We start from the raw sequence: 57,281 nt of genomic DNA, 5'->3' as shown, positions 1-57,281 counted from the left end.
CTGCTCGGCTTCGGACACTGATCCGAAGTAGACGCTACGGTTGACGAAGACGAGAACGTTCGGGGAGGGACGTGATCGAGGTGCAGGGGGAGGCGGCCACGCGGAGACGCGTGGCTGCCTTCCTGCGCAACGATTACGCCCGCGTAGTCGCCGCAGTCGCGACGCACACGGGCGACAAGGACCGCGCCGAGGACGCAGTGCAGGACGCGATCGTGAAGGCGCTGAGTGCGGATCAGGAGCCGGAGAATCTCGCGGGTTGGATCACCGTCGTCGCCATCAACTTCATCCGCCAGTCGTGGCGGCGCAACGAAGCCCAAGGCCGCGCCTACGTCAGGTGCGCCACGTGGGACGACCCGTCCGACGACGAGTCCGAGAGGACCGTCGACTCGATCGCGGTCCATGAGGCGATCGCCGACCTGCCTGAGCGGCAGCGTCTGACGGTCGTCCTGCACTACCTCGACGGACTTTCGGTGGCAGAGATCGCCGAGACGCTCGGGGTGTCGGCGGGAACGGTGAAGACCCAGCTGAGCCGCGGGCGCGAGGCGCTCGCCGGGAGATTGAAGAAGGAGGTGGCGTGATGGCTCGCGACGGCATGTCAGACGAGGACCTGCGCGATCTTCTGCGCTCGGCGGCCGAGGAGCCGCGCGTCGAGGGCGAGGACGAGCTGCTCGACGTGCTGATGGCCCGCATCGTCACGGATGGCGGCGCGGATGTCGCAGACGCGCCAGAACCGCCTTCGTTCCTCAGCGCCATCCCCGGTACCGGCGCAGGGACAGTCGCGACGGCCGACGCTCGCAGCGCCTCGAAGGTCACTGCACTCGGTGCGCGCGGCCGGCGCGGCCGCGTCGCGGGAGCCGCAGGCATCGGGATCGCGGGATGGGTCGCGATCGGCATCGGCTCCGCGGCTGCCGCAGCGACGGCGGGCGCACTCATCACCGGCGTGCCGTTCTTCGGGGGCGGCGAGGACCCCACACCCGCGCCGACGCCGTCGATCGAGCGCGCCGACGCGGCGGGCCAGGATCAGGACGCCAGCGACGTCACCGGAGCGATCACGGCGCCCCACGCCTCGCCCGACACGGACGCCAGCCAGCAGAACGGCGCCCCCGACGCATCGGGCGGCTCCGGCGTCTCGCAGGACTCGGGCGACACCCCCGGTGGCGGCACAGAAGGCAACTCGGGCGGCGACCTGGGCGGAGGTCTCGTCGGCGGCGTTGTGGAGGGTGCCGACGAGTTGGTGGACGAGGTGGTCGACGACGTCGACGATCTGCTGCCTGATGGCCCCGTCAAGGACCTCGTCTCGCCCGTCATTCACTCAGTGGATCTGTCCGGACTCACGGGCACGCTGCTGTGCGGCGACACGGCGCAGGTCAACGTGGTCGCGTCCGATGCGGTGGGAGTCGAGGACGTGAGCCTCAACCTGTCGATCCTGTCGGTGATCTCTACGGACATCTCGCTCGACCATGCGGGCGGTGACACGTGGACCGGCACTCTTGCGCCGCTGTCGCTGCTCGACCTGGGCGGCCTCCTCGCGCCCCTGGTGAACGTCACGGTCGTCGCGGAGGATGCGGCGGGCAACAGCACCACCGCTCAGGAGTCCCTGGCCCTCAGCTTGTTCGACTGCGGCTGACGCGCGCCCCACAGCCTGACTTCGCGGCGGAGCGCGACGCGCCGGTCACGCCGTGGGCGGAGGGTCGTCCTCTCCCCCGCTGGGCATGTCGGAACTCTCGGGTCGGCGCGCGAGGAACACCACGGCCCCCGCGAGGCCGCCCCAGATCAGCAGCATCGACGCGATCATCAGGACCAGCGCGTCGGCGCTCATGGCTCGAGCTCCAACTGTTCGTGGGTGGGCCAGATGTCGGGATGCTCCACGTCGCGACGCCACCGCAGCATCGGCATGACGACCGCGACGAGGGCGAGGAACGCGACGGTGCCCCACCCGAACACGAGCACGTACCAGGTCGGCAGATCCGCGTAGCCCTCGGTGGCGAGGCTGACCGCCTTGGACACGAACATGTACACGAGCAGCAGCGCGACGACGTTGACGAGCACGAGCCAGCTACGGCCCAGCCGGAAGGTGGACACGGCCGAGAGGTGCCGCCGCAGCTCCGTTCCTCGGCGTCCGATCCAGAGGGCGGCCCCGATCATCGCGATTGCCCCCGCGACGATGCCCAACTGATTGGACCACTGGTCGACCGTGTCGAGCAGATACAGCCCTGTTGTCGTCGAGAACCCGATCACGGAGAGGATCGCCGAGACGATGCCGACCGTGACTGCCGTGCGGCGTGGGTCCCAGCCGAACTTGTCCTGGAAGGCCGCGGAGATGGTCTGCATGATCGAGATCAGCGACGTCAGGCCCGCGAGCACGAGCGACGCGAAGAACAGGGCGCCAAAGAACCACCCCGCGGGCATCTGCGCGATCACGGCCGGGAAGGTCACGAACGAGAGACTCACTCCCCCGATGCCCTCGAGGTCCGCGACCGAGACGCCCTCCTGGGTCGCGAGGAAGCCGAGGGCCCCGAACACCGCGAGTCCCGCGAGCAGCGAGAAGGAACTGTTGCCGAACGCGACGACCAGCGCGGGGCCCGTCACGTTGGAGCGACGGCGACGGTACGAGGCGTACGTGATCATCACGCCGTACGCGAGCGACAGCGAGAAGAACACCTGGCCGTAGGCGGCGACCCACACGTCGGGGTCGGTCAGCGCCGAGAAGTCGGGCGTGAAGAGCGCTTCGATGCCGTCGGCCGCGCCCGGCAACGTGACGGCGCGCACCGCGAGCATGCCGAACGTCACCACCAGCAGCGGGATCCCGATGACGTTGAGCCGCTCGACGCCGTTGTGCAGCCCGAGCGCCAGCACCAGGATGGTGAGGCCCCAGATCAGCACGAGCGGCAGGGCGACGCCCGGCACGACGTCGAAGGTGAGGCTGCCCGCCTCGCCTAGCTGCAGGTAGTCGCCGAGGAAGAAGCCGCCCGGGTCGTCGGCGTAGTCGAGGCCGAAGCTGAAGTAGAAGTAGCTCAGCGCCCACGCGATGATCACCGTGTAGTACAGGCCGATCACGAAGCAGATCGCGACGTGGAACCAGCCGACCCACTCGCCGCGTCGCGTGACCCGATGCATCGCCAGCGGCGCCGAGCCCCGGAAGCGATGGCCGATCCCCATCTCCAGGAAAAGGATCGGGATTCCCGCCGTCACGAGCGCCACCAGGTACGGGATCATGAACGCCCCGCCGCCGTTCTCGAACGCCTGCCCCGGGAAGCGCCAGATGTTGCCCAGGCCCACCGCCGAGCCGATCGCGGCCAGGATGAACGCCGTCTGGCCGCTCCAGTGCTCGCGCTTCCCCGCGTCCGCGTCGGTGCCCGGGGCGACGCCAGGCGGCGGTGATGATGACATCTCGGCCCTCCAGACTGCTCAGGCGATCCCGCGATCCCGTCGCACCACCTGGGCGCATGACGCGATACGGGTCACGCTAGCGTCAGGAAGGATCCGATGCGCGGTGAGGAGCCCTGCCGAGACGGACGCCGACGCCGATGCTGCGCCGGCGCAACGCCGCTCCCAGGTCAACCCTCGTGGAGCACCCGCGCCTGCGGCGCCCGTTCTCGCAGCACGCCCCCGGGGGGGGGCTCAAGTCCAGGCAGGACTCGCACTCAAGCGTCAAGGCTCGGGGTCGATCCCCGCCTCGGTGAAGACGTCGACGGCGACCGCGCACGTGCTCTCGGCGTACGCCTCGATGACGGCAGCATCGAGATACCAGGCGCTCAGCGTCGACTCGGGGATCGAGACCATGTACGAGGTCGAATCGGACTCCAGTTGCTCCTTGGAGCTCGCCCCGAGCCAGATCTGCGAGATCGGCGACACCACGACGTCGTAGTACTCGCGGACGCCTTCAAGCGCGGCGACCACCGTGTCGTTCGCGATCTCGGGCTGTACCGCATCGATCGACGCGACGACGTCGGCTCCCAGAGTGTTCATCTCCGTCGCGGCTTCCTTCGCCGGGCCCAGGTCGTCCTGCGACAATGCGAATGCCGCAGCATAGATCCGCTCTGGGTCAGCAAGGTTCCCCAGATCGGTCATGTCCTCAAGCAGCACCGCGATCTCCTCGCACGCTCCGAGGTCGAGCCCGTCTTCCTCGAGCGGTGATGGCGTGATCGTGATCGCGTCGAGCGTGATGAGGTTCTCCTCATCGACCGTCTCACCCGCGGGCCCAGTGGCATCCGCCGTCGTCGATGCCTGCGAGCAGCCGCTCAGCCCTAGTGCTCCGATTGCCAGGCAGACCCCCGCGCCCAGGACAGAGTTCCTCAGGTTCATCGTCGCCTCCCCCTACGTCGATGGGTCCTACTCTCACACAGCAATGTCTGATGTGCACGGTCTTCGGGCACCTCGAGACTCGTCGACGCGGCGCATCCCCACCGGGACTGCACGCTGTCGCCGACCCGTCGCGCTCTCAACGATGCGCTGGTTCGAACTGCGCATCCCACTCGCGGAACTCCGCTTCCCAGCGCGCGATCATCGCGTCGTCGTCTCGCGCTTCGGCCGCCGGGTCTGGTGGTACGAGCACGTCGAGTGCGGCCGATCCTCCCAGGACGCATCTGCCCTCCGGATCGACTTCGGGCGGTGGAGTGAACATGACCTTGCCGCCAACGATGTCGATGTCCCATCCATAGCGGTGGATGTCGTGGTGACATCTGGTGCAGAGCATCACCCCGTTCGAGAGGTCCGATCTCCCGCCCGATTCCCACCACCGGATGTGGTGGGCTTCGCAATGCTCCGGCGGCGCATGACACTTGGCGCAGCCGCCATCGCGTTCCAGGAGCGCGATGCGCTGCGCACGCGTGAATGCGCGAACCTGCCGTCCCAGGTCGAGCACCTCGCCGTCGCCGGCGAGCACTTCGGGGATGAACCCCGCGTCGCCCGCGAGCCGCCGCAGCTCCTGCACGGACACGGGCTGCTCCACGCCGTCGATGGTGCCGAGGCCCGCGCCGCGTTCGAGATCAGCGAGGCCCACGCGCACCACCATGGAGGTGCGAACGCCGGTGCTGCGCGTCCCGCTGCACCCGAGCGCGTGACGCGCGAGTTCGTGCAGCGCATCGGCGCGCATCTGGCCGATCGAGCGAGTGTCGCTCTCCCACGCGTCCGCGCCGCCTGCACTCGCCACCGGACCGCCCTCACCCGCCACATTGCCACCGGGCCCCACACCACCCGTGCCACCGTCAGCCACCCCATCGCCCTGCCCAGGACGCGACTGATTACGCACTGATCTGGTGGTCATCTGCTCGATGACGTTGATGATCGGCGCGGCGGTCACGACGTCGAGCTTGCCGTGGATGGTCACGACGCCGTCGTGCCCGGTCTTCCACCAGAGGTACCGCTCGTCGTAGTTCTTGCGCTCGCGCGCGAGGTGCTCTTCCTTGTCGACGCGCGCGACCGCCCGGGCCACCATGCGCTGCACGTCGTGCGCCGACCGACCAGCGGCGCCCTTGACGAGCCGCTCCTCGATGGCGTCCAGGTGGGTCGCCTCGACGCGCGCCGCGAGGCTCTCGAGACCCTCGACGATCAGCCCGGCGGCCTCGACCGAGAGGTCACCCGCGAGCGATGCGGCCGCGACGTGCGGATGCTTGGGCTTCGGCGGCGCCGATGGCGTTCCCACTCGCTCGCTGACCGGCACCTTGGGCTGGTGTGCGCGACCTGCGCTGATCGATCGCTTCGCCGCGCCCTGCGACGTACCCCGCATGGTTGAGAGCATCTTCTGCGCGTTCCCGTAACCGGACTGCCGCGCCAGGCCGCCTCCGGGCGCTTCCGGCGCCGACAGCCGGTCGATCTCGCCCGCCAGGCGCGCTCCCCACGCACCGACGACGCGCTCAAGGCGCGCGACCGCCTGCGAGAGCTCGATCAGCTCGTCACGCCCGAGCGCGGCGGTGTCCTCAGCGGCGCGCGAGCGCACCCACGCGCTCGCTCGCTCCAGATCGGACACCTCGACTGCCATGAGAACAGTCCATCACCGGGGTCTGACATTCCGCCCAAACCCGCCCACAGCACCCCGCGCAACGGCACCCCGCACTCGCCGCCTGTCAGACCTCACCCATAGAGTCACGAGTGGATCAAGAAGTCCGGCGCCAAGCCCTCCAGCTCGCCGGCTGGCAACCGCGTTCCGACACGGTGCCCCTGGAGGGAGATCCGCCCTGGGTGAACCGCACGCGGGGAAGAACGGGTCCTCAAGGAGAGGTCATGAAACACATTCGCCTGCACACGTGCTTCTTCGAGTGCGTGGGGCACAAGGTCAATACGAGGCAGTTCGAACTCGCCATCAACGCGGGCGAACCACGCCTGGTGCAGCTCGTCGGCGAGCACAGCACCGGCTTCCTGGTGGCTCCGCTCTACGGCACGGACCATGTCGAGGCCTGGTGCATGCATGAGGAGAGCCGCGCGATCGTGCGACGCAACATCGAGCACGGGGACCTCGTCATCCGGGGCTACACGTACGGGGTCGCGTCCCTGGCGAAGGGTCTCATCTCCTACACCTCGCCCGAGTTCTGGCGGGAGTGTCCCTCGCATGAGGAGATGACGCCGCTGATGGCGGGCTTCATCCATGAGCCCGATTTCGCGGCGGTGTTCGGCTCCTCCGCGCCCGATCAAAGGCGACGGGATCCTGGCAGCGCGCCCGACGCTCAGGAACCCTGAGCGAACCTCACCCTGAGGTGGGCGACGAGCGCGTCGGCGTCGAGCCCCCGCGCCCGCGCGGCAGAGACGTACGCGTCGGCCAGAGCCGCCAGCTCGCCGTCGCCTGCGGCCTGCCCGATGACGCGGGTCCCGGCGCGCCCGGCGGTCGCCACGAGCCCGGCCTCCTCGAGCTCGGAGTACGCGCGGGCAACGGTGCCCGCGGCACACCCAAGCGAGGTGGCGAGCGCGCGGATGGCGGGCAGGCGCGCCTGGTCGGCGAACTCGCCGGAGACGATCAACGCCGCGAGACGGTCGCGCACCTGTTCGTAGGGCGGGGTGGAGCTGGCGGGGTCGAGGGCGAGCGCCTGGGTCAGGTCCATACGCCGAACCTAGCGCGCCCGTCCGACGCTGCCCGCGCCTTCTCCCCAGCCCGCCCGACGCTGGCGCCGCCCTCACGCCGCGCCCGCCCGACGCGCTACTCACCCCGGCGCGGTTCCTCCCTGGGTAGGAGGCACCGGCGCGTCGGGCCTGCCTACAATCGCCGCATGCCAGATGGCCATAGTCCCTCGCCCTTGCCCGCCCGCGCGCACCGCGTCGCGAACGCGTCGACGATGGGGGCAGCCCGATGACCCAGGCCTGGCTCCTCCTCGTCCTCGCGGTCGCCCTGATCGGCGCGAATGCGCTGTTCGTCGCGGCCGAGTTCGCGTTCGTCACGGCTGACCGGCCCACGGTGGAGCGTGCCGCGGCGAAGGGCGACAAGCGCGCGGCGTCGATGCAGGCGGCGCTGAAGAAGCTCTCGACGGAGCTGAGCGGCGCGCAGCTGGGCATCACCGTCACCTCGCTGCTGGTGGGCTTCATCGCGGAGCCCTCGCTCGCGACGCTGCTGCGTGGGCCGATCGAGGCGCTCGGGCTTCCGGAGGGCTCGTCGCTCGCGGTGTCGCTGACGATCTCCTTCATCATCGCGACGGGTTCGCAGATGGTGTTCGGTGAGCTGGTGCCCAAGAACTGGGCCCTCGCGGAGCCTCTGCGCGTGGGGCGCGCGGTCGCGGGCGCGAACCGCGGCTTCACATGGTTCGCGGGCCCGCTGATCCGCGTGTTGAACGGCACCGCGAACCGGATCGTGCGGGCGATGGGCATGGAGCCGCGCGAGGAGCTGGCGTCGGCGCGTTCGGCGCAGGAGCTCGAGTCCGTGGCGGAGCGTTCCGCGCAGCGCGGCGTGCTGGAGCCGCGGGTGGCGCGTCGTCTGCAACGTGCGGCGGAGATGAAGGCGACCACCGCGTCGGACGCCATGACGCCGCGCACGCGCGTGCACTTCGTGAGCGCCGACGATTCGGTCGCGGACCTGCTGAGCCTCGCCTCCCGCACGGGCCACGCGCGCTTCCCCGTGATGGGTGAGAACGTGGACGACATCGTGGGCGTCGCGCACTTCAAGCGCGCGCTGGCGGTGCCGAAGAGCAAGCGCCGCACCACGCCGATGCGCGAGATCTGCCTGCCCATCGCGTCGGTCCCGTCCACGATGCCGTTGAGCGCCGTCCTCGCGGCGCTGCGGGAGGGCTCGCAGATCGCTGTGGTCGTGGATGAGTATGGCGGCACCGACGGCGTGGTCACGCTGGAGGATCTGGTCGAGGAGATCGTGGGCGAGATCGAGGACGAGCAGGACCGTCCCGTCTCGCGCTTCCGACGCGTGGGCGAGCGCACCTGGTCGCTTTCCGGTCTGCTGAGGCCCGACGAGGCGGGCGACATCATGCACGTCGACATGCCGGAGGCGCGCGAGTCGGACACGCTGGGCGGCTTCCTCACCGAGCACCTGGAGCGCTTCCCGCGCCTGGGCGATCAGATCACTGTCGAGGCGCGCGACGAGGACGAGCGCGACGAGGACGACCTCGCCACACCGGTGCGCGTACGCCTCACGGTGACGCGCCTGGACGGGCATCGCGTGGACCGCGTGCTGCTGGACGTGATGCCTGCCGAGGACGAGGCCACCGAGAGGAAGGAGGCCGCCGATGTCTGACGGCCTCGCGATCGCCCTCACCGTGGTGCTGCTGCTGGGCAACGCCTTCTTCGTGGGCGCGGAGTTCGCGCTGATCTCCGCGCGCCGCACGCAGATCGAGCCCTACGCGGAGAAGGGCTCGTACACGGCCCGCATCACCGTGCGCGCCATGGACCGCGTGTCCCTCATGATGGCCGGCGCGCAGCTGGGCATCACCGCGTGCTCGCTGGGGCTCGGCGCGCTCGGTGAGCCCGCCGTCGCACATAAGCTGGAGAAGCCGCTCGCGGCGATCGGCATCGAGGGAGCGTGGCTGCACGGGATCGCGTTCGCCATCGCGCTGCTGATCGTCGTGTCGCTGCACATGGTGCTGGGCGAGATGGTGCCCAAGAACATCGCGATCGCCGGGCCGGAGCGCTCCGCTCTGCTCCTGGGCCCGCCCCTGTACTTCCTGGTCGTGATCCTCAAGCCCGTGATCTGGCTGCTGAACTGGTCGGCGAACATCGTGCTGCGCATGCTGCGCGTGAAGCCGACCGAGGAGGTCGCGAGTGCGTTCGACGCCGACGGCGTGGCAGCCCTAGTCGCCGAGTCGCACCAGGAGGGGCTCCTGGACGAGCACGAGCGTCGCGTGCTGGACGGCTCACTGCAGCTGTCGTTCGAGTCGGTGCGCGATGTGCTGACGCCCGCGGAGGACCTGGTCACGCTGCCGGTGGATGTCACGCCGCAACGCGCGCAGCGCGAGTGCGTGCGCACGGGCTTCTCGCGCTTCCCGCTCGTGGACGCGGGCGGCGAGTACGTGGGCTACGTGCACCTCAAGGACTTCGTCGAGGTGCCTCGAGGCGGGGCGACCAAGCCGATCCCGTCCGACGCGGTGCGCCCCCTCACCGCCATCGACGCCGACGCGTCGCTCGAGGAGACGCTGACCGCCATGCAGGCGCGCGGCACGCATCTGGCGCTCGTGCAGGACTCTGCGGGCACGGTGCTGGGAGCGGCGATGCTCGAGGACGTGATCGAACGCCTGGTGGGCGAGGTCGCCGATGCGTCGCAGGCGGTGACGGCTACCGAGTAGTCGAGCACCTACTCAGTCGGCGAGAGCGTCGCGCACGAACGCCTCGATCTGGTCCAGGTGGTGGGCCTCGAGCCCCAGGTCCGACGCTGGGGAGACCATGAGCAGGCGTCCGCCTGGCCATTCCTCGGGTCCGTCGCCGCCGGACAGAGCCATCTCGGCCTGCCAGGCGTCGAGCATGTCGTCGATCCACACGACGGCGTCGTACATCCCGACGGCGTCACGTGCGCAGCGGGACTTCCACCAGCCGGCCTCGGCGAAGGCTCCGCCCTCGACGTCGCACACGTCCCAGTCGGCGCCGAGCCCGATCATGGGCGCGAGCACGCGGGGCGCGTGGCTGCGCCAGGTGGTGCACCACCACGCCGTGACGCCGGGCAGGCCTGTGACGGCTCGCAGGCGGTCAATTGCGCCGCTGGACCACTCGATGCCGAGCGTTCTTCCGACGGCGTCGTGTCTCCAGTCCTCGGCCGGCCAGTGATCGCGGCACGCGTCAACCCCGGGGAATGGGCACAGCACGCCGTCCACGTCGACGAGGATCGCCACTGAGGCCACCGTCGGCACCTCCCGCGTGTCTAGGGCCTACGCCCACCTCAACACGCGGACGCACCGCGGGGCGTCCCCCACGCCGGACGCGGCTCAGTCGTCGGCAGGCTCGGGCTCGCCGCGCAGCACTTCCAGCAGGATCACGAGCGCTCCTGAGATCGCCACGGAGATCGCGGGGAGGAACACGATCGAGAGCGCTCCGCCGCCGAGCAGCATTGCGATGCCGACCCGCGTCGCTCCTGAGGACGGGCCACGTGCGCGGTCGGCCCAGCCCTCGGACCAGGCAGCCGTGATGCCTGCCGCGACCGCGGCTGCGGCCAACGTGACGGTGGCGCTCACCGTGAGCGCGGTGGTCCATTGCATGCCACGCAGTTCCTCTTCGGCCGCGTAGGCCTCGAGCAGCGCGAAGACACCTGTCACGATCGCGGCCACGATGGCCGCTCCCCAGCTGAGCCAGATGGTCAGCCTTCTCATCTCTCCCCCTTGCAGCGCCCTCGCACCGCCCCATGGGCGTGGACGCTCCGGACACACTAACCCTTCAACCATCCAGGAATGCGGAAGGACCCGGGCATCGGTGGATACCCGGGTCCTTCCGTACGCCTGTGGACGATCAGCGCGTGCCGTCTACGACACGCCGCCCGTCACGAGTGCGAGTGTCGCCGTCAGCGGCTGCGGCGGCCGCCAGCGGAGAACGCCGCGGCGGACGAGTGCCCGCCGGAGTGGCGGCTGCGCGTGGTCTGCGAGGCGCGACCCTGGCCGCTCCCCTGGCGACGCTGGCCGCCCTGCGAGGAGGCGCCGTCCTGACGACCACCCTGGCGGCCGCCGTGTCCGGTCTCACCGGTGTGACCGCGTCGGGCGTCTGCACCGGCGGACTGGCCGCGGCCACGGCCGCGACCGGAACCCTGCTGACCGTCACGACGCGCGCCGCCGCCTGCACCCTGCGAGCGACCGCGTCCGCGGCCTCCGCCCTGGCGCTGAGGCTGCTCGGTGATGGGGGCCGGCTTCACGTAGGGAGCGACCTCGCCGATGAGCGTGACGACCTGCGGCGACGTCGCGTTGACGGCCTGCGGCTCCGCCTTGATGTTGGCCTTGCGCAGCAGCTGCTGCGTGTCGCGACGCTGCTCGGGCAGCACGAGGGTGACCACGTCGCCCGAGGTGCCGGCGCGAGCCGTACGACCGGAGCGGTGCAGGTACGCCTTGTGCTCCATGGGCGGGTCCACGTGGATGACCAGCTCGATGCCGTCCACGTGCACGCCGCGCGCGGCGACGTCGGTGGCGACGAGAACCTTGGCGCGACCCTCAGCGAAGGCTGCGAGGTTGCGGTCACGGGCGCCCTGCGCGAGGTTGCCGTGCAGGTCCACGGCGGGGATGCCGTCCGCGGTGAGCTGCTTGGCGAGCTTCTTCGCCTGGTGCTTGGTGCGCATGAACAGGATGCGGCGGCCGGTGCCCGACGCGAGGGCACGGACCACGTCACGCTTGCCGTCGGCGCCGTTGACGTGGAACACGTGGTGCGTCATGGCGTCCACGTGGCTGTCTGCGCTGTCCACCGAGTGCGTGATGGGATTGTCGAGGAAGCGCTTCACGAGCTTGTCCACGCCGTTGTCCAGCGTGGCCGAGAACAGAAGGCGCTGACCGCGCTGCGGGGTGGCGGCCATGATGCGGGTCACGCCGGGCAGGAAGCCCAAGTCCGCCATGTGGTCGGCCTCGTCCAGCACCGTGATCTCGACCGCGTCGAGCGACACGATGCGCTGCTTCATGAGGTCCTCGAGGCGGCCGGGGCACGCCACGACGATGTCGGCGCCGCGAGCCATCGCGTTCTCCTGACGGCGCTGGTTCACGCCGCCGAAGATCGTGGTGGTGCTCATGCCGTATGCGGCCGCGAGGGGCGCGATGACGGCGTCGATCTGGGTGGCGAGCTCACGCGTCGGCGCGAGGATGAGGGCACGCGGGCGGCCAGGACGGGCCTTGCCGCCCTTGGCGCCCAGGCGCGCGGCGACGGGCAGCGAGAACGCGAGCGTCTTGCCGGAGCCGGTCTTGCCGCGGCCGAGCACGTCACGGCCTGCGAGCGTGTCAGGAAGCGTGTCTTCCTGGATGGGGAACGGGGTGAGCTTTCCCTCGCGCTCAAGCACGGTGGTGAGCTGCGTGGGCACGCCGAGATCGGCGAAGTGGATGGGCATGAATGCCTTTCAAGTCTGCTGCCGGGCGCGCGTCAGCGTGCTTGTCCCCTAGTTCAGGGCACCGGCAGTGGTGGCGAAGCGCGAAGGTGTTCGCGTTCGTTCGCCGAAGAGAGGATTTCTACGAGCCGCGCTGTGTCTGGGGACGTGCGCTGGCGAGAAGGAGAAGCAATCTGCGACGCATGCAGGCCGTTCTTGCTGGCTGCACTCGGTAAGGATACCAGCCGCTGATGCCTGCAGGACCTAATCTACTTGCGCTGCCGCGTCTAGCTAGTCAATCGGCGAGGCGTCGCAAAGTGCGAGTTCTCCTGAGCACCAGGCGCGCAACAGTCCCTGCTCGTTCGCACCGATTGACTCGGCACCGACAGCGGCCCACAGTTCATCCTGCTGCAACCTGCCCTGACGAGTGGAGACCGCAAGACGCAGAATGTTCCCCTGCGCGCCACGAGGCAAGTAGGCGCTTCCCTCGGGCAACAACTCCCCGAGCTCCGCCAAACACAGCAACAGGAGAATTGCGCCCCAGCGCTGACCAGGATCAAGCGTCAGGGGTAGCGCGGAACTCGCTTGGCCCATGTACCAGAGGTGGCGGTCCAAGGTCCGCGAGGTTCTGGCTAGCGGCAGATCGGCAAGCTCACCGCAGGAAGCCGCAAGTTCCTCAAGATCCGTACCCACCGCGTCCTTGACGCGTGCACCCATTTCCTCGGGAGTTGAGGGGACGTTGCGAGTGACGTGTGCAAGCATGTTTTGTGCGGCCGAGCCGAACCCAATACCCCCAATCGCGAGATCAACTCGTCGGAACAAGTACTGAAACGGCGGCGCGCCATCCGAGCGTGCGGCCGCGATAACCTCCGCAATGCTCGCTACACCGGCGATCAGGGCTAGGGCCCAGACCTCGTCAGCGTTGTTCCCGCCCAGGAGGATCTCTCGGTGACTGTCCAAGAACTCGCGCTTGCGATCAATGAGGCGTGCACGGAGGCGTTGACGCTCAGAGTAGATCGGGCCCCAAGTATCACCGAATACAAGCGCGAGGTGGGCAGCTACGCGTCTCGTCTCATCATCTCGGTCTTCGAGTGATGCGCTGCAGCGATCGAACACGGCCTCGGCTACCACGGTCGCGAGGTCGGTCCGGACATCTGGCGCGAGCAGGATCGATGGTACCAAGTTGGTCAAGATACCCGTGCGACCGAACTCCTGCGCAACCAACATCGAGGTCGCGTAGGAGTGATCGACCAACGCGACCAGGAGCTCGCGGCTCACGGAGACTGTGGACAGCACCCTCCACGCAAAGGCAGAAACCAAATCCGCCTTGTCCGAACTCCTCCGACGGCGATCTGAGATCAGGCGTCTGATGACTGCTTCGGCACCGTTCAGCCGATTCCCGTCATGGATCTGGATCGCCAGTTGGGCGACTTCATCCCACTCGCCACGTGAGACTCTCGGCAGGATCAAGCGGGCCAGTTGTTCCGACTCACCGAAACGACGGGTGATCTCAAAGGCCGCGAAGTACTCCAGGAAGGTTCGGTGTGTGAAGCGGTACAGCGCGCGGCCGTCTTGGTCCGTCCCTGCCTCCGAGAGCACCCACGCGCGCCCCCGGCAGAAATCCACAAACTGCTGCGCGGCGACGTGCGCGGCCTCAACACTAGAGAAGAACGGCGTGAGGTACTCAGAGGTTTGGAGCACCAAGTCCCTCTCGAGGACCGCCTCTTCACCAACAGATGTATACATCCAATAGGCGATGTGCTTGATCGCATTGTCGATGTGGGGAGCGGCATCGAGTTCAACATGGATCTTGCGCGAGTGATCCCACTTCTTGAAGAGGAGGTTTGCGCACGCCGCATAGACCTCTGGCCTCGCACGAGGCAGGTAGCCCTCGCCTCGATACAGAATACAGAGGAGCGACAGCATGAGTGGCGTCGCGGCCAAGTCCGCAACAGCCTCCGCGTCACGGACGAACGCAGCGGCTTGAACGTCTGGATCTTCGAGGCTTCGATCCGCGCCGGCGACCACTCTGAACCACTTGACCGCGTACTCACTCACATCCTCAGGATGAAACCCCGCAATTGCCAACGAGTCGAATAGCCTCGGGTCAAGCCGTGCCTGCGCGTAACCGACTCGCCTCGACGTGACGAGGATTCGTGCCTGCGGAAATGCGTTCGCAAAGGCCTCAACGATCTCTGCAACTTCACGACGTGAACTAGTCTCAATTAGTTCATCGAGCCCATCAAAGATCACTAGCGCTCGCCCAGACCTGAGCAAGTACTCGACGGCCCCGTCCGGAGGCGTCGCTTGGTACCGGCTCCCGGCCGCACGATTGATGTATTCTGCGACCGAATGCGGAACCGGCATAGTGGCTGCGAACTCGCGCACGACGACGAGGAACGGGACTCGGTCGCCCAACTCGGCTTCGCGGTGCGCAATGTACGACGCGACGGTCGACTTGCCGGCTCCAGGGTCTCCGAGCACGACGGTCCGCTGCAGCGACCGGGCAAAGTCGTCAACCGCGATCGGCGCCTTGTCAATACTTGTCGCTGCCGGGCCGTCTACGTGCAGTCGGGGTGCAACATACAGTTCGTCGAACGGGACCTTCCGCCTGACTTCGGGATCCGGCGGAGTTAGGTATCCGTGTTGGCTTGCAACCTGGACTTTGTAGTCTCGCTCCCACTGAGCAAGCCTGATCCGTGCAGCTAGATCCACGAACTGGGCTGCGACGCTCGCCCTATGCGTAATCGATGCGGCACTTCGCCGCAATGTTGACTGGACAGCAGCACTCCGAAGGCTCTGGATAGCCGCTTGTGAGTCGAGCTCGAGCGCCTCGATCCGGCTTCGCACAGCTCCCAAGGTGAGATCGAACGCGAGCCGGGAGCTCTCATCGCCCACAGCCCCCTCAAAATGCATTGCTGTTAGGGCAAGAAACGTCGCGCGCGCTGCACCAAATTCATCTTCCGTCGCATCGACGAGAACCAGCGCGACCACGTCTTCGAGCAGTGAACCGCAGTCCGGTGTACTCAAGAACTCTTCGAACGCGCGCACTGATACGTCATCCGGAAGGACCTCAACCAGGGGCAGATTCACCTGCGCGAAAGCAGTCCCAATCTGCGCGCGAACGTCCAACAACTCTCGATTCGATTGGCGCTTAGCAACACCCGAGTTTTGGAGAACGCGCAATGCACCGTCGAGAACACGCTCAAAAGCAATGGACAGCGCCGCTCCTGCGCTCGCTTCAACCAGCACAATTTCCCCCATCAGAACCCGCGTGCTCACTACACGACTCCCGACCATGAGTTTTCCGCAACCACTTACGCGACGCAAGCCGATGCGCTTGCCGCGTGGACTACGTTCGACCCAACTTGTGCAACCCCGCCCCGGGCCTCTACCCCGCCGTCGCTGTGATCGCTTCACGCACCGCGAGTACCTCGTCGGAGCTCTGAGGCTTGCCTGCGGCGCGCCCCACCACGTCGATCGTCGGCGAGTCCCTACGCTCGACGATTTGCGCGCCCGCGTAGACATCGAACAATCGCGCATGCTCGCTACCACTTCACTGGGGGCCTTCACTGTCATCATGAGGTCCCCCGCGGCGACCGCAGACGAGACGATGAACGCGATGTCCTCCTTGACTCGCTCCTGCTGCGGCACCACCGTCGCGGGCGCGATGCCGCCCTCGAACGATTCGATCATCCGCGCCACAATCACCTCAAAGCCCACCCCGCCTGGCCCTTTGACCAGGTTCTGCATCACCTTCGGATTCGGCTCGCCAGCGCAACCAGTTGGGTCACCGTCACGCGGTCCGAGTTATAGCGTCGACAACTACTTCGCCGCTGCTCTCCAGATCGTCTGCAGCCCGCCGCGAGCGGCATCGAGCGTGGCCCGGCTTGCACGACGAACATCGGCACCCGTGCTCGCCTGCATCGAGACGTGGTTGTCGAGGCATACCGCGAGTGCCCACAGTACGTGTAGTCCACATGCCCCGGCGCGTTGCAGGCATCGGTGGGCGCCTCACCGTTGAGCTCACAGAGTCGGATGTCCGCGCGCAGCACACGCGGCCGGCCCACCTGCGATAGCTCCGGAGTCCCGGCGACTGTTGTCGTGAACAACCCCTCCTGCACGAGCGCTTCGACGAGCCATGCCATCTCGGTGCGCGCGCGTCCGAGGCTGCGGTCCCACGCTTATCACTTCGAGGCCACGCTCGCCCAAGCGGCCACGGCGATCGGAAGTGCAAGCGCACAAGGCCACCACACGGAGTCTGAAACGGCGTCGGCGTCCACGGGTTCTGGGCTCGGCGCGGGCTCCGTCGCGCTCTCTGTGGGCCGCGGAGGGGCCCAGATGGTCTCCGGCTCCACTTGGCCTGTGGGAGCTCACACGTCGAACCGGGCACGGGCGGTGGCTCTGAGCCGGGCAACAAGGGCTCGGGGGATTCACTCAGGTCCGCCCGCCACCACAAGTCTCGCAGACTCGCACAGCAGACCGCACCGCGCGCCACTTAGCGTGCGCTCTTGTCTCATAGTCACCCGTCGATGATTTCCCAGCCGCACCCGCTGCAGGGGCTTAGGCCTCGCCAGCGAGAGTCAAGTCGGAGCCCACAGCGTCGACTACGGGGCCGCGCCGAAGCCGATCCCTGAACTTCGTGCCGGCGAGGGGCTCGACGCTTCCCTTTGTGCCGGTCAGCTTCCATGTCCAGCGGCCCTCCTGAAGGTCAAGCACGTTCAGGCCACGCTTCAGCCGGAAATCAGCGAACTCGCTCAGGTCCAGCATGTACGCCTCGTACCTGACCCCCGGCCGATGCTGATCAGAGAGCGACTGAAGAACCAGGTGACAGAACCGCAGATCGACGAGTCTCTCGAGATGCGAGTACGCACCGCCGACAGGGACGTCTACGCGAACGAGGAAGTAGGTGAACCCTCTCGCCTGCACCTGAGACGACAGCGCATCAAGATTGCGGAGCAGTCCCGCCGCGTTCTCGTCGCCGACGTCCTGCTCCAAGTCATTCCGCTTCGTGCGCGCGGCCTGCCCGGCGGCTTGTGCGACATCTTCCTTGCCGACTTCGCGAGCGAGGTTTCGTGCTTTCCTCGCCACGACAATCGACGAGGCCAGCAGATTAAGGTAGTCGCGCGGAACGCCTCCCGAAGCGAGCACCAACCTTGCAAGCGCTTCCGGCTTGGCGATGCGGCGCGGAGACGGGATACCAGCTGCAACCGTGTAGTCGGCCAGCACCCGTTCGAGGAACCTCTGGGCTTCCTGCGGATCCTCGAGCGTCACGTCGAGATTGACGGTGGTTGCATCGTGCGGAATCTCCAGCCCAAGACGGCTACCCGCGTCGTAGGAGCGGGTGAGCCTCTCAATGCTCGCCACCTTGATCCATCCGTTGCAGTCGCGGAGCGCCGAATGCAGGTAGTCGAGCAGCAAGGGCTGTGCCTCGACGTCAAAGAGATAGAAGTCGTCCAGGTAGAGATACAACCTAACAAGGTCGCCGCGAAGTGTACCCCTTAGGGCTGTATTGATCTTCGGTAGCAACTCACCGACGCCGACAGCACTTGGTGCCGCTGCTGATCGACTCTCCCTAATGAGTTCCCGGATACTTTGTAGCGCGACTGGGAGATCACTGGTGGAGTTGGCAAATGTCCCCAGAAGGTCGCTGCACAGTTGCTCAACAATTGTCAAGAAGGCGCTTTCCGGAGAACTCCTGCGAAAGACCTGCGCGTTGAACCACACAGCGACGCTTCCAGACTGCTCTGCAAGCCGCTTCGCCTCCAAGAGCAAGGCTGTCTTTCCAACCCCGCGGCGTCCGTAGATGAACTGGTGTCGAGAGGCAGCTACCGTGCTCAGGCTAGCGCGAGGGTCCTCGACGTAACGCAGACTTGGCAGCGCATCTGAAGTCCTTGATCGAGCCTCGAGAAGCTGGATCAACTGGTCAATCTCGGCGTTGTACAGACGCCCTTGAACCTCCCCGCGCACTAGCGTGGGGTCAGCGGCTCGGTTCGGACGAATCACCACTACAACGTCGGACTCCACTGCGCCGGCGCGGCGCACGGCTGCTTCGAGTTGAGCGACTTGGGCTTGGGCTACAGCCAGTCTGGAAGGGTCTACATGAACGACGACCCAATACTCGTCTGGGAAGAGTCGCTCCGAGACCTCCGTAGCAATCACGCCGACGTCGGTCAAACGCTCAGCGATGGCGTCGCTAATTCCTTCGCGCACTAGATCCCACTTTCCAACTCGGATCGCACAAACTGCTCTACAACAGCACAGAACGATGACGCAGTAGCGCTCAAGCCTCTCGCGTCTGCCTCCCAGACTTGATCACTCGCCGGGTAGGGGTCATAGTCCGCGTCATTTCGTAGCAAGCGCGCGAACTGAAGGTCTTGGCTCAATGCGTCAACGTCGCGCAAATCGGACGGTAGATTCTGCGGCAACACCGCATGGCGTTCGTAGTCATCGCCGCGAAAGGCCACGAACGCCGCAGCACGTGCTACGTGGTACATGGCGTAGTAGAACCTCCCAACGCACATCCGGAATCGTGACTCACGCAGCAAGTGGTCGGCAGCGGAAAGGTGGGTGGCAGACAGTTCCAGGCGGTCAACGGCAACGCGCCGAATGAGGTCGTCTACGGGCATCAGCGGGGCGTGCCGAGGCGCTCCTCGGGGCCGCGTAGCGAGTTGCGCGACCTGATCGCATGTGTGCGTCGCAAAACTTCTCAGAACACTCTCTTCGAGCCCGATGGATGGCAACGCAACACCCCCTAGCGCCAAACCAACTAGGGCGACAGTACCCCACTAAGGAGCGCCCAACGCCAGAATTCTTCAGATGCACTTGCTTCATACCTAACGAGACATACAAGGTGGGGACATGGGAACCAAGATTTCGAGCTGGAAGCCTGAGTTCTGGGGAGTAGATGTCTTGCCTCCGGCGAGCGGTCGCGTCGAGATCCTGCCGATCACGGCCCGGGATGGGAAGCCCACTTTCGACGACTCCCTGCTGGAGATTCCGAAGCGGGCGAGAGCTCAGCAGTTGGATGTTGCGTTCGCGGGGACCGACGACCCGCAGTTTCTCACGGAATACGGTGAGGGAGTCGACTATCTCGCTCTGGCGGTAGTCGTCTCCCAGTTCGCCAGCGCAGAGGCGATTGCAGCCCTGCGATTTGTGGTGATCGAGTATCTCCGACATCTCGGGTGGGGATCGCGAGTTGCCAAACAACCGATGCTCTCCGTCAAGGTTGCTAAGGTCTCCCCTGACGGCACCGTCGAGGGCCTCGAGGTGTCGGGCGAGCAAGCCGACGTGCTGGCGGCCCTCGAGCGCGTGCTAAGTGGCCTCGAGTAGAGAATGCAATTTCGAGGGCTAGTACTTGAGTACGGCGAGATCCCACCTGCGCCGGGCCCGTTTCGAGACGCATACTTATGGGCGCACGGCACCACGGCGCTGAATGCGGCAAGTCGCCTCTACTCCGATGCCACACGAGACCTCGCAATCAGGGGACACCTTTGGAGAGAGGACCCGTCCATCTGCTCACCGGGTTCGCCATGGTCAGCGTTGACGGCTTGTCGAGGAACAAATGTGGGGGCGTTATCGGACTTCAGCGAATCGATCCGAACGCTTGACCCCCCTGAGTACGCGCGACTGGCCACGCTAGTTCAGGAGAGTGAACGCGCGGCTGTGTCCGCGCTCAACCACCTCGAACGGACCTCACTTGCCGACGCGTGCCATGCGTGGATACATAGAACTGGTGCACTGCGTCGTGCTCTTGTGGGATGCCGTCTGACATACGAGGACGGGGAGTACTGGACGAACTGTGCGACCCGGCTAGCCCACTGGCGCGTCGGCCTGTCGGCGGGAATTCAGACCAGCAGGCTCTGTAGCGCGTGCGGCAAGAATGCAGCTATGTGCGATCACATCTCTGGGACTGACGCACCTCACACCATCAATCGGCGCGACGAGACATGCAACGTTTGCTCACCAGTCCCGTGTGATCACCGGGAAGGGCAAGTGGTGCTCGCGCAGACTAGGACAGTCTTCGGCACGCCACGCCTCGATCACGCGGCAATCGTTCGCTACCCCCGGTTTCCAGACGCACGAGTGACCGCCATGACCGTCGACGTCAGCAACCGCAGCGGTCGTGAAGGTGGGCGGTTTGAATGCGCGGCGTGCCTCGGTCGCTGCGCAGGCTTCAGTACAGTCCTCTAGTCAAGTGTCGGGACACATGCATGTCGAACCCGCCGACGTTCACTACCTCAGCACAGCCCCGAACTTCTCCCCCGCCGCCGCGATGATGGACTCGCGCACGGCGAGCACCTCCTCGGCCGAGAGCGTCCGGTCAGCTCCACGCATGACGACGTTGATGGCCAGCGACTTCTTGCCCTCGCCGATCTGCTCGCCCGTGTAGACATCGAACACGTGGGCATCCTCGACGAGCTCGCCACCGGCCTCACGCACGGCAGCCACCAGGTCCCCAGCAGCCACATCAGACGCCACGACGAACGCGAAGTCCTCCTTGGCGAGCACCTGCTGAGACACCGGCGTCGCGGGCGCGATGCGGCCCTCTGACGCCTCGATCATCGGGTCAAGGATGACCTCGAAGCCCACGGAACGCGGCGGCAGGCCAAGGTTCTCGGCGACCTTCGGGTGGATCTCTCCGGCATAGCCCACGGGGGTGCCGTCGAGCAGACGGAACATGGCGGCGCGGCCCGGGTGCATCGGCATCAGCGACAGACCCTCGAATGGACGGCTCGAGACATCGAGCTGCACACCGCAGACGGCGGCGATCTTCTGCACCATCGCGATGGCGTCGGTCCAGTCGAACGGCTCGGCGGCGTGGTTCCACGATGCCGGGACTCGGTTGCCGACCATCATGCCCGCCGCACGCCGAGGCTGACCCGGCAGTGCCTCGTTGAGGCGCTCCACGTCGTCGGGCGTGATGGCGGTGCCCGAGAACGAGGTGGGCACCTGACCGATGTGGTCGGCACGGTAGGCGCGACCGATCTCGTACACCGCCACGTCCTGAGCGCCACGGCCCAAGTTGGTCTTCACGGCGTCGATGAGCGTGGCGGTCATGCCGGTACGCATGAGCGGCTTGTCCGCTGACAGCGGGTTGGCCAGGCGCACGGCGTGCTGACGGCGGATGTCGTCCTCGGGCACGAGCATCTCGTCCAGGCGCTGCTCGGACATGAACGGGTACGTGAGCACCTCGGTCAGACCAGCCTCCGCCAGCGTGCGCGCCACGGAGCGGCGCACCTTCTGCGAGTGCGTGTAGCCGCGCCCGGGAGGCGCGACGGGCAGCACCGAGGGCAGCGTGTCGTAGCCCTCGAGGCGCGCGACCTCCTCGACCAGGTTCACCTGCACCTCGAGGTCGGGGCGCCACGTGGGCGGCACGACGGACAGGCGCCCACCGTCCAGCACCGTGACCTTGCAGCCCACGCGCTCCAGCGACTCGATGACGGCCTCGGGCGCGTAGTCCACGCCGACGATGCGCGACGGGAAGTCGGGATCCATGAGGATCGGCTCCACCGGATCCACGTCGTTGACGTCGGTGTAGATCTCCTCGATCTCTCCCCCGCCGAACTCCTGCATGAGCCCGAGCGCACGCTCGATCGCGAACGGCGGCAGCGCCGTGTCCACGCCACGCTCAAAGCGGCGCGACGCCTCGGAACCCAGCTTGTGGCGTCGGGCGGTGCGCGCGATCGTCACGGGGGTGAAGTGCGCGGCCTCCAGCAGGATGTCCGTGGTGGTCTCCGAGATCTCCGTGTCGAGACCACCCATGACGCCGGCGAGGCCGATGGCCCGCGACCCACGCTCGCCGTTCGGCGAGTCCGTGATGAGCAGGTCCTCGACGGACAGCTCACGCTCCACGTCGTCGAGTGTGGTCATCTTCTCGCCCGGCTTGGCGCGGCGCACCTGGATGGGCTCGTGCAGCGTCGCAAGGTCGTAGGCGTGCAGGGGCTGTCCGAGCTCGAGCATCACGTAGTTGGTGACGTCCACGGCCAGCGAGATGGGGCGCATGCCCGCCTGGTCCAGGCGTCGCTTCATCCACGCGGGGCTGGGCGCCGTCGGGTCGAAGCGGCGCAGCACACGTGCCGCGAAGCGGTCGCAGCCCACATTGCCGCGGATGGGCGCCTGGTCGTCGATGTCGACCTCGAAGCCAGAGCCGCGCTTGCCCGTCAGCGGCACCGCCGCCGGGTCACGCAGCACCTGACCGGTCGAGTGCGAGTACTCGCGGGCGACGCCGCGCACCGAGAACGAGTAGCCGCGGTCAGGCGTGACGTTGATCTCGATGGTCTTCTCGTCGAGCCCCAGCAGCGGGATCGCGTCGGCGCCAGGCACCAGGTCCTCGTCGGCGACGGAGGCGCCGGCGAACACGTCGGACTCCCCCGAGGGCGACTTGAGCACGATGATGCCCGCGTGGTCCTCGCCCAGGCCCAGCTCCTTGGCGGAGCAGATCATGCCGTCCGACCAGTGGCCATACGTCTTGCGGCCGCCAATGGGGAACGGTCCGGGCAGCACGGCGCCCGGCAGCACGACCACGACGAAGTCGCCCTCGACGAAGTTGTGCGCGCCGCACACGATGCCGCGCGACGCGGGGTACTCGTCCTTGTTGTCAGGCTTGTGACCGGGGCCAGCCGGGTCATTGTGCTCCCCGACATCCACGCGGCAGTAGTTGATGGTCTTGCCGTTGGACTGGGCTTCCTTGACCAGCGAAATGACCCGCCCGATCACGAGCGGTCCAGTGACGGAGCCGCCCTCGATGCCCTCCTCCTCAAGCCCCACCTTCACAAGTGCGGAGGCGACGTCCTCAGCGGACGAGCCGGGCACCAGGTCGACGGACTCTTCGAGCCACTTCAGCGGAATCTTGGGCACGTCAAATCTCCATCCCGAACTGCTGGGAGAAGCGCACGTCCCCCTCGACCATGTCACGCATGTCCTTCACGCCGTGGCGGAACATGAGCGTCCGCTCGATGCCCATGCCGAACGCGAACGCGGTGTACTCGAACGGGTCGATGCCCGCCGCGATGAGCACGTTCGGGTGGGTCATGCCGCAGCCGCCCCACTCGATCCAGCCCGTGCCGGAGCACGTGCGGCACAGCGCGTCGGCGCCGCCGCACACGAAGCAGCGCAGGTCCATCTCCGCGCTCGGCTCCGTGAAGGGGAAGAACGACGGGCGCAGGCGCGTCACCGCGTCGGGCCCGAACAGCGACCGCGCGAATGCGTCGAGCGTGCCCTTGAGGTGCGCCATCGTGAGGCCCTTGTCCACGGCCAGGCCCTCGATCTGGTGGAAGACCGGGGTGTGGGTCGCGTCGAGCTCATCCGTGCGGAACGTCTTGCCGGGGCACACGACGTAGATGCCGCGGCCCTCCTTGACGAGCGCCTCGCGACGCTCCAGCGCGGCACGCACCTGCACCGGCGAGGTGTGGGTGCGCAGCAGCAGGCCCGATTCGACCGGGTCGATGAAGAACGTGTCCTGCATCTCGCGTGCCGGGTGATCCGGGTCGAAGTTCAGGGCGTCGAAGTTGAACCACTCCGCCTCCATCTCCGGCCCCTCGGCAACCTCCCAGCCCATGCCGACGAACGTGTCGCACATGGTCTCCTGCATGGTCTCCAGCGGGTGGCGCGCACCGGTGAGTCCGCGCGTCACCGGCAGCGTGACATCCACGGTCTCCTCGATCAGCACGCGCGCGTCGCGCTCCGCCTCGAGCTCCTCCGTGCGGGCCGCGAGCGCACGACCGATCGCGGCGCGGGCGGCACCCATGGCCTTGCCCGCGGCGGCCTTGTCGGCGGGCTCCACGTCCTTGATGGCGCGGTTGGCGAGCGTCAGCGGCGCCTTGTCGCCCGTGTGGGCGAGCCGCGCCTCCTTCAACTCATCGAGAGTGGTGGCGGCGGAGAAGGCGCTCAGCGCCTCGTCGACGGCCGCCTGGACGCCAGCGGCGTCGAGCGGTGAAAGGTCGGTCATGGCTGCTTTCCTCGAGGGGATGTCCGTGCGGAAGTCTACCGGCGCGCGCGGGGGCCCTGGGGGCGGCCACGCTCGCGTGGGAACTGCCCGGCGGTTCTCGCCGGGCTAGATAAAGAGGCGCGTGGGCGCGGGCACGGCGGCACGTCCGGTGGGGGTGCTCGTCTGCGTGCTCATGGGGCCAAGACTACCCACACGCCCGACGCGTCAGTCCACCGGGACGGCGGCGTCGCCTTCGTATGCGGCGCCCTTGGCGTCGCGGCGGCCGTGGACCATCGCCGCGTCGGCCGCGCGCACGAGCGCGTCGAGACGGTACTGGCCCTGCGACGTGTCGGCCCAACCCGCGCTGACGCCCACGGGGATGTCATCCGAGACGATGGACCGCAGGCCGCGCTCCGCAGCCGCACGCAGGCGCTCCACGGCGTCGCCCGGCAGCTCCTCAACGCTGAGCCAGTGCACGAACGCGAACTCGTCGCCACCGAAGCGCGCCACCACGTCGCGGGCACCCGCCGCGTCGGCCAGCGCGTCGGCCGCGGCACGCAGCGCCTGATCGCCCACCATGTGGCCCACCGCGTCGTTGACGGCCTTGAAACCGTCGAGGTCGAACACCGCGACCACCGCGTGCGATCCGCGACGCTGCGCCGCCCGCAGCACATCACGTCCGCGCAGCTCGAAGTGGTGACGGTTGGACAGGCCCGTGACCGCGTCGGATCTGGCCCTGAGGGAGACGTCGCCGACGGGACGCCGCAGCACCCACGCGACCGCCGCGAACAACGCGAACAGCGCGAGCACGATCACCGTGTACGCCAGCATGGTGTTCGATACCGAGGCTGCCTGTGGCACCACATCGTCGACGTTCGTGCGCAGCACCAGGGTCCACTCGAGCCCCGCAGCGAGGCTCAGCGGCCTCACGTAGTACACCCAGTCGCCATCGACGATCAGCGAGCCCGAGCCCGACTCGACCCACACGATCCCGTCCGGCACCACGACGTCCACGCCCGCGAGCAGCGTGCCCGCCTGCGAGTACAGGCCCACCGGACCCACGTCCGCCGCAGTCGTGTTCGCGAGGACCGGCTCGAACACCGAAACGTCGATCGCGACCATGAGGTTCGCGACCAGCTCGCCGATGCCGTCGTACACCGTCACGCGCACGGGAAGCGCGAGCGCGCCCTCGCTGCCGATCGGAAGCGGATCCCCCACGACACGCTCCCCCGGCGCCACAGGGTCCAGAGTCTCGGCAAGCCCTTCTGCCACGTCGCCCTCGGCGGTGTGCGTCGTGAACGTCGGGTCGAACGTCATGACTCGCCCGCCGCCGTTGGCGTACGCGCCGTACATCACGTATCCGTCGGCCATGCGCTGCATGCTCGCCATGTCGCCATTCGCGTTCTGCACCTGGATCGAGCCGACCTCCGCGAACGCGACGAGTGCCGTCGCGAGAGTGGCGACGATGTTCTCCTCGTCCACGAGCGTCGGGTCGGCGGCGATGCCCGACTCGAGCGCGGCGATCAGCACGTCCGCCGGCTGCGACGCCTCAGACAGCTGCGCCGCGGCCGAGTCCGCCAGCACTTCGACAGCGCCCGCGGTGATGTCGCGCGCCTCGTTCGAGACGCGCACCCCCACCACGACCGACGACGTCGCAATCACTCCGAGCGCAAGGAACGCCACGAAGATCACCCATGCGAAGGGGTCCCTCAACCGACCACGCACGCGGATCATGTCACTACCCGAGCACTCCCGCGAACACGAGGATCACGACGGCGGCGGCCAGGGTATTGACGAGCGGCAGCGCGATCCGCAGCCCCACGGGCATGTCCGGGTTCTTGACCACCATGATCGACATGAAAAACAGCACGAGCGCCAACACGAGTCCGATCGTGCCGAGGAACGGGCCCAGCCCCGCCGCGAACACCAGCAGCAGGGGCGCGAACATCGTGAGGCGCGCCGCCGTCGGCACGTGGGCACCCAGATCGAGCACCGTCTCGCCGTCCACCATGACCTTCTGGAAGCCCGGCAGCAGCCCGCGCACACGCACCTGGGCGTCCGCGCCCTTGCGTCGAGGCACAGTGAACACGCCTTTGCGCGCCTTCACGGGCGTGCCGTTCACGAGCACCTTCACGAGCACACCGAGCACACCCTCCACCTCGACGGTGCCGCGTGCGCCCGCGATGTCGAGCGCGACGGTGTTCTCCATGCAAGCCTCCTGGGGTATCTCGCCCGAGGTTACCAGCGACACGCATGCCGATGCCCCACAATGTGGGGCACTCATCATGGGGGCAATCGCCTCGCGCGACCCGCTCCAGTCCCGACGCGGCCGTCAGATCCCGGCGGCGTGCACGCGCGACTTCTCGCTGCGCTTGCCGTGAACGAGCGCGCGGTCGGCCCGCCTGACGAGGTCATCCACCTCGGCGTCCGCCGCGCGGCTCACCGCATACCCCGCGGTCACACCCAACTGGAACTCGGAGCCGAACTCCTCGAGGAGCTCGGCCTCCACGCGCGAGCGCAGCCGCTCCGCGAGCGCGTCCGCGCGACCCTCCGACTCGAGCGCGAGCAGCGCGATGAACTCGTCGCCGCCCCATCGCACCACCAGATCCGGCCTGCGCGTGTGATCCCGCAGCGCGTTGCCGACCAGCTCAAGGGCCTCATCGCCTGCCCCGTGGCCGCGCGTGTCATTGAGGGACTTGAAGTTGTCCAGGTCCAGCGCGACCGTGCACACCCACAGGTCCTCACGCGCGAGCGCCGCGATCATGCCGGGCGCGACCGCGTGGAAGTGCCTGCGGTTCAGAAGCCCTGTGAGGCTGTCCTTGCGCGCCGCGCGCGACAGTTCGCCGAGCGGCCTCCACGAACGCAGCAGCACCGCGCCGGCCACGCCGATCGCCAACACCATCGCCGCAGTGGCCCACACGAGCGTGGACTCCAACTGCGCCACGCCAGGCGACAGCCCTTCCCCGCTCGCACGGATGTGGAGCACCCAGTCGACGCCGTACTCGCCGAGTCCTCGTTCGACCACCACGAGGCCATCCATGGCGCCGAACACGTCCGCGCTGCTCGCGGGCGTCGCTGGCGCGGTGGTCTCGATCCCCAGCTCATTCCCCGAGAGCCTGACACCGCCCGCGAGCAGGCTCTGCGTGACCCGCTCCATCGAGGCCGGAGGCGCGGCGATCACCGTACGGTCCTCGTACAGCACGAATGCCTCGCCGTCCGCGCCCAGCGGAAGCTCGTTCAGCTCGACCGAGAGCGAGCCGAGCAGGAAGTCCGACGCGACCACGGCGACCGGCTCGCCCGCGTCGTTTCGCACTGCGACGGTGGACCACGTACCCGGGCGCTGCGTCACGGGACGCAGCGCTGGTTCGGTCCACGTCAGCGCCTCGTTGTCGAGCGCGACTGCATAGAAGTCCAGCATGCGAGGGTCGAGTCCCAGCGGTGCCTGCACCGTGGAGCGGGAGCGCCCGCCGTCGTTGTACTCGCGCGTGGTTGCCACGCCCGCCGCCACGTCCTCAGGAGAACCCATCGTCAGGCGGAACGCATAGTCGCTTTCCTCCTCGGGCCGCGTTGCAATCACGAAGCCACCATCGGGGTGCACGACCGCGACGGCGCGCACCTGCTGGTTGACGCGCACCTCCTCCAGCACGCGATCGGCGATCATCTCGAACCCGGGAGAGTCCGACTCGATCCACGCGGCGAGCTCCTCCGTGGTCGAGGAAGCATCACCCACGTAGCGGCCCACACGGTCAGCGGAGACGTCGGCCACGTACCCAAGCACGTCCTCGACGGCCTCGGCCGCGCCCGAACGCGTGGTACTCAGAATCCAGAACGCGACGAGCATCTGGGAGACCAGCAGCCCCAGCCCCAGCAGCACCATGACCGTCGCGCCGCTCCAGTGGCGGGCGCCGGGGCGGAGGAGTCGACGGAAGGGCATGGGACCAGGCTAGACAGCGCGACGAGTATGGCGATAGCGAGTGTGCCGCATTCCTCAGTGCGCGGCCCGTCAGCCGAGCACCCGTGCGTACAGGCACACCGCGGTGGCGGTCGCCAGGTTCAGGCTCTCCGCGCGCCCCCGGATGGGGATCCGCACTGCCTCGTCCACGAGAGCGAGCTCCTCCGCCGACAGCCCCCAAGCCTCATTGCCCATCACCCACGCGTGCGACTCAGCCACGAGCGACGACGTCGCTTGCCCCAGCTCGCGTTGACCGCTCACGTCCGCGGCAAGCACCGCGACGCCGCGTTTCCGCAGCGCGTCGACCACATCGCCGAGCGGGCCGCCGCGCAGCACAGGCAGATGGAACAGCGAGCCTGCGGTCGAACGGATCACCTTGGGGCTGTCCACGTCCACGCAGTCGCCTGCGAGGACCACGGCGTCGGCCCCCGCCGCGTCGGCCACGCGGATCGCCGCGCCCGCGTTGCCGGGGTCGCGCACGTTGCTCAGCACCAGCACCTGCGAAGGCGCGGCGGGGAGCGACTCGAGCCCCGCGTCGGGATCACGCGTCAGCACCGCCGTCACTCCCTGCGCGTCTCCGCTCAGCGCGGCGGCGACCTCGTCGGTGACGGGATGCACATACAGCCCTGCCTCGAGGGCCTCGTCCACGATCTCCGGATGCGCGACGCGCGCGCCGTCCGTCACGTAGATGTCGCGGATGCGCTCGGGCGCGAAGCGCACCGCCTCGCGCACGGACTGCGGACCCTCGACGAGCAGCAGTCCGGAGCGCTCACGCGCAGAACGCCCCGCCAAGGCCCTCACGCGCTTCACACGATCGGCTCTCGGGTTCGAGAGCGTCTCGCGAAGGCGGGGCCCGGCGGGGCGTCCTGTCATGCGGGTGGAGTTACGCGGCAGGCGCGTTGACGTCGGCCGGCAGGGCCTTCTTCGCCACCTCGACGAGCTGCGCGAATGCGGCCTCGTCGTTCACCGCGAGCTCGGCGAGCATGCGACGGTCGACCTCGATCTCTGCGGCCTTGAGGCCCTGGATGAGGCGGTTGTACGTCATGCCGTTCGCACGGGCCGCAGCGTTGATGCGCTGGATCCACAGCTTGCGGAACTCGCCCTTACGAGCGCGACGGTCCCGGTAGCTGTAGACCATGGAGTGGGTGACCTGCTCCTTGGCCTTGCGGTACAGGCGCGAGCGCTGACCGCGGTAGCCCGCGGCGCGCTCGAGGGTGCTGCGGCGCTTCTTCTGGGCGTTGACCGCCCGCTTGACGCGTGCCATTTCTTACTCCTTGTGTCTCGCGGGGGCTTACTTGCCCAGCAGCTTCTTGATCTTCTTCGAGTCGGCGTCCGACAGGATGCCGTCGATGGCCACGCGGCGCTTGCGCGAGGAGTGCTTCTCCTCGAACTTGTGCACGTTCATCGCCGAGGCGTGCTTCACCTTGCCGGTGCCGGTGAGCTTGAAGCGCTTCTTGGCACCCGAGTGGGTCTTGTTCTTCGGCACGATGGCCTCCTTCTTCACGTCAGGCCGTGCGTACGCACGGCACAGTTTCACCGGGCCTGGGCCCGGAAGCCTGTGGCGAGGACTCGCGTCCTCGGTGGGCGGGTCAGTCCTCGTCTGCAGCCGCGGCGTCGGACGCCTCGGCCTTCGTGGACGACTTGGCCGCCTCGCGCTCGGTGCGCTCGGCGTCCTGTGCCGCCTTGCGCGCCTCGCGCTCCTTGCGCTGCTCGTCGCGAGCCTCCGCCTTCTTCTTCAGCGGGCCGAGCACCAGGGACATGTTGCGTCCCTCTTGGCTCGGCATGTTCTCGACGACGGCGAACTCCTGGACCTCTTCTGCCAGCTTCAGCAGCAGGCGCCGACCCATCTCGGGGCGGGACTGCTCGCGTCCGCGGAACATGATCGTGATCTTGACCTTGTCGCCTCCCTTGAGGAAGCGGACGACGTGACCCTTCTTGGTCTCGTAGTCGTGCTCATCGATCTTGAGACGGAAACGCATCTCCTTGATCTCGGTGTTCGCCTGGTTGCGACGCGCCTCGCGCGCCTTCACCGCCGCCTCGTACTTGAACTTTCCGTAGTCCATGAGCTTGGCGACCGGCGGCTGCGAGTTGGGGGCAACCTCGACCAGGTCGAGATCGGCCTCCTGCGCCAGACGCAGCGCATCCTCGACTCGGACGATGCCGACCTGCTCGCCCTGGGGACCGACAAGACGGACCTTCGGGACGCGGATGCGCTCGTTGATGCGGGGCTCGTTGATGGTGCTCCTCCTCGTTGACCTTGCTCAAGCGACCCCGGGCAAAGGAAAAGGCCCCTGCCCGAACACGAGCAGAGGCCACCGAGGAACCACCGGCACGTACCATGGGGGCACGCACTGCGGCGGGACCAGAACCCTGGCCCATCATGTGGCCCGAGGGTGGGAGGCGGACTCCACTTGCGCGTCGCAGGAGGATCCCACGACCGGTCGAGAGACAAGGATAGCACTATGAGCACGGAAATGCCCGGAGCCGAGCGACAGGCCCCCCAGCGTCGGACCTGGTCCGAGTCGGAGGACCAGGTGCGCGAGCTCGCCGAGGTCTCTGCGGTCGAGCTGGTCTCCACTGTAGCCGTGCATCTGCTCAGCGCCGCGGCCCTGCGCTGCGGCCTCGCCGAGGAGGGCGAGGAGCACCAGGACCTGGACGAGGCGCGCACTCTCATCACCGCCCTCGCGGGCCTCGTGACAGCCTCCGCTCCCGAACTCGGCGACACGCACGCGCGGGCGCTGAGGGACGGCCTGCGGAGCGTACAGTTGGCCTTCAGGGAGGCGTCAGTCGTCCCTGACGCACCCGGGGAGGGGCCCGGGGAGAAGTACACGGGAGCAGTCAGCTAGATGGGGACCAGCAGGTCGGATCGCAGCCGAGCGCGCGCGAAGCGCGACTCGGCTTCCGCGCCTGCCCTCCCCGGCGACACCGCGACCGAGACCCTCGACGCCGACGACGGCGGCCTCGCACCCGAGACGGCAGACGACTTCGACGCGGTGGAGACCTCGCAGGCCCCCACGCCCGACGCGGCGGAGACTCCCGATCACGACCCCGACGGCTCCCCCTACGCGCCTTCGCGTCGCCACGACGACGCGGGACTGCTCGCAGCCCTGCGCCGCATGCCGCGCGAGCGCACGTGGTGGATTGTCGCCGTCACCGTGCTCGCCATCGCCACGACCGTCATGGCGGTGCTGGTGTACCAGATGGTCGGCATCACCGAGGAGTGGGAGCAGCGCTCCAACGAGATCGACGCCGCCAACTACGAGCTCGGCCAGGAGATCGCCGACGCCAACACGACGATCACGCAGCAGACCGACCGCATCACGCTGCTCACGCAGCAGCTCGACACCGCCAAGACGCGCATCTCCGAGCTCGCCGACCAGACCGCGAACTTCGACGACGACCGCGCCTACATGGCCCAGCAGATCGACCTGCTCTCGGGCTACGTGGGCAGCGCCTCCTCCGTCGCGAACGCACTGGGGCGCTGCGTGGACGGCCAGAAGCAGCTCGTCGAGTACGTCAAGAACGCCGAGGACTACGAGCCGCAGGAACTGCTCGACTACGAGAACTCGGTCAACGAGCTGTGCAAGGCAGCGCAGGACTCCAACGCCGCGCTGCAGGCGCAGCTGAGCGAGTGACATGAGCCGCCGCCTCCCGGCGCTCGCCGCGCTCTCCGCGGCGGCGCTCACCCTCGCAGGATGCGCCGCCCTGCCCGACGCGCCCGGACCTCTCGCCACCACGTGGGTCCCCGCCGCGAGCGTGTCCCCTGGCGACGTGCCTGCGGCGCTCTCCCCCGACGGCTTCAACTCCGCGCAGCGCATGACTGTGCGCGTGCGCAACATCGGCTGCGGCTTCATCGCCACCGGCACCGGCTTCGCGCTCGACGAGAACACGCTCATCACCAACCAGCACGTCATCTCCGACTCGCGCAGCATCGAGGTCTCCACCTACAACGGCGTGAAGTACACCGCGACCACCGTGTCCTCGACGTCCGTCGCCGACATCGCGATCGTGCGCACCGAGGACCCCATCGGCACCTCGTACGCGATCCTCGCGCAGGAGGACCCCGAGATCGGCGACGCCATCACCGTGCTCGGCTACCCCGGCGGCGGCCAGCTCACCAGCGTCGATGGAGTCATCCTCGGCACCACCTCGGACCCGATCGAGGCCTCCGTCGGCACCGTGTACGTCAGCTCCGCCTCCGTCGTCTCGGGCTCCTCCGGCTCGCCCGCGCTCAACGAGGCCGGCGAGGTCGTGGGCGTGGTCTACGCGAAGATCCCCGACGGCACCAACAACAGCCTCATCATCCCCGTATCCACCCTGCGCACCCTGCTGAGCGAGACGTCCCTCATGATCCCCGAAGCCCTCGACTGCGAGACCGACGAGTGAGCACCCCCGGCGACGAGCCCACGCCCACGCCCACGCCGAGACCCACGCCGCAGCACTGGGAGCCCGACCCCGGCACGCAGCCCACCGTCGCACTGCCCGCAGCCGCTCTCGGCGCCGCAGCGACCCCGCCGCCCTCGTACCCGCCGCAAACCCCGGCGCAGGCTGCGCAGTCGACCCCCGCGTCGGGCATGCCGCTGGCCCCAGCCGAGACCGCGTCGGACGGGCCCGAGCCCCGCCGCGCGAACCGCTGGCTCCTCGCGGGACTCATCGTCTCCGTCGTGCTGCTGCTCGCGATGGCTTCGCTCGCGACCTACCTGTGGTTCGTCAACGAACGCTGGACCGATCAGAACGAGGCGCTGCGCGACACCGCGACCGAGCTTGGGGCGTCGCTCGGCGAGGAGCAGCGGCTCGCCGCGGAGCAGGCCGAGCAGATCGCCGCACTGCAGGTCGAGCTCGAGGACGTCACCGCCCGCATCAGCGACCTCGCGAACGAGGAGGCGCAGGCGAACGACTCGCAGGACTTCCTCGAAGGGCTCGCGGACGCGTTCGTGCAGTGCATCGACGAACACGACACGCTGCTCACGCAGGCGCTGCGCAACGGCTACAGCTACAGCAACTCGAACGCGCGCAACGTCCAGGACGACCTGGACGAGTACTGCGACGACCTGATCGGCGCGTGGGAGGACTACCAGGCGGGACGCGGATGAGACGCGACGCGCGCGTCGGTCTGCTCGCCGCGGCCCTCGCGCTCCTCGCAGGGTGCGCGATCCCCACTCCTCCCCCGCCCCTGCCCGACGCGTGGGTACCCGTCAGCTCGGCCGCGCCCGTCGAGACCGTCGAGGCCTTCACGCAGGCGCAGCGCTCCGCGTATCGCGTGCGCATGCAGTCCTGCACCGCGTTCTTCAACGGCTCCGCGTGGGCCATCGGCGAGCACCAGCTCATCACCAACAGCCACGTCGTCGAGGGCGGCGCTGAGATCGAGGTCACAAGCTTCGACGGACGCGACTACACCGTGACGGCGAGCTGGCTCGCGACCAACGGCGACCTCGCGCTGCTCGAGGTCGCCGAGTCGCTGCCCACCTGGCTCGGCGTCGCCGGCGCGGCCCCGCAGCCCCGCGACCCCGTCACCACCGTCGGCTACCCCGCCGGCGACCGCCTTTTCACCGGCGACGGCTTCTTCCAGGGCTACGTCGACGAGCTGTTCGGCGACTACGACGACAAGGTCATGCGGATGAGCGTCTACAGCGAGCCCGGCAGCTCCGGCTCCGCCGTCGTGGATTCCTCGGGCCTCGTCGTCTCCGTGCTGTACGCCGGATACTCCGGCGGCGGCGAGGAGAGCTACGGCGTCGCGCTCGAGACGCTGCAGGCGTTCCTCACGGACGAGTCCCTGCGCGCTCGGCAAGACGTGAGCTGCTGACTCCCTCGCGCGTGGCGCCCGGTCAGGACGCGGGTGCGAGGCGCAGCTCGAGGCTGTCGAGCCGCTGGGCCACCACGTCCGACTGTGCAAGCTCGCGCTGCACGCGGCGCAGCAGGTCGTCCACCTCGGGCTGCGTGAGCCCGGGGATGAGTCCGAGCACGATCGCGACCTCGCTGCGGCGACCGGGCGCAACCTCCACGGTCTTGAGCCGCTCGTCCAACGTCACCGCGTCGCGCACCGCCTGCAGCACGTCCTCGTCGATCACGCCGTCGTTGATGGCAGGCCGGTAGCTCTCGCCGCGTCCCAGCGCCCATACCGCGGGCCGCGGGATGACCGTGGTCTCCATGCCGGGGTTGAGGACCATCACGGACCACTCCTCGGAGATCGCCGCGAGCGCGGCGCGCGGGCCCTCCGCAGGGATGGGGCGCGCGTCGGCGTTCCACGTCTTCATCGCGTCCACGTCGGTGAAGATCGGAAGGGCCGCACGCCCGTCGGGCATCTGCACCGCCACGACGCCCGTGCTCGCGACGTGATCCTGCTCGAGCCCGTGCTTGCCGATGCCCCGCTGCTCGCCGTCCGCGAGCACCGGCACCAGCACGCGGGCGTACGCGAGCGCGTCCACGACCTCGCCCAGCGGTGCCTTGCCGCGGCTGTGGCGGATGAGCGCCTGTGCGAGGCGCGCGTCGGCGCTGCCGTCGTCGTCCGCGAAGATCGACTCGGGGATCTCCTTGAGGGGGTCCTCGTCGCTCATGCGCCCAGCCTACGGCGCGGCGCCGACGTGACCTACGAGCGCGCGCGTGCACCTCGTCACAGACCGCGCGGGGCGCATGCGCGACGCAGGGGAGGCGTCAGGCTCTCGCCGCCGCCTGGATCTGGCTCACGATCTCGTACTCGCCCAGCAAGAAGCCTGCGGGCAGCTCCTGACTCTCCCCCGGCGCCGTCACGTAGGGGTCCTCGGTGAGGCGCACCCACCGGCAGCCGAAGTCGTCGATCGCGATGCCCGTGAGGTCCTCGCCCGACGCGGTCACGACGAGGTAGCGCGGGCCCAGATCCGAGGTGCAGGCCATGCCCTCGGCGTCCTCGGGCGGGGCGATCGTGGCAAGCACGTCGGCGAGCGCGTCGAGTCCCGCCTGGGAGAACTCCACGGGCGCTCCCTGGCGCACCCACCCGAACGTCATGCCGTTGCCGTCCTCCTGGAGGGTGCCGTCGTCCGTCACGTACTCGCACAGCCACGCGGCGTCGAAGGTCATCGGCGCGGGGGTGCGAATCGCCGACGACGTGATGCCGAGTCCGTGCTCGTCGCTCGAGTGCGGCAGCGCCGCGGGGCACGGCTCGCCTCCGTGCTCCGACAGCTCCCCTGCGGCGGTGGAACCCGGATCTGCGACGCCCACGTCCCACGGGCCGGAGCTGCACGCGGACAGTGCCAGCACGCTGGCCGCCATCAGTGCCAGCCCGGATCGTCGCATCCTCATCGCCATCCCCTTGTTCCGGAGTCGTCCCTCCAATCCCGACGCTGGACGGGCCCGGAACGTTGGGGCCGCCCGAAACCGCGTCGGGCATGCCACCAGGCTGTTACGGACGGCCCGCGATGTCCAGGGCCTCCGGGAGCGTGAAGTTGCCGTTGTACAGCGCCTTGCCGACGATCGCGCCCTCGACGCCCTGGTGCGTGAGCGTGCGCAGTGCAGCGATGTCAGCGAGCGAGCTGACGCCTCCCGACGCGACCACCGGCGCGTCAGTGGCGTCGCACACCTGCGCGAGCAGCTCCAGGTTGGGGCCCGTGAGCATGCCGTCCTTCCTGACGTCGGTGACGACGTAGCGCGAGCAGCCAGCGGCGTCGAGGCGCGCGAGCACCTCCCACAGGTCGCCGCCGTCCTTGGTCCAGCCGCGTGCGGCAAGCGTCGTGCCGCGCACGTCCAGGCCGACCGCGACGCGGTCACCGAAGCGGTCGATCGCCGACGCGGTCCACTCGGGGTTCTCCAGAGCCGCAGTGCCGAGGTTCACGCGGGCGCAGCCGGTGCCCATCGCACGCTCGAGCGACTCGTCGTCACGGATGCCGCCCGACATCTCGACCTTCACGTCCACGGCCTTCACGACGGACGCCAGCAGGTCCGCGTTGGAACCGCGCCCGAACGCCGCATCGAGGTCCACCAGGTGGATCCATTCCGCGCCACCCTTGACCCAGTCCAGCGCCGCCGCGAGGGGGTCGCCATACTTGGTCTCCGAGCCCGCCTCGCCCTGCGTGAGGCGGACGGCCTGGCCGTCGGCGACGTCGACGGCGGGAAGGAGCTCGAGGCGGGGCTGATCGGTCATGGATTCGCTTTCTCGCGTGGGGTCCGGACTGCGCTCCAGCGTACCGGTGCGACGCGTCTCGCTCCGCTCACCAGGTGAACGCGGCGGAGCAGTACAGGTAGTCGGGCGAACCCTCGCGCCAGTAGCACCCGACCTGCGCGGGCGAGCCGCCCGTGAGGATGAGTTCGCGATGGTCGGCCGAGTCCATGAAGGCCGCGATGAGGCGGTCGTAGGAGCTCGCGTAGCCCACGATGTTCTCGTTGCCCGTGTGCCAGACCGTCCCCGCGGTCGCCATCTCCTTCGCGTGCGCCACCTGGGCGCCCGACTCGCCGCACGAGCCGAACGCCGCCACGCCATTGCCCGTGCGCGCCGCGTTCAGTGCGGCGCAGAACTCCACCGCCGACCCCTTGGTGACGGTCGCGCTCGTCGTGCCCGAGCCGCTCGATCCAGTCGTGCCCGACGCCGTGGCCGGCTTCGCCTGCGCGGCCACCCACTCCTCGTGCGAGGCCTGCACCGCGCCCGACGCGGCGGTCACCTCGTCGACCAGCCCGGCCAGCGCGTCGGACTGGCTCACGTACCAGGCGGCATCCGCGTCCTCGGGCGGCTCGACGGCGAGCGCCGCGTCGAGCGTGGCGAGCGCTGTGGCGAGGGCCGCCCGCACGGCGTCGTCGGCGACCTCGCCCTCGGTCGACGCGAGCGCGGTGCGTGCCTCGTCCGCGACCCGCTGAGCGTCGGCGACGTGCCCCGCGAGCGCGTCGGCCGCCTGCTGCTCGGCCTCGGCGGCGGCGAGTGCCTCCTGACCGCCCGCGAGCGCGTCCTCGAGCATCTGCGCGTCTACGGCGGAGCCGCGGAGCCAGCGGGCGTACTCCTCGTTGGCGTCGACCGAGTCGCCCGGACCCATGTCGCAGCCGTCCGCTTTCGCGGCGGCGTCCACGGTCAGCGCGAGGGACTCGACCTCGACGGATTCTCCCGGCAGCGGGGTGGCTGCCACAGCGTCCTCGGCTAGGTGGAGTTCCGCAAGCATGGATGAGTAAGAGGCCTCACACGCCTGGCGGGGCTCCTCGAGGGCCTCGATGGATGCCTGAAGCGCCTCGCTGGCGCGCTGGTGCTGGAGCAGCGCCGTCCATCCCACGCCCACCACGAATGCGAGCGCGACGGCGCCGCTGACGACGGTTCGCCTGGATGGGATCCGCATGCGCTCGCTCCTCTCCGGTACCGCCCTCACGGTACGGGCCGCAGCCCGCGTCGGCTAGAGCGAGCGCACCCAGTTGCGCAGCAGCGCGAGCCCGGCCTCGCCGGACTTCTCAGGGTGGAACTGCGTCGCGCTCAGCGGGCCGTTCTCCACGGCCGCGACAAAGCGGTCCGACTGCTCCGCGGTGCCCGCCTCGGACCACGTGACGAGCGGCGCGGCGAAGCGTCCCGTGTCCTCCGTGGTGCCCAGCGGGAACTCGCGCGCACCGTAGCTGTGCACGAAGTAGAAGCGCTCGTCCGCGATCCCCTCGAACAGCACCGAGCCCTCGGGCACCTCGACCCTGGCCCAGCCCATGTTCGGCACCACGGGAGCCTGCAGCAGCTCGACCGTGCCGGGCCACTGGTCCAGGCCCTCGGTCTCCACGCCGTGCTCCACGCCGCGCGAGAACATGACCTGCTGGCCCACGCAAATGCCCAGCACCGGGCGTCCGCCCGCGAGGCGGCGTCCCACGATCTGGTCGCCGCGCGCGGCCTTGAGGCCCTCCATCACGGCCGCGAAGGCGCCCACACCAGGGACGACGAGCCCGTCGGCGTGCATCGCGACGTCGCGGTCCGCGGTCAGATGCACCTCAGCCCCCACGTGCTCGAGGGCGCGCGTCGCGGAGCGGACGTTGCCGAAGCCGTAGTCGAAGACGCAGACGGTGGGGGTGCTCACCGGGTCAGTCTAGTGGCGGCTGCGAGCCGGTCTCGAGACGCCCCCGCGTCTCCTTCGCGAGGTTGCGCAACGTGCGGAACGCCTTCCACTTGGACATGCGCGCGTCGGCGATCTTGTCCTCGTGGCTGGGCGCGACGTCATCGAACGACTGCGCGCCCGAGGACAGGCTCAGCACCACGCCGGGTGCGTCGTTCAGCGACAGGCCGGGGGGCAGCGACTCGCCGGCGTGCCCTTGCGCCCACTGCCTCACCGAAAGCTGCCCGTCCGTGCGCTCGATCACGACGATCGGGACGTTCTTGGCGAAGTTCGAGACCACCTGGCCCGCGCGATCCACGGCCGCGCGCGACGTGTCGTCCAGCACGCCCAGCGCGCCGGCGGAGGTGAGCAGCGTGCGGCCCTTGCAGCCACCCAACGCCATCACTGCCGCAAGCACGCGCTGATCGTTCAGGCGCGTGAAGACCGCAGCGAACTCCGCACGGCCCGCGTTCTCGCCACCCGCCACTACAGCGCGCCCTTGGTCGAGGGAATCACACCCGCGATGCGCGGGTCCTCGGCGACGGCCGCACGCAGCGCACGCGCGAGCGCCTTGAACTGTGCCTCCACGATGTGGTGCGGGTCGCGACCCGCGAGCACGCGCATGTGCACGCAGATGCCCGCGTGGTGCGCGATCGACTCGAGCGCGTGCGCCGTGAGCGATCCCGCGAAGTTGCCGCCGATCAGGTGGGTCGCCTGCCCCACGGGCTCGCCCGTGTGCACGAAGTAGGGGCGCCCTGAGACGTCCACGACGCACTGCGCGAGCGCCTCGTCCAACGGCACCATGGCATCGCCGAACCGCGAGATGCCGGCCTTGGTGCCGAGCGCCTGCTTGAGCGCCTCACCGATGCAGATCGCGATGTCCTCGACCGTGTGGTGCGAGTCGATGTGCACGTCGCCGGTCGCCTTCACCGTGAGGTCCATGAGCGAGTGCTTGCCCAACGCCGTCAGCATGTGGTCGTAGAAGGGCACGCCCGTGTCGATGTCCGTCGTCCCCGAACCGTCAAGGTTCAGCTCGACGAGCACCTGCGACTCGCTCGTCGCTCGCTCGATGCGTCCCGTACGGGCCGTGTCGCTCATGCCGTGACCTCCAGCAGCGCGCTGCGGAACAGCGCCATCTCCTGCGGAGTGCCGATCGACACCCGCAGCCAACCTTCAGGGCCCGTGACGCGGATCAGCACGCCGCGCTCCAGGAGACCCTCGAACACCTTCTCACGATCCTCGAACGGGCCGAACAGCGCGAAGTTCGCGTCCGTCTCCGCGACCGTGTAGCCCTGCTCCTGCAGCCAGCGCACCGTGTCGTCGCGCTCCGCGCGGATCTCATCAACCTGCGCCTGCAGGTCTCGGTGATGCGCGAGCGCGGCTCGCGCCGTCGCCTGCGTGACCGCGCTCAGGTGATACGGCAGGCGCACGATCTGCAGCGCGTCCACGACCGCAGGGGCCGCCGCGAGATAGCCCAGGCGCCCGCCCGCGAGCGCGAACGCCTTGGACATGGTGCGGCTCACTGCGAGGTTCTCGTGCTCGGGCAGCAACTGAAGCGCGCTCGGCACGCCGCGCCGCCTGAACTCCGCATACGCCTCATCGATCACCACGAGGCAGCCCCCAGGCACCTGGTCTGCGGCGTGGCACAGCGCCTCGACGTCGCTCAGCGGCAGCGCGGTACCCGTGGGGTTGTTCGGGCTCGCGACGATCACCATGACCGGCTGGATCTCGGCGATCGCGGCGACCGCCGCGTCGGTGTCGAGCGTGAAGTCGTCGCGGCGCGGCAACGTCACGTAGTCGGTGATCGTGTCGCGCGCGTACTCCGGGTACATCGAGTACGTGGGCGCGAAGCTCAGCACTTTGCGACCCGGTCCCCCGAAGGCCTGGTGCAGGTGGAGCATGACCTCGTTCGAGCCGTTTGCCGCCCACATGTTCTCGACCTGCAGGAACCCGACGTGCGACTCGATGGCCAGATAGTGCGCGAGGTCCGCGCGCAGTGCCACGAAGTCGCGGTCCGGATACCGGTTGAGGCCCTCCGCGGCCTTGTGCACGGCGGCCGCGATCGCGTCGACCACGCCTTGCGGCGGCGAGTACGGGTTCTCGTTGACGTTCAGGCGCGCCGCGACGCTCAGCTGGGGCGCACCGTAGGGGTGCAGTCCCGCGAGGTCCGGGCGCACGGGCAGAGTCATGGCTGCGAGTCTAGTGGCGCACCTGTGCAGGCCCGACGCTCCGGCCGGGCCGGCGTGCGAGCGTCACCCGGCCCGCGCGTCGGGCGGGCGCTGATGGGGCTAGACCTGTCCGGTGAAGGTGAGGACCAGCAGCACGGCGTTGAGCGCCACGATGAGTGCCACGATGACCCACGCCGCGACCTTGACGCCGACGCGCGAGACGTGCACGCCCATCAGCTGCACGTCCGAGGTCAGCCGGACCAGCGGCACCAGGGCGAACGGGATGCCGACGCTCAGCACCACCTGCGAGATCACGAGCGCCCAGGTGGGGCTGACGCCGCTCGCGAGGACGATCAGCGCGGGGACGAGGGTGATGGAGCGGCGCACGAACAGCGGGATGCGGCGGTGGATCAGGCCGCTCATGATCGACGCTCCCGCGTAGCAGCCCACCGACGTCGAGGCGAGGCCCGACGCGAGCAGACCCACCGCGAACAGGGCTGCGATGATCGGGCCCAGCGCGCCCTCGATCGCGAGGTACGCGCCCTCGATGGAGTCCGTGCCGGCCACCCCCCGCAGCGCTCCCGCGGCGAGCATGAGCATGCCGATGTTGACCGAGCCCGCGATGATCAGGCTCAGCACGACGTCCCACTTGGTGGCGTGCAGCAGCTCCTTGAGCCGACCGTGGGCATGGCCCGAGCCGTGGCGGTCGCGCGACAGCGAGCTGTGAAGGTAGATGACGTGCGGCATGACAGTCGCGCCCAGCATCGAGGCTGCGAGCAGCACCGTCGGCGCGCCGTCGAACCGCGGCACGAGCCCCTCCGCCGCCTCGCCCCATTGCGTGTCCGTGAAGAACAGGCCCACGAGGAACCCGATCGCGATGATCGCGAGCAGCGCCATGATCACGAACTCGAAGGGGCGTTGGCCGCGGCTCGACTGCACGCGCAGCAGGGCCAGGGACACCAGGCCGACGATGAGCCCGCCGAGCACGAGCGGGATGTCGAACAGCAGGTTCAGCGCGATCGCGCCGCCGATCACCTCGGCGATGTCCGTCGCGGCCGCCACGACCTCGGCCTGAAGCCAGTACGCAATGCGGGACCGCTTGCCGAGCCGCGTGCCGAGCAGCTCCGGAAGGCTGCTTCCCGTGACGAGCCCCAGCTTCGCCGAGGTGTACTGGATGAAGACGGCCATCGCGTTCGAGGCGACGAGCACCCACACCAGCAGATAGCCGTACTCGGCGCCGGCGGTCAGGTTGGCCGCGACGTTGCCGGGGTCCACGTACGCGATGGCAGCGACGAACGCGGGCCCCAGGAGCGTGACGATCCGCCGGATGGGCCCGCGCTGGCGCGCGGGCGCCGTGCTTCTCGGCTGGGTCACGGTGCTGGCCACGGGGATGCCTTCCGTTGGGGACGGGACGATCACGACGCTAAGAACCATCAAGTTCGAGGGGTCGAACTTTCGATGGACGCCCAGACTATACGCATCAGCGGGCGGCGTCGCGCGACATGCCCGGAGAGCCCGCGGCGCGATGTCACCGGCCACGCCTAGGCTCGTCCGCATGCTCGACTCGACCGCCCTCAGACCCGCCGCCGAGTCGGCGCTGCGCACCCTCGTCGGACGCGACGACGCCACGCTGCGCGACGACCAGTGGACCGCGATCGAGGCGCTCGTCTCGTGCCAGGCACGCGCGCTCGTGGTGCAGCGCACCGGCTGGGGCAAGTCCGCCGTGTACTTCGTCGCCACCCGGCTGCTGCGGGACGCGGGCGCCGGACCCACCGTGATCGTCTCGCCGCTGCTCGCCCTCATGCGCGACCAGATCGCCGCAGCCGCGCGCGCCGGAGTGCGCGCCGTCACCGTCAACTCGTCCAACGTGACCGAGTGGGACGATATCCATGCAGCGATCGCGGCCGGCGAAGTCGACGTGCTGCTGTGCTCCCCCGAACGCCTCAACAACCCCCAGTTCCGCGACGAGGTGCTCCCGCGGCTCGCGGCCGACGCCGGGCTCGTCGTGATTGACGAGGCTCACTGCATCTCCGACTGGGGTCACGACTTCCGGCCCGACTACCGCCGCATCCGCACGCTGCTCGCAGACCTGCCCTCGGGCATCCCTGTGCTCGCGACGACCGCCACCGCGAATGCGCGCGTGACGGCGGACGTGGCCGAGCAGTTGGGCGTCACGCACGGCGACCTCGCTGCGGAGGTGCTGGTGCTGCGCGGGGAGCTGGATCGCGAGTCCCTTCACCTCGCCGTCCTCGACCTGCCCGATCCCGCCGCGCGCGTAGCGTGGCTCGCGCAGTCGCTCGGCGCGCTCGAGGGCTCTGGCATCGTCTACTGCCTCACCGTCTCCGCCGCCGAGGAGGTCGCCTCCCAACTGCGCGCCACCGGACTCGAGGTAGGCGCCTACACGGGCCGCACCGACACCGCCGAGCGCGAACGGCTCGAGCAGGACCTCAAGGACAACCGCGTCAAGGCGCTCGTCGCGACCTCGGCGCTCGGCATGGGCTTCGACAAGCCGGACCTCTCGTTCGTCGTGCACCTCGGCGCGCCCTCCTCCCCCATCGCGTACTACCAGCAGGTGGGCCGCGCCGGCCGAGGCGTCGACCGCGCCGTGGTCGCGCTGCTGCCGGGACGCGAGGACCGCGCGATCTGGGAATGGTTCGGCTCGCAGGCGTTCCCGCCGGAGGACACGGTGCGCGCCACGCTCGCCGCCCTCGACAGCGACAGGCCCACGAGCGTCCCCGCGCTCGAGACCACAGTGGACCTGAGCCGCGGACGGCTCGAGGCGATGCTCAAGGTGCTCGACGTCGACGGCGTGGTGCGCCGCGTCCAGGGCGGATGGGTCGCCACCGGCGAGCCGTGGAGCTACGACGCGGAACGGTACGCACGCGTCGCCGCTGCCCGGCGCACCGAGGAACAGACGATGCTCGAGTACCAGCGCACGGACGGGTGCCGCATGGCCTTCCTGCGCCGCACGCTCGACGATCCCGCGCTCGAGGACGGCTGGACGTGCGGACGCTGCGACTTGTGCGGCGGCGTGACGCTCCCGGCTCCCCCGACGTCCGAGGCGATCGCGTCCGCGCAGCAGGGCCTGGACCGCGTGGGAGTCGAGGTGCTGCCCCGCCGCCAGTGGCCCTCCGGCATGGCCACGCTCGGCCTCGACCTTCGCGGGCGCATCGAGGCCGAGGAGCAGGCAGCGACCGGGCGCGCGATCGCACGCCTCGACGGCCTCGGATGGTCAGGCGCGCTGCGCGACCTCTTCGCGGCGCGGAACGACGAGGGCGCGCCGCTCGACGCCGAGCTGCCGGTCCCCCTGCGGCACGCCGCGACGCGAGTGCTCGACGAATGGGGTGTGCGAGACGGCCTGGACGGTGTGGTCGGCATCGCGTCGATCACTCGCCCCACGATGACCGGGCACCTCGCCTCGGGCCTCGCGCGGTACCTGGGCGCACCCGAGCTCGGACGAGTCTCGCCGCGCGCGGGCCACGAGGAACCCACGCGGCACGACGTGAACTCCGCGCAGCGACTCGCCGCCGTGACGCGTCGGCTGCGCCTCGAGACCGCGCCCAGCGCCACGCTCGCAGGCGCGCGCATCCTGCTGGTCGACGACTCGACGGACTCGGGCTGGACGCTCGCGGTCGCATCGCGACTCCTGCGACAGGCGGGCGCCGCCGAAGTGCTCCCGTTCGTGCTCGGCGTGCGCTGAGAGTGGACCGCCGCGTCAGCGTCAGTCGCGGTGCAGGCGTGCGGCGATCGCCTCGCCGTGCGCAGGCAGGTCCTCGGCGTTCGCGAGCGCGATGACCTTGTCCCCCACCTCGGCCAGCGCATCGGCGCTGTACTCGATGACCGAGACGGCTTTGAGGAAGCTCGTCACACCCAGCCCTGAGGAGAACCGCGCGGTGCCGCCCGTGGGCAGCACGTGGTTCGAGCCCGCAAGATAGTCGCCGAGCGGCACGGGGCTGTACGCGCCGACGAAGATCGCACCGGCGTTGCGGATGCGCGCGGCCACGGCAGCCGCGTCGCGCGCGTGAATCTCCAGGTGCTCCGCGCCGTATGCGTCCGCCACCAGCACCGACTGGTCCAGGCTGTGCGTCAGGATGATCGCGCTCTGCACGCCACCCAGGGCCTCCTTGGCGCGCACGTCGTGCTTGGTGGAGCCGACGATGTCCGTCAGGTGCTGCGCGACCTGGTCGGCCAGGTCCTGACAGTCCGTGATGAGCACGGATCCCGCCATCGGGTCATGCTCCGCCTGGCTGAGCAGGTCGTACGCGACGAACCGCGCATCGGCGCTGTCGTCCGCGAGGACCGCGATCTCGGTGGGGCCAGCCTCCGAGTCGATGCCGACCGTCCCGTTGACCGCGCGCTTCGCCGCAGCCACGTACACGTTGCCAGGACCGGTGATGACGTCCACGGGCTCGCACAGCACTCCGCCATCCGCCGCAGCCGCGCCGTACGCGAGCATGCCGATCGCCTGAGCGCCGCCCACCGCGTACACCTCGTGGACGCCCAGCAGCGCGCACGCCGCGAGGATCGTCGGGTGCACGGCGCCGCCGAACGCGCGCTGCGGCGGGCTCGTGACTGCGATCGACTCGACGCCTGCGGCCTGGGCGGCGACGACGTTCATCACGACCGAGCTCGGATACACCGCGAGGCCGCCCGGCACATAGAGCCCCACGCGTCCCACGGGGATCCACCTCTGCGACACGGTCGCGCCGGGCGCGAGCTCGACGCTCACCGGCGGCGGCACGGTCGCCTCGTGATAGCGCCGCACGCGGTCGATGGCGACTTCGAGTCCCTCGCGCACGGCGGGGTCGAGCCCGAGCAGGGCCTCCTCGATCTGTGCGCTCGGGACCCGCAGCTGCTCGGGAGCGCCGCCATCGAAGCGGTCCCCATACTCGCGCAGGGCCGCCTCGCCGCGCTCCTTCACGTCCGCGAGGATCGGTTCCACAATCCTGAGGGCTGCGGCGACGTCCACCTCGGCCCGCGGCACGACGTCAAGCAGCTCGCGGGCGGTCAGGTCGCGGTCGCGCAGATCGATACGGCTGAGCATGGGCCCAGCCTAATGTCGGCGGCGCCCGTCCCGAGCCTGCCCCCACGAGCACGGGTACACGAGCGCCGCGCGACTCGACGATCAGCGCACGCAGCTAGCCCGACGTCCTCCCGATCCATCCCAGGTGCGTGTGCTGGAAGCTGTCGTCGTGCTTGAGCCCATACCCGAGCGCGCGGTCGATGCCCACGTGGAAGAACCACGCGCATGCGATCAGAACCAGCACGCGCCACGCGCCTCCGCTTCCCCATGCCGCATCGGCGAAGGCCACCACAAGCACGAGCGGCGGCGCCCAGTACGAGTGCACGAGGTTGTAGAAGAACGCGCCGATGCGCGTACCGGCGAGGTAGCCGAGCGCGCTCAGGTCGAACACGAGGAACAGCGCGAGCGGCCACCACCATCCGCTCAGCATCGCGGCCGCAAACAGCGCAACTGCAGCGAGCACGCCGCCCTCAAGTCTTTGCCAATGCTCAGGAGTCATGAAGCGACCGTACAGTCCGCCATGGCGCGCCGCGAAGAGTCAGCGTCAGGCGAGGCAGCCCGGGCCGAGCGCGGCCTTGAGGTCGCCGTACAGCGCGCTCGAGCGCGAGACCCGGTACTGGTCCGCGACCGCCACGGTGATCGGCTCGCCCGAGCCTGTGAGCACGAGCTTGACCTCGATGCCGCCGGGGTGCGACGTGAGGATCGACTTGACCTCCTCGACCACGGGCGGCGTCGCGCGGTGCGCGGGCAGCGTGATGACCAGGGGTGAGGTGTCCTGCACCTGAAGATTCGGCACGCGCAGCTCCGTCGCGGAGAACTGCACTCCGCCGTCGCCGCGTTCGCGGGCGCGCACCTTGATGGCGAGCACCGCGTCGTCCGCGAGGTCCCGCGCGTAGGTCTCGTACGTCTTGCCGAAGAACGAGATCTCGGTGTCGCCCGTCAGGTCCTCGAGCGTGACGATTGCGTACGCGTTGCCAGACTTGGCGATGCGTCGGTCCACGCGCGTCACGAGCCCGGCGAGGGTGATCTGAGAGCCGTCCTCGACCCCGTTGGCCGGTGTGGCGGTCAGCACCTGGTGCGTCGCCTCGGAGCGCAGCACGTTCTCAAGGCCCGAGAGCGGGTGGTCGGAGACGTACAGCCCGAGCATGTCGCGCTCGAGGTTGAGCAGGGTCTTCTTGTCCCACTCGTCGAGGGTCGGCACTGTCACAGTGACGCCGCCGCCGAGCTCCTCGTCCATGCCGAACAGGTCGAACTGCCCGGTCGCCTCCTGGCGCTTGACGCCCACAATGGAGTCGATCGCCTGCTCGTGGATCGTGTTGAGCGAGCGGCGCGTGTGCCCGAGCGAGTCGAACGCGCCAGCCTTGATGAGCGAGTCGATCGTGCGCTTGTTGCACACCGACGCGGGCACCTTCTCGAGGAAGTCGGAGAACGACGTGTACGCGCCCTTCTCCTCACGCGCCTTCACGATCTCGGCGACCACGTTCGCGCCGACGTTGCGGACCGCTGCCATGCCGAAGCGGATGTCGGTGCCGACGGCGGAGAAGTTCGCCTTGGACTCGTTGACATCCGGGGTGAGCACGCTGATGCCCATGCGGCGGCACTCGGCGAGGTAGAGGGCCGACTTCTCCTTGTCGGCGCCGACCGAGGTGAGCAGCGCGGCCATGTACTCGGTCGGGTAGTGCGCCTTGAGGTACGCGGTCCAGAAGGAGAGCACGCCGTATGCGGCGGTGTGCGCCTTGTTGAAGGCGTAGTCGGCGAACGGCAGCAGCGTGTCCCACAGCGCCTTGATGGCGGCGTCCGAGTAGCCGTTGTCCTTCATCCCGGCCTCGAAGTTCCCGAACTCCTTGTCGAGAATCTCCTTCTTCTTCTTGCCCATCGCGCGACGCAGCAGGTCCGCCGCGCCCAGCGTGTAGCCGGCGACGATCTGCGCGATGCGCTGCACCTGCTCCTGATAGACGATCAGGCCGTAGGTGATGCCCAGCACCTCGCGCAGCGGCTCGTCGAGCTCGGGGTGGATGGGGGCGATCTGCTGGCGCCCGTTCTTGCGCTCCGCGTAGTTCGTGTGGGAGTTCATGCCCATGGGGCCCGGTCGGTACAGCGCGAGCACCGCGGAGATGTCCTCGAACGAGTCGGGCTTCATCTGGCGCAGCAGCGAGCGCATGGCGGTGCCGTCGAGCTGGAAGACGCCGAGCGTGTCGCCGCTCTGGAGCAGCTTGAACGTGCCCTCGTCCTCGAGCGGCAGGTCCTCGAGGACCAGCGGGTCCTTGCCGTTGTCGACGATGTTGTCGAGCGCGTCGTCGAGGATCGTGAGGTTGCGCAGGCCGAGGAAGTCCATCTTGACCAGGCCGAGCGTCTCGCACGTCGGGTAGTCGAACTGCGTGATGATCGCGCCGTCCTGCTCGCGCCGCATGATCGGGATGATGTCGATCAGCGGGTCCGACGACATGATGACGCCTGCCGCGTGCACGCCCCACTGGCGCTTCAGGTTCTCGAGGCCCTGCGCGAGCTCCATGACCTCCTTCGCCTCGGGGTCGGCCTCGAGCAGCGCGCGGAAGTCGGCGCCCTCGTGATAGCGCGGGTGCTCGGCGTCGTACACCGCGCCGAGCGGCATGTCCTTGCCCATGATCGCGTCCGGGTAGGCCTTGGTGAGCTGCTCGCCCACCGCGAAGGGCTTGCCGAGTACGCGCGCGCCGTCCTTGAGCGCCTGCTTGGCCTTGATGGTGCCGTACGTGACGATCATGGACACCTTGTCCTCGCCGTACTTGTCCGTCACGTAGCGGATGACCTCGGAGCGCCGGCGCTCGTCGAAGTCCACATCGAAGTCGGGCTTGGACTCGCGTTCCGGGTTGAGGAAGCGCTCGAAGTACAGCTGGTGGACCAGCGGGTCGAGGTCCGTGATCTTCATCGCATACGCGGCCATCGAACCCGCACCCGAGCCTCGGCCGGGGCCGACGCGGATGCCGTTGTCCTTGGCCCACTGGATGAAGTCGGCGACGACGAGGAAGTAGCCGGGGTAGCCCTTGCCCGCGATGACTTCGATCTCGAAGTTCGCGCGCTCCTGCACCTCCGCCGGGATCGTCTCGCCGTAGCGCTCGTGCAGGCCCTTCTGGACCTCCTTCACGAACCACGAGTGCTCGTCCTCGCCTGCGGGCACGTCGTAGACCGGCATGTAGTCGGCCTTGGTGTTGAACTCGACCTCGCAGCGCTCGGCGATCGCGAGGGTGTTCGTGAGCGCCTCGGGGTGAGTGTCGCCCCAGATGCGCCACATCTCCTCGGCCGACTTCACGTAGTAGCCGTCACCCGAGAACGCGAAGCGCTTGCCGCCCTGGTCGTACGTGGGCTCGTTGAGGTTGGAGCCCGACTGGATGCACAGCAGCGCCTCGTGCGCCTTGGAGTCCTCGCGCTTCGTGTAGTGGAGGTCGTTCGTGGCCACGAGAGGCGCGCCGATCGCCTTGGAGATGCGCACCAGGTCGTCGTACACGCGCGTCTCGATGCTCAGCCCGTGGTCCATGAGCTCGACGAAGTAGTTGTCCTTGCCGAAGATGTCCTGGAACTCGCCGGCGGCGCGCAGCGCCTCGTCGTACTGGCCCAGCCTCAGCCTGGTCTGCACCTCGCCCGACGGGCAGCCCGTGGTCGCGATGATGCCCTTCGAGAAGCGCTGCAGCAGGTCGCGGTCCATGCGCGCCTTGAAGAAGTGCCCCTCGAGGCTCGCGTACGAGGCGAGGCGGAACAGGTTGTGCATGCCCGCCGTGTTCTCGGCCCACATGGTCGCGTGCGTGTACGCGCCGCCCGACGAGACGTCGTCCTGCTCCTGGCCGCGCTCGCCCCAGCGCACACGCGAGCGGTCCTGGCGCGCCGTTCCAGGCGTGAGGTACGCCTCGATGCCGATGATCGGCTTGACGCCTGCGGCCTGCGCCTTCGACCAGAACTCGTACGCGCCGAACATGTAGCCGTGGTCGGTGATCGCGACCGCGCTCTGGCCCAGGCTCTTGACCTCCGTCATGAGGTCGCCGATCCGTGCCGCGCCGTCGAGCATCGAATACTCGGTGTGGACGTGGAGATGAGCGAAGTCCCGAGCCGGCATGACGACGATTCTAGGACCCGCCACCGACACTCGAGCCCGACGCGCGGGTCCGGTCCGGCGTACGCGCACGACTTGGGACAATGGTCGGCGTGAGTGACGCCGACACCCCTGAGCACGCGCGCCGCGAGACGCCCGACGCAGGGGCCGGGTCGGGCGCGAGAGGGCGCCGCCAACGTCGGCGCGGCGGAGCCTCGGGACGCGGCGGGCGCCGCTCCTCGCAGGACGCCACGAGGGTCAGCACGCAGGCGCTCGAAGCGGCCGCCCGCGAGCGCGCCGCCGTCGTCGTCCCGCCCATCGCCTACCCGGAGGAGCTGCCGGTCAGCGCGCGCCGCGAGGACATCGCCGCGGCCATCCGAGACCACCAGGTCGTCATTGTCGCGGGCGAGACCGGCTCGGGCAAGACGACGCAGCTGCCCAAGATCTGCCTCGAGCTGGGACGCGGGCGCGCGGGACAGATCGGCCACACGCAGCCGCGCCGCATCGCCGCGCGCTCGGTGGCCGAACGCATCGCCGAGGAGATCGGCGAGCCCCTCGGCGGAGTGGTCGGCTACCAGGTGCGATTCACCGACGAGTCGTCGAGTCGCACGCTCGTCAAGGTCATGACGGACGGCATTCTGCTCGCGCAGATCCAGCGCGATCCCGAGCTGCGGGCCTACGACACGCTCATCATCGACGAGGCGCACGAGCGCAGCCTCAACATCGACTTCCTGCTCGGATACCTCACGAACCTGCTCCCCCGCCGCCCCGACCTCAAGGTCATCATCACGTCGGCGACGATCGACTCGCAGCGCTTCGCACGCCACTTCGCGAAGGGCGGGCCGCTGCCGTACGTGCCGCCGGAGGATGACCCGGCCGACGCGTCGGGCACGTCCCGCGCCAGTGAGACGCCCGACGCGCGCCTCGCCCCGGTCGTGGAGGTCACCGGTCGCACGTACCCGGTCGAGATCCTGTACCGCCCCCTGGAAGGCGAGACCAAGGGCCAGGAGAAGGACCTGGTGACGGGCCTCGTCGACGCGTGCGACGAGCTCATGAGGTGGGGCGAGGGCGACATCCTCGTGTTCCTCAGCGGCGAGCGGGAGATCCGCGACGCCGCCGATGCGCTCGAGGGCCACTACGGCGATCGCGTCCGCAACCCGCGGCATCCGCGCCGCATCGAGGTGCTGCCGCTCTACAGCAGGCTGAGCGCAGCCGAGCAGCACCGCGTGTTCGAGCGTCACACTGCGCGCCGCATCGTGCTCGCCACCAACGTCGCCGAGACGTCGCTGACCGTGCCTGGCATCCACTATGTCGTGGACCCGGGCACCGCGCGCATCTCGCGGTACTCCAAGGCCACCAAGGTGCAACGCCTGCCGATCGAGCCGATCTCGCAGGCGAGCGCCAACCAGCGCTCGGGCCGTGCGGGACGCCTCGCCGACGGCATCGCGATCCGCCTGTACAGCCAGGACGACTTCGAGGGCCGCCCGCGCTTCACCGAGCCCGAGATCCTCCGCACGTCGCTGGCGGCAGTGCTGCTGCAGATGATCTCGGTCGGCGTGGTCGCCTCAGCGGAGGACATGGCGTCGTTCCCGTTCGTCGAGCCGCCTGACACGCGCGCGATCAGGGATGGCATGAACCTGCTCGCCGAGCTGGGCGCGATCGAGCAGCGCGACGGCGCCACGAGGCTCACCCGCATCGGACGTTCGCTCGCGCGCCTGCCCATGGACCCCCGCCAGGCCCGCATGATCGTCGAGGCCGCGCAGCACGGCGTCGCGCACGAGGTCGCGGTGATCGCGGCCGCGATGTCCATCCAGGACCCGCGCGAGCGGCCGGCCGAGATCCGCGAGACCGCCGACGCCTTCCACCGCCGCTTCGCCGACCCTTCCTCGGACCTACTCGCGTATCTCAACCTGTGGGAGCACGTGCGCGCACGCCGCCGGGACCTGTCCGGCAACGCGTTCCGGCGCGAGCTCAAGGCCGAGCACCTGCACTACCTGCGAGTGCGCGAGTGGCAGGACGTGGTGCAGCAGATCCGCGAGGCCGCCAAGGGCATCGGCATCACGATGTCCGCGGGCAAACCGAAGCGAGTGACCCCCGAGGGCGACGAGAAGGCCACGGGCGCGCTGCGCCACGCGTGGGACGAGGAGGCGATCCACCGCTCGGTGCTCGCGGGCCTGCTGTCGCAGATCGGCATGCAGGAGACCATCGACGTCAAGGCCTCGGACTTCGCACACCTCACCGGCGACAAGCGCCAGGCGGCGATCAGGAAGGCCCGCAAGCGCGCCTCGAACGAGTACCTGGGCTCGCGCGGCGTGCGCTTCGCGATCAACCCCGGCTCGGCGCTCGCGAAGAAGCCGCCGGAGTTCGTCATGGCCGGCGAGCTCGTCGAGACCAGCCGGCTGTGGGCGCGCGACGTCGCGGCGATCAAGCCCGAGTGGGCCGAGGAGCTCGCGGGCGACCTCGCCAAGCGCACGCACTCCGACCCGCACTGGTCCACCAAGCGCGGCGCGGCGATGGCGCACGAGAAGGTGCTGCTGTACGGCGTGCCGATCGTGTCAGACCGCACGGTCCTCTGGGGTCGCATCCGGCCGGACGAGGCGCGCGAGATGTTCATCCGACACGCGCTCGTGCAGGGCGAATGGACCTCGCACCACCAGTTCTGGAAGGCCAACCAGCGACTCCTCGCCGAGCTCGCCGACGTCGAGGCGCGCTCGCGCACGCGCGGCCTCATCGCGGACGACGAGACGCTGTTCGACTTCTACGACGAGCGCCTGCCGGCCACGATCGTGAGCGCCGCGCACTTCGACCGCTGGTGGAAGGGCGCGAGGCGCGACACCCCTGAGCTGCTGACTCTGCGCCGCGAGGACCTGCTGCCGCCCGAGGCGGACGTGGACCCGGACGCGTTCCCCGACGCGTGGCCACAGGGCGAGTTGACGCTGCCCCTGCAATACGCGTTCGAGCCCGGCGCCGCGCACGACGGCGTCACAGTCCGCATCCCGCTCGCGCTGCTGCCGCGCGTCGTCCCCGACGGCTTCGACTGGCTCGTGCCGGGACTGCTGGATGAACTCGCGACCGAGACGATCCGCGCGCTTCCCAAGCCCGTCCGGCGGCTCCTGGTCCCTGCCCCTGACACCGCACGTGACGTGGTTGCGTGGCTGACGCGCGAGACACCAGCCTGGGCAGACATGGCGCGCGCCGGCGACATGGCGGAGTCGTTCCGCGCCGCGTTCACCCGCGCCGTCACCGCAGTCAAGGGAGTGGACATCCCCGAGGATGCCTGGGAGGACGTCGAGGCACGCCTCCCCTCGCACCTCAGGATCACCTTCGAGGCCGTCGAGGACGGACGCGCCGTGTCGTCGTCGACGAGTCTGATCGCGCTCCAGCGCGAGCTCGCGTCCCGCACCTCTGCGGCGGTACGCGACGCCGTGGCGGCCCCGCGCCCGTCCGGGCGACGCAGGGCCAAGGCGCCCGACGCGTCGGGCGGGCGAGGTGCGCCGGTCCCGCAGGCGATGCCCACCACCGCCGTGCCCACCAGCCTCCCGGAGCAGGAGGGGCTCACCGCGTGGCCCGGACTCCCCGGCGGAGCCATTCCCGACCATGTCGAGGGGGTCGTGGGCGGCGTCTCCGTGCGCGGCTATCCGTCGCTCGTCGCCGAGAAGGGGCCGCGCGCGTCGCTGCGGATCCTGCCCGACGCCGACGCCAGGGACGCCGCGCACCCCGCCGGAGTGCGGCGCCTGCTCGTCGCCGACGTGGGACTGGCGACCAAGCGCGTCACCACGCGGTGGACGTCGGCGCAGTCGCTGCTGCTCGCCTCCGCCCCGTACCGCAGCACCGATGCGCTCGTGGACGACCTGCAGCTCGCCGCCGTGACCGCACTCACCACCCCCGGCTCCCCCAGCGGTCTCGACGCCGCCGCGATCCGCGACGCCGACGCATACGCCGCTGCGCGCGCGACGCTCAGGGACCTCCTGGAGGACGAGGTGCACGCCGTCGTCACGCGCGTGCTGCCGGTGCTCGAAGCCGCGCGAGACCTGGACGCCGCCGTGCGCAACTCCACGTCGATGGCGCTGCTGAACGTGCTCTCCGACGTACGCGCCCAGGCCGGAGACATCGTCGCGCCAGGCTTCATCGGCACCACGCCGTCCGCGCGACTGCGCCACCTCGCGCGGTACCTGCGCGCCGCCCTCGTGCGACTTGAGAAGGCACCCACGCAGATGGCGCGCGATGCCGAGAACGCGTGGAAGGTGCGCCAGGTCCTCGACGAGTACGAGACAGTCCGCGCCGCGGTCGACGCCGGCCGCCCCGATCCGGCACGCCGCGCCGCGCTCGACGACGCGAGGTGGATGATCGAGGAGTACCGCGTGTCGCTGTTCGCACAATCGCTCGGCACCGACGGACCCGTCAGCGACAAGCGCATCCGCAAGGCGCTGGCCGACGTAGGCTGACGGCAGTCGACACGCCGCACGAACAGGAGCACCATGGCCCGCACCTCCGCCTGGATCTCGTGGGCGGCACGCGCCGTCGCGGGTCTCGCGCTCGCCGTCGTGGCGTGGGCGCTCCTCACCGCGTGGGGCGGCGTATGGCACTCGCATCCGGCCTACGCGGTGCTGCTCCTGCTGACCGTGCTCGGCGCGCTCGCAGCGCTCACCGTCTCAATCCTGCGCAGCCGCCCCGGCACCGCCCGACGCGCGCCCACCTGGCTACGCATCGTCGGGATCGTGCTCGGCGCGGCCTGGGTCATCGCGATCGCATGGCTGCGTCCGTTCAGCGCGATCGAGCCCGCGCTCACCGCGATGGAGTCCGACGCTGAGGTCACCGCCACCGAGACCGCCACGACAATCGTGCTCGAGCCCGCCGACGCGTCGGGCATGTCCGCGCTCGCCTTCCAGCCGGGCGCCCGCGTGGACCCGCGCGCCTACGCGGCCGTGCTGCGACCGCTCGCCGAGGCCGGGCACCCCGTGGTGATCGTGAAGCAGCCGCTCGGCATCGGCTTCCTCGCGCTCGACGGTCTCGACGTCGCCCGCTCCACGGGCGTCGACGCGGACGTGTGGGCGCTCGGCGGGCACTCGCTGGGCGGGACAGTGGCCGCGCTCGAGGCGCTCGCCGAGGGCGTCGACGACGATCTTCGCGGACTGGTCCTCTTCGCCTCGTACCCCGCAGGCGATATGAAAGACTTCGCCGGCGAGGTCACGTCGATCTCGGGCTCGCAGGACGGACTCTCTACTCCCGCGAAGATCGAGGCATCGCGCGCGGACCTGCCCGCGACCGCCTCATTCGTCGTAGTCGAGGGCGCGAGCCACGCCCAGTTCGGCGACTACGGCCCGCAGCCAGGAGACGGCGTCGGCACTCTCAGCGACGATGAGGCGCGCGACCAGATCGCCGCGGCGGCACTGGAGTTCATGGACTTCCTGACCCCGCTACCTTGACCTGCTCTCCCGCCCTGCCCCACCGACAGAGCGAACCAACTCGGAAGCGACACCCCGGCCCCGACCGCCGCGTCGGGCGGTGGATCGGCGAGTCGCCGGGAGATTGGTTCGGACTGTCAAGGGGTGTGGGGTGCGCGGACGATCTTGAACGCGTCGTGGTGCCCGATGCCCTCGTCGAGGTATCCCTCGCCGAACGTCTCGTAACCCAGGCGGGCGTAGAAAGGCATCGCCTGATCCTGCGCGCTGAGCTCGACGCGCACCGCACCCTCCTCACCGAAGCGCGCGAGAGCCTCGGCCTCGAGGAACGCCATCAGCGCGGTGCCGGCACCCGCGCCGCGCCCCTCGATTCCCACGGCCACGCGCCCGATGTGCGGCACGTCCGGACTCATCGCCCCCAGGCCGGCGCCCGCGCCATGCGCGGTGTCGGTGCCGGGCGCGACCAGGCGCCCCACGCCCAGCAACGCGCCCGTGTCCGCGTAGCACAGAGCGTGCAGCGTGCGCGGGTCGTCGTCGATGTCGTCGCGCTCAGAGTCCGGGTCCACGCCCTGCTCGTCGACGAACACCGCGATGCGCAGCGCGAGCGCCTCCTCGAACTGCTGCTCGGTGACGACGGGGACCACGTGCATGTCAGCCTCTCAGGGTCTCCAATGCGCTGGCGAGATCGTCGGGGTACTCCGAGCGCACCCTCACCTCGCCGCCGCGCGTCGGATGCTCGAACGCGAGCTCCTGAGCGTGAAGCCACTGGCGGCTCAGCCCGAGCCGCTGTGCAAGGACCGGGTCCGCACCGTACGTGAGGTCGCCCGCGAGGGGATGCTTCATCGCGGCCATGTGCACGCGGATCTGATGCGTGCGCCCCGTCTCCAGGTGGATCTCGAGCAAGGACGCCGCCGGGAACATCTCGAGGACCTCATAGTGAGTCACCGAGGGCTTGCCGCCCTCGACGACCGCGAACTTCCAGTCGGAGTGCGGGTGCCTGCCGATCGGGGCGTCGATGGTGCCCTCGGTGGGGTCCAGGTGGCCCTGCGCGACAGCGTGATAGATCTTCTCGACCGTGCGCTCCTTGAACGCACGCTTGAGCGCGGAGTACGCGGGGACCGACTTCGCGACCGCCATCAGCCCCGAGGTGCCGACGTCCAGGCGGTGCACGATGCCCTGGCGCTCCGGCGGCCCGGCCTCGGCGAGCCTCACACCGGCCGACGCGAGTCCTCCCACAACCGTGGGACCGGTCCAGCCTGGCGAGGGGTGGGCGGCGACGCCCACGGGCTTGTCGACGACCACGAGGTCCTCGTCCTCGTGCACGATCTTGAGGCCCCCGGGGATCTCAGGCTCCGGGCCCGGCTCGCGCTCGTCCGGGATATCGACGGCGAGGATGCCGTCGCTCAGGCGATCGGACTTGCCGAGCACGCGACCGTCGAGCACCGCGGCGCCGGACTCAAGGAGGTCGGCGGCCTTGGTGCGCGACAGGCCCAGCATTCGCGCGAGGCCCGCGTCAGCGCGCTCCCCCACAACCGCGTCGGGCACCGGCAGGTAGCGCGTCTCAGGCACTCTCGGACGGCTCCTCGGCCACGGCCTCCGGGGCGGGATCCGGCTTCAGCAGCGACCCTCGGGTCATCGCGTAGAGCACTCCCCAGGCTGCGGCGCCCACGATCGCGATGTCCGCCACATTGCCCACGAAGAAGTCGGCGTAGTTGATCATGTCCACCACGTGCCCCTCGCCGAACGAGGGCTGGCGGAAGAGGCGGTCGATCAGGTTCCCGATCGCGCCACCCAGGCCGAGCGCGAAGATCAGCAGGGGGATCCTGCCGTTCGCGCGCCGCGCGTACCAGGCGATGCCGGCGGTCAGCACGAGGGCGACGATCGTCAGAATCCACGTGCGCTCGTCACCGACCGAGAACGCGGCCCCCGAGTTGAAGACGAGCTGGATCGACAGCAGATCGCCGATGACCGGAACGCGCTCGCCCTCCTCGAGGGCGGACAGCGTCCACTGCTTGGTCGCCTGGTCAGCGACCACCACTCCGGCGGCGACCAGCCAGAAGGCCGGCCGCAGCGTCAACGACGCTCCTCGCGCTGCTTGCAGGTCACGCACAGGGTCGCGCGCGGGAACGCCTGCAGGCGTGCCTTGCCGACCGCTCCTCCGCACGACTGGCAGGTGCCGAACGTGCCGGCCTTGACACGGCGCAGCGCGTCGACGCTCGCCTGCAGCATCTCGCGGGTGTTGTTGACGATCGACATCTCCTGCTCGCGCTCGAGCGCAGTCGAGCCCGCGTCTGCCTGGTCGTCTCCCGCGCCCTCCGAGGTGTGGAGCAG

Annotated in this window: 52 protein-coding genes and 1 riboswitch (2 of these 53 only partly in view); of the genes, 15 read left to right on the top strand and 37 right to left on the bottom strand. The window is 69.2% G+C overall.

All coding sequences use genetic code 11. The features are described from left to right. The 3 genes in view from B7K21_RS12180 to B7K21_RS12170 are tightly spaced (at most 50 nt apart) and all read left to right on the top strand, a layout consistent with a single transcriptional unit that may run on beyond the window. Nucleotides 1-21, top strand: partial view of a hypothetical protein gene (locus B7K21_RS12180; RefSeq protein WP_084076011.1) — the final stretch only. It extends 633 nt beyond the left edge of the window; the window shows 21 of its 654 coding nt (coding positions 634-654); its start codon lies beyond the left edge, outside the window; it ends in the stop codon at nucleotides 19-21. Between the two features lie 50 nt (nucleotides 22-71). Beyond that, nucleotides 72-578, top strand: coding sequence for an RNA polymerase sigma factor (locus B7K21_RS12175; protein WP_084076009.1), 507 nt, complete (start codon nucleotides 72-74; stop codon nucleotides 576-578). After that, nucleotides 575-1,627, top strand: a complete 1,053-nt coding sequence (locus tag B7K21_RS12170) for a hypothetical protein (protein WP_159448531.1) — start codon at nucleotides 575-577, stop codon at nucleotides 1,625-1,627. Before B7K21_RS12175 ends, B7K21_RS12170 begins: the two co-directional genes overlap by 4 nt. A 45-nt stretch (nucleotides 1,628-1,672) precedes the next feature. On the opposite strand, the gene B7K21_RS12510 is transcribed toward B7K21_RS12170, so the two are convergent. The 4 genes from B7K21_RS12510 to B7K21_RS12155 form a co-directional block, all read right to left on the bottom strand. Further along, nucleotides 1,673-1,819 (bottom strand): methionine/alanine import family NSS transporter small subunit, encoded by a 147-nt coding sequence (locus B7K21_RS12510; RefSeq protein ID WP_144016218.1) that lies wholly within the window; start codon nucleotides 1,817-1,819, stop codon nucleotides 1,673-1,675. Beyond that, nucleotides 1,816-3,390 (bottom strand): sodium-dependent transporter, encoded by a 1,575-nt coding sequence (locus tag B7K21_RS12165; RefSeq protein WP_084076005.1) that lies wholly within the window; start codon nucleotides 3,388-3,390, stop codon nucleotides 1,816-1,818. The genes B7K21_RS12510 and B7K21_RS12165 overlap by 4 nt, the downstream gene beginning before the upstream one ends. Before the next feature lie 261 nt (nucleotides 3,391-3,651). Next, nucleotides 3,652-4,305 (bottom strand): hypothetical protein, encoded by a 654-nt coding sequence (locus B7K21_RS12705; RefSeq protein WP_084076002.1) that lies wholly within the window; start codon nucleotides 4,303-4,305, stop codon nucleotides 3,652-3,654. A 136-nt stretch (nucleotides 4,306-4,441) separates the two neighbouring features. Next, the gene (locus B7K21_RS12155; protein ID WP_084075999.1) at nucleotides 4,442-5,980 is read right to left on the bottom strand and encodes an HNH endonuclease signature motif containing protein; all 1,539 of its coding nucleotides are present in this window, start codon (nucleotides 5,978-5,980) and stop codon (nucleotides 4,442-4,444) included. Between the two features lie 113 nt (nucleotides 5,981-6,093). Beyond that, nucleotides 6,094-6,208, top strand: a riboswitch (SAM riboswitch). Nucleotides 6,209-6,222: 14 nt separating this feature from the next. Here B7K21_RS12155 and B7K21_RS12150 point away from each other — a divergent pair. Further along, complete coding sequence (locus tag B7K21_RS12150; protein WP_084075996.1) at nucleotides 6,223-6,675, top strand: hypothetical protein; 453 nt, start codon at nucleotides 6,223-6,225, stop codon at nucleotides 6,673-6,675. Here B7K21_RS12150 and B7K21_RS12145 read toward each other — a convergent pair. Further along, nucleotides 6,663-7,034: a GntR family transcriptional regulator gene (locus B7K21_RS12145; protein ID WP_084075993.1), complete on the bottom strand. Its 372-nt coding sequence runs from the start codon at nucleotides 7,032-7,034 to the stop codon at nucleotides 6,663-6,665. The genes B7K21_RS12150 and B7K21_RS12145 overlap by 13 nt on opposite strands. Nucleotides 7,035-7,279: 245 nt before the next feature. Between B7K21_RS12145 and B7K21_RS12140 the strand changes: the two genes are divergently transcribed. Then, nucleotides 7,280-8,665, top strand: coding sequence for a hemolysin family protein (locus B7K21_RS12140; protein WP_084075991.1), 1,386 nt, complete (start codon nucleotides 7,280-7,282; stop codon nucleotides 8,663-8,665). Then, on the top strand, nucleotides 8,658-9,710 hold the full coding sequence (locus B7K21_RS12135) for a hemolysin family protein (RefSeq protein ID WP_084075989.1): 1,053 nt from the start codon (nucleotides 8,658-8,660) through the stop codon (nucleotides 9,708-9,710). Before B7K21_RS12140 ends, B7K21_RS12135 begins: the two co-directional genes overlap by 8 nt. A gap of 12 nt (nucleotides 9,711-9,722) precedes the next feature. On the opposite strand, the gene B7K21_RS12130 is transcribed toward B7K21_RS12135, so the two are convergent. From B7K21_RS12130 to B7K21_RS12935, 7 genes are all read right to left on the bottom strand, one after another. Next, on the bottom strand, nucleotides 9,723-10,259 hold the full coding sequence (locus B7K21_RS12130) for a hypothetical protein (protein ID WP_144016217.1): 537 nt from the start codon (nucleotides 10,257-10,259) through the stop codon (nucleotides 9,723-9,725). An 84-nt stretch (nucleotides 10,260-10,343) separates the two neighbouring features. Further along, entirely contained in the window at nucleotides 10,344-10,724 is a 381-nt protein-coding gene (locus B7K21_RS12125) for a hypothetical protein (RefSeq protein WP_084075984.1), read from the bottom strand. 188 nt (nucleotides 10,725-10,912) lie between these two features. Continuing rightward, nucleotides 10,913-12,427: a DEAD/DEAH box helicase gene (locus B7K21_RS12120; protein WP_084075980.1), complete on the bottom strand. Its 1,515-nt coding sequence runs from the start codon at nucleotides 12,425-12,427 to the stop codon at nucleotides 10,913-10,915. A 267-nt stretch (nucleotides 12,428-12,694) separates the two neighbouring features. Continuing rightward, entirely contained in the window at nucleotides 12,695-15,496 is a 2,802-nt protein-coding gene (locus B7K21_RS12115) for an NACHT domain-containing NTPase (RefSeq protein WP_159448530.1), read from the bottom strand. Nucleotides 15,497-15,794: 298 nt separating this feature from the next. Beyond that, nucleotides 15,795-15,938, bottom strand: a complete 144-nt coding sequence (locus B7K21_RS12700; RefSeq protein WP_159448529.1) for a hypothetical protein — start codon at nucleotides 15,936-15,938, stop codon at nucleotides 15,795-15,797. Between the two features lie 1,028 nt (nucleotides 15,939-16,966). Beyond that, nucleotides 16,967-18,616: an ATP-binding protein gene (locus B7K21_RS12110; RefSeq protein ID WP_159448528.1), complete on the bottom strand. Its 1,650-nt coding sequence runs from the start codon at nucleotides 18,614-18,616 to the stop codon at nucleotides 16,967-16,969. Further along, on the bottom strand, nucleotides 18,616-19,032 hold the full coding sequence (locus B7K21_RS12935; protein WP_084075971.1) for a HEPN domain-containing protein: 417 nt from the start codon (nucleotides 19,030-19,032) through the stop codon (nucleotides 18,616-18,618). The genes B7K21_RS12110 and B7K21_RS12935 overlap by 1 nt, the downstream gene beginning before the upstream one ends. A 232-nt stretch (nucleotides 19,033-19,264) precedes the next feature. On the opposite strand from B7K21_RS12935, the gene B7K21_RS12100 reads away from it, so the two are divergent. Further along, nucleotides 19,265-19,735, top strand: coding sequence for a hypothetical protein (locus tag B7K21_RS12100; RefSeq protein WP_084075968.1), 471 nt, complete (start codon nucleotides 19,265-19,267; stop codon nucleotides 19,733-19,735). A gap of 903 nt (nucleotides 19,736-20,638) precedes the next feature. On the opposite strand, the gene pheT is transcribed toward B7K21_RS12100, so the two are convergent. From pheT to infC, 9 genes are all read right to left on the bottom strand, one after another. Beyond that, nucleotides 20,639-23,263: a phenylalanine--tRNA ligase subunit beta gene (gene pheT / locus B7K21_RS12095; protein ID WP_084075965.1), complete on the bottom strand. Its 2,625-nt coding sequence runs from the start codon at nucleotides 23,261-23,263 to the stop codon at nucleotides 20,639-20,641. Nucleotide 23,264: 1 nt separating this feature from the next. After that, nucleotides 23,265-24,353: a phenylalanine--tRNA ligase subunit alpha gene (gene pheS, locus B7K21_RS12090; RefSeq protein WP_084075962.1), complete on the bottom strand. Its 1,089-nt coding sequence runs from the start codon at nucleotides 24,351-24,353 to the stop codon at nucleotides 23,265-23,267. A 204-nt stretch (nucleotides 24,354-24,557) separates the two neighbouring features. Continuing rightward, nucleotides 24,558-26,066: a diguanylate cyclase gene (locus B7K21_RS12085; protein WP_084075959.1), complete on the bottom strand. Its 1,509-nt coding sequence runs from the start codon at nucleotides 26,064-26,066 to the stop codon at nucleotides 24,558-24,560. 4 nt (nucleotides 26,067-26,070) lie between these two features. Continuing rightward, nucleotides 26,071-26,541: a hypothetical protein gene (locus B7K21_RS12080; RefSeq protein WP_084075956.1), complete on the bottom strand. Its 471-nt coding sequence runs from the start codon at nucleotides 26,539-26,541 to the stop codon at nucleotides 26,071-26,073. A 123-nt stretch (nucleotides 26,542-26,664) separates the two neighbouring features. Further along, complete coding sequence (locus tag B7K21_RS12075) at nucleotides 26,665-28,266, bottom strand: diguanylate cyclase (RefSeq protein ID WP_144016215.1); 1,602 nt, start codon at nucleotides 28,264-28,266, stop codon at nucleotides 26,665-26,667. A gap of 69 nt (nucleotides 28,267-28,335) precedes the next feature. Beyond that, nucleotides 28,336-29,085: an RNA methyltransferase gene (locus tag B7K21_RS12070; protein ID WP_307155827.1), complete on the bottom strand. Its 750-nt coding sequence runs from the start codon at nucleotides 29,083-29,085 to the stop codon at nucleotides 28,336-28,338. A gap of 82 nt (nucleotides 29,086-29,167) precedes the next feature. Continuing rightward, nucleotides 29,168-29,548, bottom strand: a complete 381-nt coding sequence (rplT, locus tag B7K21_RS12065) for a 50S ribosomal protein L20 (protein WP_084075948.1) — start codon at nucleotides 29,546-29,548, stop codon at nucleotides 29,168-29,170. Nucleotides 29,549-29,575: 27 nt separating this feature from the next. Beyond that, nucleotides 29,576-29,770, bottom strand: coding sequence for a 50S ribosomal protein L35 (gene rpmI, locus B7K21_RS12060; RefSeq protein ID WP_084076161.1), 195 nt, complete (start codon nucleotides 29,768-29,770; stop codon nucleotides 29,576-29,578). A gap of 103 nt (nucleotides 29,771-29,873) precedes the next feature. Next, on the bottom strand, nucleotides 29,874-30,494 hold the full coding sequence (gene infC, locus B7K21_RS12055; RefSeq protein WP_234989312.1) for a translation initiation factor IF-3: 621 nt from the start codon (nucleotides 30,492-30,494) through the stop codon (nucleotides 29,874-29,876). A 264-nt stretch (nucleotides 30,495-30,758) separates the two neighbouring features. On the opposite strand from infC, the gene B7K21_RS12050 reads away from it, so the two are divergent. The 5 genes from B7K21_RS12050 to B7K21_RS12030 are packed head-to-tail and all read left to right on the top strand — an operon-like array spanning nucleotide 30,759 to nucleotide 34,087. After that, nucleotides 30,759-31,130, top strand: a complete 372-nt coding sequence (locus B7K21_RS12050) for a DUF1844 domain-containing protein (RefSeq protein WP_084076159.1) — start codon at nucleotides 30,759-30,761, stop codon at nucleotides 31,128-31,130. Continuing rightward, on the top strand, nucleotides 31,131-31,919 hold the full coding sequence (locus tag B7K21_RS12045; RefSeq protein WP_084075942.1) for a hypothetical protein: 789 nt from the start codon (nucleotides 31,131-31,133) through the stop codon (nucleotides 31,917-31,919). A gap of 1 nt (nucleotide 31,920) precedes the next feature. Further along, entirely contained in the window at nucleotides 31,921-32,670 is a 750-nt protein-coding gene (locus B7K21_RS12040) for a serine protease (protein ID WP_084075939.1), read from the top strand. Further along, entirely contained in the window at nucleotides 32,667-33,377 is a 711-nt protein-coding gene (locus tag B7K21_RS12035) for a hypothetical protein (protein ID WP_084075936.1), read from the top strand. Before B7K21_RS12040 ends, B7K21_RS12035 begins: the two co-directional genes overlap by 4 nt. Beyond that, complete coding sequence (locus tag B7K21_RS12030; protein ID WP_084075933.1) at nucleotides 33,374-34,087, top strand: serine protease; 714 nt, start codon at nucleotides 33,374-33,376, stop codon at nucleotides 34,085-34,087. Before B7K21_RS12035 ends, B7K21_RS12030 begins: the two co-directional genes overlap by 4 nt. 22 nt (nucleotides 34,088-34,109) lie before the next feature. Here the strand turns inward: B7K21_RS12030 and B7K21_RS12025 are convergent, their stop codons facing one another. From B7K21_RS12025 to B7K21_RS11985, 9 genes are all read right to left on the bottom strand, one after another. Next, nucleotides 34,110-34,838 (bottom strand): SseB family protein, encoded by a 729-nt coding sequence (locus tag B7K21_RS12025; protein ID WP_084075930.1) that lies wholly within the window; start codon nucleotides 34,836-34,838, stop codon nucleotides 34,110-34,112. 97 nt (nucleotides 34,839-34,935) lie between these two features. Continuing rightward, the gene (locus B7K21_RS12020) at nucleotides 34,936-35,559 is read right to left on the bottom strand and encodes a hypothetical protein (RefSeq protein WP_144016214.1); all 624 of its coding nucleotides are present in this window, start codon (nucleotides 35,557-35,559) and stop codon (nucleotides 34,936-34,938) included. Nucleotides 35,560-35,659: 100 nt separating this feature from the next. Continuing rightward, nucleotides 35,660-36,397 carry a bifunctional 1-(5-phosphoribosyl)-5-((5-phosphoribosylamino)methylideneamino)imidazole-4-carboxamide isomerase/phosphoribosylanthranilate isomerase PriA gene (gene priA / locus B7K21_RS12015; protein ID WP_084075925.1) on the bottom strand — a complete coding sequence of 246 codons (738 nt, stop codon included), beginning with the start codon at nucleotides 36,395-36,397 and terminating at the stop codon, nucleotides 35,660-35,662. A gap of 67 nt (nucleotides 36,398-36,464) precedes the next feature. Continuing rightward, nucleotides 36,465-37,571: a hypothetical protein gene (locus B7K21_RS12010; RefSeq protein ID WP_084075922.1), complete on the bottom strand. Its 1,107-nt coding sequence runs from the start codon at nucleotides 37,569-37,571 to the stop codon at nucleotides 36,465-36,467. 54 nt (nucleotides 37,572-37,625) lie between these two features. Beyond that, nucleotides 37,626-38,282: an imidazole glycerol phosphate synthase subunit HisH gene (hisH, locus tag B7K21_RS12005; protein WP_084075919.1), complete on the bottom strand. Its 657-nt coding sequence runs from the start codon at nucleotides 38,280-38,282 to the stop codon at nucleotides 37,626-37,628. 4 nt (nucleotides 38,283-38,286) lie between these two features. Then, nucleotides 38,287-38,784, bottom strand: a complete 498-nt coding sequence (locus B7K21_RS12000; protein ID WP_084075917.1) for a hypothetical protein — start codon at nucleotides 38,782-38,784, stop codon at nucleotides 38,287-38,289. Next, on the bottom strand, nucleotides 38,784-39,395 hold the full coding sequence (gene hisB, locus B7K21_RS11995; protein WP_084075914.1) for an imidazoleglycerol-phosphate dehydratase HisB: 612 nt from the start codon (nucleotides 39,393-39,395) through the stop codon (nucleotides 38,784-38,786). Before hisB ends, B7K21_RS12000 begins: the two co-directional genes overlap by 1 nt. Continuing rightward, nucleotides 39,392-40,486, bottom strand: coding sequence for a histidinol-phosphate transaminase (locus B7K21_RS11990; protein ID WP_084075911.1), 1,095 nt, complete (start codon nucleotides 40,484-40,486; stop codon nucleotides 39,392-39,394). The genes hisB and B7K21_RS11990 overlap by 4 nt, the downstream gene beginning before the upstream one ends. A gap of 99 nt (nucleotides 40,487-40,585) precedes the next feature. After that, nucleotides 40,586-41,851, bottom strand: coding sequence for an Nramp family divalent metal transporter (locus B7K21_RS11985; RefSeq protein WP_234989306.1), 1,266 nt, complete (start codon nucleotides 41,849-41,851; stop codon nucleotides 40,586-40,588). A gap of 169 nt (nucleotides 41,852-42,020) precedes the next feature. Between B7K21_RS11985 and B7K21_RS11980 the strand changes: the two genes are divergently transcribed. Further along, nucleotides 42,021-44,165: a RecQ family ATP-dependent DNA helicase gene (locus B7K21_RS11980; protein ID WP_200806315.1), complete on the top strand. Its 2,145-nt coding sequence runs from the start codon at nucleotides 42,021-42,023 to the stop codon at nucleotides 44,163-44,165. Nucleotides 44,166-44,186: 21 nt separating this feature from the next. Here B7K21_RS11980 and hisD read toward each other — a convergent pair whose 3' ends face one another. The 3 genes from hisD to dnaE all read right to left on the bottom strand — a co-directional run bounded on the left by hisD (nucleotide 44,187) and on the right by dnaE (nucleotide 49,572). Then, entirely contained in the window at nucleotides 44,187-45,509 is a 1,323-nt protein-coding gene (hisD, locus tag B7K21_RS11975) for a histidinol dehydrogenase (RefSeq protein ID WP_084075903.1), read from the bottom strand. Nucleotides 45,510-45,603: 94 nt separating this feature from the next. Next, complete coding sequence (locus B7K21_RS11970) at nucleotides 45,604-45,987, bottom strand: DUF4260 domain-containing protein (RefSeq protein ID WP_084075901.1); 384 nt, start codon at nucleotides 45,985-45,987, stop codon at nucleotides 45,604-45,606. Between the two features lie 45 nt (nucleotides 45,988-46,032). Further along, complete coding sequence (gene dnaE / locus B7K21_RS11965) at nucleotides 46,033-49,572, bottom strand: DNA polymerase III subunit alpha (protein ID WP_084075898.1); 3,540 nt, start codon at nucleotides 49,570-49,572, stop codon at nucleotides 46,033-46,035. Between the two features lie 80 nt (nucleotides 49,573-49,652). On the opposite strand from dnaE, the gene hrpA reads away from it, so the two are divergent. Together hrpA and B7K21_RS11955 are read left to right on the top strand one after the other, a co-directional pair. Then, a complete protein-coding gene (gene hrpA, locus B7K21_RS11960; RefSeq protein WP_084075895.1) occupies nucleotides 49,653-53,993 on the top strand; it encodes an ATP-dependent RNA helicase HrpA in 4,341 nt (1,446 codons plus the stop codon). 33 nt (nucleotides 53,994-54,026) lie between these two features. After that, the gene (locus tag B7K21_RS11955) at nucleotides 54,027-54,974 is read left to right on the top strand and encodes an alpha/beta hydrolase (RefSeq protein WP_084075892.1); all 948 of its coding nucleotides are present in this window, start codon (nucleotides 54,027-54,029) and stop codon (nucleotides 54,972-54,974) included. Nucleotides 54,975-55,090: 116 nt separating this feature from the next. Here the strand turns inward: B7K21_RS11955 and B7K21_RS11950 are convergent, their stop codons facing one another. The 4 genes in view from B7K21_RS11950 to B7K21_RS11935 are tightly spaced (at most 1 nt apart) and all read right to left on the bottom strand, a layout consistent with a single transcriptional unit that may run on beyond the window. Further along, nucleotides 55,091-55,600: a GNAT family N-acetyltransferase gene (locus tag B7K21_RS11950; protein WP_084075889.1), complete on the bottom strand. Its 510-nt coding sequence runs from the start codon at nucleotides 55,598-55,600 to the stop codon at nucleotides 55,091-55,093. A 1-nt stretch (nucleotide 55,601) separates the two neighbouring features. After that, complete coding sequence (locus B7K21_RS11945; RefSeq protein WP_084075886.1) at nucleotides 55,602-56,519, bottom strand: RluA family pseudouridine synthase; 918 nt, start codon at nucleotides 56,517-56,519, stop codon at nucleotides 55,602-55,604. Next, nucleotides 56,512-57,027: a signal peptidase II gene (gene lspA, locus B7K21_RS11940; RefSeq protein WP_200806314.1), complete on the bottom strand. Its 516-nt coding sequence runs from the start codon at nucleotides 57,025-57,027 to the stop codon at nucleotides 56,512-56,514. The genes B7K21_RS11945 and lspA overlap by 8 nt, the downstream gene beginning before the upstream one ends. After that, nucleotides 57,024-57,281 carry the 3' portion of a TraR/DksA family transcriptional regulator gene (locus tag B7K21_RS11935; protein ID WP_084075883.1) on the bottom strand. The gene runs 195 nt beyond the window's last position, so the window shows 258 of its 453 coding nt (coding positions 196-453); its start codon lies off the right edge, out of view; its stop codon occupies nucleotides 57,024-57,026. The genes lspA and B7K21_RS11935 overlap by 4 nt, the downstream gene beginning before the upstream one ends.

The sequence above is a fragment of the Demequina sp. NBRC 110052 genome (assembly GCF_002090075.1).
Classification (GTDB): domain Bacteria; phylum Actinomycetota; class Actinomycetes; order Actinomycetales; family Demequinaceae; genus Demequina.
Note: the sequence above shows the minus strand (reverse complement) of the source record. Positions and strands in the feature narration are given on the sequence as shown.

Coding starts and splice junctions, on each gene's coding strand:
- B7K21_RS12510 (WP_144016218.1), bottom strand. CDS start 1,819: ATGAGCGCCGACGCGCTGGTCCTGATGATCGCGTCGATGCTGCTGATC.
- B7K21_RS12165 (WP_084076005.1), bottom strand. CDS start 3,390: ATGTCATCATCACCGCCGCCTGGCGTCGCCCCGGGCACCGACGCGGAC.
- B7K21_RS12705 (WP_084076002.1), bottom strand. CDS start 4,305: ATGAACCTGAGGAACTCTGTCCTGGGCGCGGGGGTCTGCCTGGCAATC.
- B7K21_RS12155 (WP_084075999.1), bottom strand. CDS start 5,980: ATGGCAGTCGAGGTGTCCGATCTGGAGCGAGCGAGCGCGTGGGTGCGC.
- B7K21_RS12150 (WP_084075996.1), top strand. CDS start 6,223: ATGAAACACATTCGCCTGCACACGTGCTTCTTCGAGTGCGTGGGGCAC.
- B7K21_RS12145 (WP_084075993.1), bottom strand. CDS start 7,034: ATGGACCTGACCCAGGCGCTCGCCCTCGACCCCGCCAGCTCCACCCCG.
- B7K21_RS12140 (WP_084075991.1), top strand. CDS start 7,280: ATGACCCAGGCCTGGCTCCTCCTCGTCCTCGCGGTCGCCCTGATCGGC.
- B7K21_RS12135 (WP_084075989.1), top strand. CDS start 8,658: ATGTCTGACGGCCTCGCGATCGCCCTCACCGTGGTGCTGCTGCTGGGC.
- B7K21_RS12125 (WP_084075984.1), bottom strand. CDS start 10,724: ATGAGAAGGCTGACCATCTGGCTCAGCTGGGGAGCGGCCATCGTGGCC.
- B7K21_RS12120 (WP_084075980.1), bottom strand. CDS start 12,427: ATGCCCATCCACTTCGCCGATCTCGGCGTGCCCACGCAGCTCACCACC.
- B7K21_RS12935 (WP_084075971.1), bottom strand. CDS start 19,032: ATGCCCGTAGACGACCTCATTCGGCGCGTTGCCGTTGACCGCCTGGAA.
- B7K21_RS12100 (WP_084075968.1), top strand. CDS start 19,265: ATGGGAACCAAGATTTCGAGCTGGAAGCCTGAGTTCTGGGGAGTAGAT.
- pheS (WP_084075962.1), bottom strand. CDS start 24,353: ATGACCGACCTTTCACCGCTCGACGCCGCTGGCGTCCAGGCGGCCGTC.
- B7K21_RS12085 (WP_084075959.1), bottom strand. CDS start 26,066: ATGATCCGCGTGCGTGGTCGGTTGAGGGACCCCTTCGCATGGGTGATC.
- B7K21_RS12080 (WP_084075956.1), bottom strand. CDS start 26,541: ATGGAGAACACCGTCGCGCTCGACATCGCGGGCGCACGCGGCACCGTC.
- B7K21_RS12075 (WP_144016215.1), bottom strand. CDS start 28,266: ATGCCCTTCCGTCGACTCCTCCGCCCCGGCGCCCGCCACTGGAGCGGC.
- rplT (WP_084075948.1), bottom strand. CDS start 29,548: ATGGCACGCGTCAAGCGGGCGGTCAACGCCCAGAAGAAGCGCCGCAGC.
- B7K21_RS12050 (WP_084076159.1), top strand. CDS start 30,759: ATGCCCGGAGCCGAGCGACAGGCCCCCCAGCGTCGGACCTGGTCCGAG.
- B7K21_RS12045 (WP_084075942.1), top strand. CDS start 31,131: ATGGGGACCAGCAGGTCGGATCGCAGCCGAGCGCGCGCGAAGCGCGAC.
- B7K21_RS12040 (WP_084075939.1), top strand. CDS start 31,921: ATGAGCCGCCGCCTCCCGGCGCTCGCCGCGCTCTCCGCGGCGGCGCTC.
- B7K21_RS12030 (WP_084075933.1), top strand. CDS start 33,374: ATGAGACGCGACGCGCGCGTCGGTCTGCTCGCCGCGGCCCTCGCGCTC.
- B7K21_RS12025 (WP_084075930.1), bottom strand. CDS start 34,838: ATGAGCGACGAGGACCCCCTCAAGGAGATCCCCGAGTCGATCTTCGCG.
- B7K21_RS12020 (WP_144016214.1), bottom strand. CDS start 35,559: ATGAGGATGCGACGATCCGGGCTGGCACTGATGGCGGCCAGCGTGCTG.
- priA (WP_084075925.1), bottom strand. CDS start 36,397: ATGACCGATCAGCCCCGCCTCGAGCTCCTTCCCGCCGTCGACGTCGCC.
- B7K21_RS12010 (WP_084075922.1), bottom strand. CDS start 37,571: ATGCGGATCCCATCCAGGCGAACCGTCGTCAGCGGCGCCGTCGCGCTC.
- hisB (WP_084075914.1), bottom strand. CDS start 39,395: ATGAGCGACACGGCCCGTACGGGACGCATCGAGCGAGCGACGAGCGAG.
- B7K21_RS11990 (WP_084075911.1), bottom strand. CDS start 40,486: ATGACTCTGCCCGTGCGCCCGGACCTCGCGGGACTGCACCCCTACGGT.
- B7K21_RS11980 (WP_200806315.1), top strand. CDS start 42,021: ATGCTCGACTCGACCGCCCTCAGACCCGCCGCCGAGTCGGCGCTGCGC.
- hisD (WP_084075903.1), bottom strand. CDS start 45,509: ATGCTCAGCCGTATCGATCTGCGCGACCGCGACCTGACCGCCCGCGAG.
- B7K21_RS11970 (WP_084075901.1), bottom strand. CDS start 45,987: ATGACTCCTGAGCATTGGCAAAGACTTGAGGGCGGCGTGCTCGCTGCA.
- dnaE (WP_084075898.1), bottom strand. CDS start 49,572: ATGCCGGCTCGGGACTTCGCTCATCTCCACGTCCACACCGAGTATTCG.
- hrpA (WP_084075895.1), top strand. CDS start 49,653: ATGGTCGGCGTGAGTGACGCCGACACCCCTGAGCACGCGCGCCGCGAG.
- B7K21_RS11955 (WP_084075892.1), top strand. CDS start 54,027: ATGGCCCGCACCTCCGCCTGGATCTCGTGGGCGGCACGCGCCGTCGCG.
- B7K21_RS11950 (WP_084075889.1), bottom strand. CDS start 55,600: ATGCACGTGGTCCCCGTCGTCACCGAGCAGCAGTTCGAGGAGGCGCTC.